The sequence below is a fragment of the Stenotrophomonas rhizophila genome (assembly GCF_001704155.1).
In the GTDB taxonomy this organism is placed as follows: Bacteria; Pseudomonadota; Gammaproteobacteria; order Xanthomonadales; family Xanthomonadaceae; genus Stenotrophomonas; species Stenotrophomonas rhizophila_A.
This window is the reverse complement of the sequence record NZ_CP016294.1, coordinates 2,542,206-2,598,379: the sequence shown is the minus strand read 5'-3', so window position 1 is coordinate 2,598,379 and position 56,174 is coordinate 2,542,206. Positions and strand designations below refer to the sequence as shown.

At 66.7% G+C, this 56,174-nt stretch carries 52 protein-coding genes and 9 tRNA genes (2 of these 61 cut by a window edge); 41 read left to right on the top strand and 20 right to left on the bottom strand.

The window, feature by feature from the left end; all coding sequences use genetic code 11:
• The 3 genes from BAY15_RS19670 to BAY15_RS11625 all read left to right on the top strand — a co-directional run.
• A protein-coding gene (locus BAY15_RS19670; protein WP_335743675.1) for a DUF4189 domain-containing protein crosses the window boundary here: on the top strand, positions 1-393 show its 3' portion. It extends 243 nt beyond the left edge of the window; 393 of the gene's 636 nt are visible here — the last part of the coding sequence; its start codon lies off the left edge, out of view; the stop codon is at positions 391-393.
• A gap of 287 nt (positions 394-680) precedes the next feature.
• Complete coding sequence (locus BAY15_RS19665) at positions 681-1,232, top strand: DUF4189 domain-containing protein (protein ID WP_335743674.1); 552 nt, start codon at positions 681-683, stop codon at positions 1,230-1,232.
• An 801-nt stretch (positions 1,233-2,033) separates the two neighbouring features.
• Positions 2,034-2,906: a hypothetical protein gene (locus BAY15_RS11625; protein ID WP_237334252.1), complete on the top strand. Its 873-nt coding sequence runs from the start codon at positions 2,034-2,036 to the stop codon at positions 2,904-2,906.
• 80 nt (positions 2,907-2,986) lie between these two features.
• Here the strand turns inward: BAY15_RS11625 and BAY15_RS11620 are convergent, their stop codons facing one another.
• The 4 genes from BAY15_RS11620 to BAY15_RS11605 all read right to left on the bottom strand — a co-directional run bounded on the left by BAY15_RS11620 (position 2,987) and on the right by BAY15_RS11605 (position 6,687).
• Positions 2,987-3,223 carry a DUF1653 domain-containing protein gene (locus BAY15_RS11620; RefSeq protein WP_068852713.1) on the bottom strand — a complete coding sequence of 79 codons (237 nt, stop codon included), beginning with the start codon at positions 3,221-3,223 and terminating at the stop codon, positions 2,987-2,989.
• Positions 3,224-3,273: 50 nt separating this feature from the next.
• Positions 3,274-5,064 carry a putative bifunctional diguanylate cyclase/phosphodiesterase gene (locus BAY15_RS11615; protein ID WP_083214168.1) on the bottom strand — a complete coding sequence of 597 codons (1,791 nt, stop codon included), beginning with the start codon at positions 5,062-5,064 and terminating at the stop codon, positions 3,274-3,276.
• Between the two features lie 104 nt (positions 5,065-5,168).
• Positions 5,169-5,537, bottom strand: coding sequence for a response regulator (locus BAY15_RS11610; protein ID WP_068852711.1), 369 nt, complete (start codon positions 5,535-5,537; stop codon positions 5,169-5,171).
• Positions 5,530-6,687 (bottom strand): two-component system sensor histidine kinase NtrB, encoded by a 1,158-nt coding sequence (locus BAY15_RS11605; RefSeq protein ID WP_068852708.1) that lies wholly within the window; start codon positions 6,685-6,687, stop codon positions 5,530-5,532. The genes BAY15_RS11610 and BAY15_RS11605 overlap by 8 nt, the downstream gene beginning before the upstream one ends.
• 157 nt (positions 6,688-6,844) lie before the next feature.
• Between BAY15_RS11605 and BAY15_RS11600 the strand changes: the two genes are divergently transcribed.
• The 9 genes from BAY15_RS11600 to BAY15_RS11560 all read left to right on the top strand — a co-directional run bounded on the left by BAY15_RS11600 (position 6,845) and on the right by BAY15_RS11560 (position 16,300).
• The gene (locus BAY15_RS11600; RefSeq protein WP_068852705.1) at positions 6,845-9,943 is read left to right on the top strand and encodes a response regulator; all 3,099 of its coding nucleotides are present in this window, start codon (positions 6,845-6,847) and stop codon (positions 9,941-9,943) included.
• Entirely contained in the window at positions 9,940-10,764 is an 825-nt protein-coding gene (locus tag BAY15_RS11595; RefSeq protein WP_068854687.1) for a CheR family methyltransferase, read from the top strand. Before BAY15_RS11600 ends, BAY15_RS11595 begins: the two co-directional genes overlap by 4 nt.
• On the top strand, positions 10,764-11,348 hold the full coding sequence (locus BAY15_RS11590) for a chemotaxis protein CheB (RefSeq protein WP_068852702.1): 585 nt from the start codon (positions 10,764-10,766) through the stop codon (positions 11,346-11,348). The genes BAY15_RS11595 and BAY15_RS11590 overlap by 1 nt, the downstream gene beginning before the upstream one ends.
• The gene (locus BAY15_RS11585) at positions 11,345-12,460 is read left to right on the top strand and encodes a hybrid sensor histidine kinase/response regulator (protein WP_068852699.1); all 1,116 of its coding nucleotides are present in this window, start codon (positions 11,345-11,347) and stop codon (positions 12,458-12,460) included. Before BAY15_RS11590 ends, BAY15_RS11585 begins: the two co-directional genes overlap by 4 nt.
• A gap of 54 nt (positions 12,461-12,514) precedes the next feature.
• On the top strand, positions 12,515-12,973 hold the full coding sequence (gene mntR / locus BAY15_RS11580; protein WP_068852696.1) for a manganese-binding transcriptional regulator MntR: 459 nt from the start codon (positions 12,515-12,517) through the stop codon (positions 12,971-12,973).
• Positions 12,974-13,031: 58 nt separating this feature from the next.
• Positions 13,032-13,490, top strand: coding sequence for a tRNA adenosine(34) deaminase TadA (gene tadA, locus BAY15_RS11575; RefSeq protein ID WP_237334358.1), 459 nt, complete (start codon positions 13,032-13,034; stop codon positions 13,488-13,490).
• Positions 13,491-13,556: 66 nt separating this feature from the next.
• On the top strand, positions 13,557-14,126 hold the full coding sequence (orn, locus tag BAY15_RS11570) for an oligoribonuclease (RefSeq protein ID WP_068852690.1): 570 nt from the start codon (positions 13,557-13,559) through the stop codon (positions 14,124-14,126).
• 53 nt (positions 14,127-14,179) lie between these two features.
• A complete protein-coding gene (locus BAY15_RS11565; RefSeq protein ID WP_068852687.1) occupies positions 14,180-15,049 on the top strand; it encodes an EcsC family protein in 870 nt (289 codons plus the stop codon).
• A gap of 138 nt (positions 15,050-15,187) precedes the next feature.
• Complete coding sequence (locus BAY15_RS11560; RefSeq protein WP_068852684.1) at positions 15,188-16,300, top strand: alkene reductase; 1,113 nt, start codon at positions 15,188-15,190, stop codon at positions 16,298-16,300.
• A gap of 68 nt (positions 16,301-16,368) precedes the next feature.
• On the opposite strand, the gene ppsA is transcribed toward BAY15_RS11560, so the two are convergent.
• Positions 16,369-18,747 carry a phosphoenolpyruvate synthase gene (gene ppsA, locus BAY15_RS11555; RefSeq protein WP_068852681.1) on the bottom strand — a complete coding sequence of 793 codons (2,379 nt, stop codon included), beginning with the start codon at positions 18,745-18,747 and terminating at the stop codon, positions 16,369-16,371.
• A gap of 144 nt (positions 18,748-18,891) precedes the next feature.
• Between ppsA and ppsR the strand changes: the two genes are divergently transcribed.
• The 15 genes from ppsR (at position 18,892) to BAY15_RS11480 (ending at position 35,494) form a co-directional block, all read left to right on the top strand.
• Positions 18,892-19,713 (top strand): posphoenolpyruvate synthetase regulatory kinase/phosphorylase PpsR, encoded by an 822-nt coding sequence (gene ppsR, locus BAY15_RS11550; protein WP_068852678.1) that lies wholly within the window; start codon positions 18,892-18,894, stop codon positions 19,711-19,713.
• 86 nt (positions 19,714-19,799) lie between these two features.
• Complete coding sequence (locus BAY15_RS11545; protein ID WP_068852676.1) at positions 19,800-20,312, top strand: DUF1249 domain-containing protein; 513 nt, start codon at positions 19,800-19,802, stop codon at positions 20,310-20,312.
• 61 nt (positions 20,313-20,373) lie between these two features.
• Complete coding sequence (locus BAY15_RS11540) at positions 20,374-20,862, top strand: NUDIX hydrolase (RefSeq protein WP_068852673.1); 489 nt, start codon at positions 20,374-20,376, stop codon at positions 20,860-20,862.
• 221 nt (positions 20,863-21,083) lie between these two features.
• A complete protein-coding gene (locus BAY15_RS11535) occupies positions 21,084-21,698 on the top strand; it encodes a CDP-alcohol phosphatidyltransferase family protein (protein ID WP_068852670.1) in 615 nt (204 codons plus the stop codon).
• Positions 21,695-22,687 (top strand): class III poly(R)-hydroxyalkanoic acid synthase subunit PhaE, encoded by a 993-nt coding sequence (gene phaE, locus BAY15_RS11530; RefSeq protein WP_068852666.1) that lies wholly within the window; start codon positions 21,695-21,697, stop codon positions 22,685-22,687. The genes BAY15_RS11535 and phaE overlap by 4 nt, the downstream gene beginning before the upstream one ends.
• Entirely contained in the window at positions 22,684-23,751 is a 1,068-nt protein-coding gene (gene phaC, locus BAY15_RS11525) for a class III poly(R)-hydroxyalkanoic acid synthase subunit PhaC (protein ID WP_068852663.1), read from the top strand. Before phaE ends, phaC begins: the two co-directional genes overlap by 4 nt.
• Positions 23,751-24,122 carry a DUF5329 domain-containing protein gene (locus BAY15_RS11520; RefSeq protein ID WP_068852660.1) on the top strand — a complete coding sequence of 124 codons (372 nt, stop codon included), beginning with the start codon at positions 23,751-23,753 and terminating at the stop codon, positions 24,120-24,122. The genes phaC and BAY15_RS11520 overlap by 1 nt, the downstream gene beginning before the upstream one ends.
• An 88-nt stretch (positions 24,123-24,210) precedes the next feature.
• Positions 24,211-24,417: a PspC domain-containing protein gene (locus BAY15_RS11515; protein ID WP_068852656.1), complete on the top strand. Its 207-nt coding sequence runs from the start codon at positions 24,211-24,213 to the stop codon at positions 24,415-24,417.
• Positions 24,414-24,866 (top strand): hypothetical protein, encoded by a 453-nt coding sequence (locus tag BAY15_RS11510; RefSeq protein ID WP_083214167.1) that lies wholly within the window; start codon positions 24,414-24,416, stop codon positions 24,864-24,866. Before BAY15_RS11515 ends, BAY15_RS11510 begins: the two co-directional genes overlap by 4 nt.
• A 129-nt stretch (positions 24,867-24,995) precedes the next feature.
• Entirely contained in the window at positions 24,996-25,211 is a 216-nt protein-coding gene (locus BAY15_RS11505) for a hypothetical protein (protein WP_068852651.1), read from the top strand.
• Positions 25,212-25,322: 111 nt separating this feature from the next.
• Positions 25,323-27,698 (top strand): Tex family protein, encoded by a 2,376-nt coding sequence (locus tag BAY15_RS11500; RefSeq protein WP_068852647.1) that lies wholly within the window; start codon positions 25,323-25,325, stop codon positions 27,696-27,698.
• 160 nt (positions 27,699-27,858) lie between these two features.
• Positions 27,859-30,066, top strand: a complete 2,208-nt coding sequence (locus BAY15_RS11495) for a PAS domain-containing protein (protein WP_068852644.1) — start codon at positions 27,859-27,861, stop codon at positions 30,064-30,066.
• A 203-nt stretch (positions 30,067-30,269) separates the two neighbouring features.
• Positions 30,270-32,096, top strand: coding sequence for a methyl-accepting chemotaxis protein (locus tag BAY15_RS11490; RefSeq protein WP_068854686.1), 1,827 nt, complete (start codon positions 30,270-30,272; stop codon positions 32,094-32,096).
• Positions 32,097-32,562: 466 nt separating this feature from the next.
• On the top strand, positions 32,563-33,447 hold the full coding sequence (locus tag BAY15_RS11485; RefSeq protein ID WP_068852641.1) for a helix-turn-helix domain-containing protein: 885 nt from the start codon (positions 32,563-32,565) through the stop codon (positions 33,445-33,447).
• Between the two features lie 184 nt (positions 33,448-33,631).
• Positions 33,632-35,494, top strand: a complete 1,863-nt coding sequence (locus BAY15_RS11480) for a methyl-accepting chemotaxis protein (RefSeq protein ID WP_068852638.1) — start codon at positions 33,632-33,634, stop codon at positions 35,492-35,494.
• 53 nt (positions 35,495-35,547) lie between these two features.
• Here the strand turns inward: BAY15_RS11480 and BAY15_RS11475 are convergent.
• A tRNA-Leu gene (locus BAY15_RS11475) sits at positions 35,548-35,634 on the bottom strand.
• Between the two features lie 124 nt (positions 35,635-35,758).
• On the opposite strand from BAY15_RS11475, the gene BAY15_RS11470 reads away from it, so the two are divergent.
• On the top strand, positions 35,759-36,139 hold the full coding sequence (locus tag BAY15_RS11470) for a response regulator (protein WP_068852635.1): 381 nt from the start codon (positions 35,759-35,761) through the stop codon (positions 36,137-36,139).
• Here BAY15_RS11470 and BAY15_RS11465 read toward each other — a convergent pair.
• The 11 genes from BAY15_RS11465 to BAY15_RS11415 all read right to left on the bottom strand — a co-directional run bounded on the left by BAY15_RS11465 (position 36,121) and on the right by BAY15_RS11415 (position 41,122).
• Positions 36,121-37,077: an SOS response-associated peptidase family protein gene (locus BAY15_RS11465; RefSeq protein ID WP_068852634.1), complete on the bottom strand. Its 957-nt coding sequence runs from the start codon at positions 37,075-37,077 to the stop codon at positions 36,121-36,123. The genes BAY15_RS11470 and BAY15_RS11465 overlap by 19 nt on opposite strands.
• An 86-nt stretch (positions 37,078-37,163) precedes the next feature.
• Positions 37,164-37,239: transfer RNA gene (locus tag BAY15_RS11460), tRNA-Glu, on the bottom strand.
• A gap of 57 nt (positions 37,240-37,296) precedes the next feature.
• Positions 37,297-37,372: transfer RNA gene (locus BAY15_RS11455), tRNA-Ala, on the bottom strand.
• 108 nt (positions 37,373-37,480) lie between these two features.
• Positions 37,481-37,556, bottom strand: a tRNA-Glu gene (locus BAY15_RS11450).
• Positions 37,557-37,606: 50 nt separating this feature from the next.
• Positions 37,607-37,682: transfer RNA gene (locus tag BAY15_RS11445), tRNA-Ala, on the bottom strand.
• 134 nt (positions 37,683-37,816) lie between these two features.
• Positions 37,817-37,892: transfer RNA gene (locus BAY15_RS11440), tRNA-Glu, on the bottom strand.
• A gap of 51 nt (positions 37,893-37,943) precedes the next feature.
• Positions 37,944-38,019, bottom strand: a tRNA-Ala gene (locus tag BAY15_RS11435).
• Positions 38,020-38,119: 100 nt separating this feature from the next.
• Positions 38,120-38,195 (bottom strand) — tRNA-Glu (locus tag BAY15_RS11430).
• 54 nt (positions 38,196-38,249) lie between these two features.
• Positions 38,250-38,325: transfer RNA gene (locus BAY15_RS11425), tRNA-Ala, on the bottom strand.
• 56 nt (positions 38,326-38,381) lie between these two features.
• Positions 38,382-40,643: a heavy metal translocating P-type ATPase gene (locus BAY15_RS11420; RefSeq protein WP_428999300.1), complete on the bottom strand. Its 2,262-nt coding sequence runs from the start codon at positions 40,641-40,643 to the stop codon at positions 38,382-38,384.
• 80 nt (positions 40,644-40,723) lie between these two features.
• On the bottom strand, positions 40,724-41,122 hold the full coding sequence (locus BAY15_RS11415; protein ID WP_068852631.1) for a heavy metal-responsive transcriptional regulator: 399 nt from the start codon (positions 41,120-41,122) through the stop codon (positions 40,724-40,726).
• A 217-nt stretch (positions 41,123-41,339) separates the two neighbouring features.
• Here BAY15_RS11415 and BAY15_RS11410 point away from each other — a divergent pair, with 217 nt between their 5' ends.
• The 8 genes from BAY15_RS11410 (at position 41,340) to map (ending at position 50,701) form a co-directional block, all read left to right on the top strand.
• Positions 41,340-42,410: a GlxA family transcriptional regulator gene (locus tag BAY15_RS11410; protein ID WP_237334251.1), complete on the top strand. Its 1,071-nt coding sequence runs from the start codon at positions 41,340-41,342 to the stop codon at positions 42,408-42,410.
• Positions 42,411-42,494: 84 nt separating this feature from the next.
• Positions 42,495-43,328, top strand: a complete 834-nt coding sequence (dsbG, locus tag BAY15_RS11405) for a thiol:disulfide interchange protein DsbG (RefSeq protein ID WP_068852625.1) — start codon at positions 42,495-42,497, stop codon at positions 43,326-43,328.
• Positions 43,329-43,640: 312 nt separating this feature from the next.
• The gene (locus BAY15_RS11400) at positions 43,641-45,071 is read left to right on the top strand and encodes a DcaP family trimeric outer membrane transporter (RefSeq protein WP_068852623.1); all 1,431 of its coding nucleotides are present in this window, start codon (positions 43,641-43,643) and stop codon (positions 45,069-45,071) included.
• 13 nt (positions 45,072-45,084) lie between these two features.
• Positions 45,085-46,434 carry an arginine/agmatine antiporter gene (gene adiC / locus BAY15_RS11395; protein ID WP_068852620.1) on the top strand — a complete coding sequence of 450 codons (1,350 nt, stop codon included), beginning with the start codon at positions 45,085-45,087 and terminating at the stop codon, positions 46,432-46,434.
• A gap of 21 nt (positions 46,435-46,455) precedes the next feature.
• Positions 46,456-48,744, top strand: coding sequence for an Orn/Lys/Arg decarboxylase N-terminal domain-containing protein (locus tag BAY15_RS11390; RefSeq protein WP_068852618.1), 2,289 nt, complete (start codon positions 46,456-46,458; stop codon positions 48,742-48,744).
• 26 nt (positions 48,745-48,770) lie between these two features.
• A complete protein-coding gene (locus tag BAY15_RS11385) occupies positions 48,771-49,673 on the top strand; it encodes a cation diffusion facilitator family transporter (protein ID WP_068852615.1) in 903 nt (300 codons plus the stop codon).
• Positions 49,674-49,721: 48 nt separating this feature from the next.
• Positions 49,722-49,934: a ParD-like family protein gene (locus tag BAY15_RS11380; RefSeq protein ID WP_068852612.1), complete on the top strand. Its 213-nt coding sequence runs from the start codon at positions 49,722-49,724 to the stop codon at positions 49,932-49,934.
• Positions 49,931-50,701, top strand: a complete 771-nt coding sequence (map, locus tag BAY15_RS11375; RefSeq protein WP_068852609.1) for a type I methionyl aminopeptidase — start codon at positions 49,931-49,933, stop codon at positions 50,699-50,701. Before BAY15_RS11380 ends, map begins: the two co-directional genes overlap by 4 nt.
• Positions 50,702-50,715: 14 nt before the next feature.
• Here the strand turns inward: map and BAY15_RS11370 are convergent, their stop codons facing one another.
• A complete protein-coding gene (locus tag BAY15_RS11370; protein ID WP_068852606.1) occupies positions 50,716-51,495 on the bottom strand; it encodes a LytR/AlgR family response regulator transcription factor in 780 nt (259 codons plus the stop codon).
• The gene (locus tag BAY15_RS11365; RefSeq protein WP_068852602.1) at positions 51,492-52,616 is read right to left on the bottom strand and encodes a sensor histidine kinase; all 1,125 of its coding nucleotides are present in this window, start codon (positions 52,614-52,616) and stop codon (positions 51,492-51,494) included. Before BAY15_RS11365 ends, BAY15_RS11370 begins: the two co-directional genes overlap by 4 nt.
• Before the next feature lie 73 nt (positions 52,617-52,689).
• Here BAY15_RS11365 and BAY15_RS11360 point away from each other — a divergent pair, with 73 nt between their 5' ends.
• The gene (locus BAY15_RS11360; RefSeq protein WP_068852600.1) at positions 52,690-53,124 is read left to right on the top strand and encodes a hypothetical protein; all 435 of its coding nucleotides are present in this window, start codon (positions 52,690-52,692) and stop codon (positions 53,122-53,124) included.
• A 23-nt stretch (positions 53,125-53,147) separates the two neighbouring features.
• On the opposite strand, the gene BAY15_RS11355 is transcribed toward BAY15_RS11360, so the two are convergent.
• Positions 53,148-54,095, bottom strand: coding sequence for a LysR family transcriptional regulator (locus BAY15_RS11355; protein ID WP_208856100.1), 948 nt, complete (start codon positions 54,093-54,095; stop codon positions 53,148-53,150).
• A 114-nt stretch (positions 54,096-54,209) separates the two neighbouring features.
• Between BAY15_RS11355 and BAY15_RS11350 the strand changes: the two genes are divergently transcribed.
• From BAY15_RS11350 to BAY15_RS11335, 4 genes are all read left to right on the top strand, one after another.
• The gene (locus BAY15_RS11350; protein ID WP_068852594.1) at positions 54,210-54,611 is read left to right on the top strand and encodes a RidA family protein; all 402 of its coding nucleotides are present in this window, start codon (positions 54,210-54,212) and stop codon (positions 54,609-54,611) included.
• Between the two features lie 88 nt (positions 54,612-54,699).
• Entirely contained in the window at positions 54,700-55,248 is a 549-nt protein-coding gene (locus tag BAY15_RS11345) for an outer membrane beta-barrel protein (RefSeq protein WP_068852591.1), read from the top strand.
• A 106-nt stretch (positions 55,249-55,354) separates the two neighbouring features.
• Positions 55,355-55,759, top strand: a complete 405-nt coding sequence (locus BAY15_RS11340) for a VOC family protein (RefSeq protein WP_068852588.1) — start codon at positions 55,355-55,357, stop codon at positions 55,757-55,759.
• Between the two features lie 84 nt (positions 55,760-55,843).
• On the top strand, positions 55,844-56,174 hold the beginning of the coding sequence (locus BAY15_RS11335) for a hypothetical protein (protein WP_068852585.1). It continues 1,847 nt past the right edge of the window; only the first 331 of its 2,178 coding nucleotides appear in the window; the start codon lies at positions 55,844-55,846; its stop codon lies beyond the right edge, outside the window.

Sequence of the window (56,174 nt, the reverse complement as noted above, 5' to 3'; positions counted from 1 at the left end):
GGGGGATGTGCGCCCATTCCATCAAGCGGCGGAGGCGACTCGGGATCTCCCGTGCCAACGGGGCGTTGGATCAAGACTTGGGGAGCAATCGCCGTCTCCAGCTCCGGAGACGCTGGTGCTTCCAAGGGAAAGATGTCTAAAGCAGAGGCTTCCAAGGACGCAATTGCGCAGTGCTCTCAGTGGGGCGCCAAGGACTGCAAGATTGAACTTGCATACAAGAATCAGTGCGCTGCTGTAATCCAGGCGGACAAGGGAAAGGGCACCAAGTTGAATACCGGTGCGGAGGAGAAGACCGCCATTGAGCGAGCGACGCTTGATTGTAAGAAGTCTGGAAGTGAAACGTGCAAGGTAATCTATTCCGGTTGCACAGATCCGTACTTCGAGAAGTACTAGTTTGGATTGGAGAGCTAATGCACGTCGGCAACCCTGGGCAGCTTTACGGCATATTCCCAGATAGGTGGTTCGCCGGCAGCACAGCCAGGTCCGCAAGGCCAGCCGCCGGTTTCGTACACGCCGCAGCAGACGACGAATACTTCCAACCAGAATGTCACGCAGGCTGCGCAGCCCCGGTATTCCGTGCGTTCCCTCAACGATGGAGATTCGGGATCTGCGGGGACATCGTCGGGCCTACTCCGTAATACTCCCGCCAATTAAACGCTGATGGCTAACCGGAGTTTGGAATGCAGATCATGCGACTGATCATTGTTTCCGCTGTTCTCATGTTTGCACCTTTGACGGCATCTGCGGAAGGCGCATGCCCGCCCGGACAGTATCCCATCGGCGGTCAAGGCGTCCAGGGATGCGCTCCAATCCCGGGTGCCAACTCGGGAGCGTCTGGCAGTTCTGGCGCACCCGTAGCTACTGGGAAATGGGAAACCCGTTGGGGTGCCATTGCCGAGGACACTGCTATGGCGAACAAGGGGGGGAATCTCGCGACAGGGGCCTCCGTAGCCCAGAAGTCCAAGCAGGCGGCGAGTTCGCTGGCGCTCTCGAGATGCAAGGACGAAGGGGGTAAGAAGTGCGAAATACGTCTAACTTACTACAACCAGTGTGTAGCAATGGCTGACCCTGTGGGAGCGCGCGGCCCAGGTGCAATCACAGTGGCAAGTCGTGCAGAGACAGACACGCTGGCAAAGTCCAATGCTCTGGCTGAGTGCCAAAGCTCCGGTGGGCAACAGTGCGCAATTGTGTACTCGGCGTGCAGTTTGTCTGAATTCAAATCATTTCGTTGATGCAAGCCGGGATCACGGAATCCGTGTTACTGGCGGCGGAGGTGCAGGCGGCGCTGGTCACCGGCTTCGGACAGTGGGGAGGCAAGCGGCCCGCGCCCACCCTGACGTTGGCTGAAGAGGTGGGGTGCGATCACACTCTCCACTGACGGCGCACTGACCTGTGCGCCAAGGCCGGAGGGGTAGGCTGTCGCAAGATGTATTCCGCGTGCGCCGAACCGCAGTTTGAAGCTTTCTGAGAAAGTGTTTCTCGTAGTTTAATTTTTCAGGTTCAAGGACGACATCATGCGAAATTTACTGGTTCATTCTCGGTGTTCGGGTGTTCGACTTCCGGCATGCTTCCTGGTGCTGTTGCCGATTGCGTTTTGCTCTGCTCATGCCCAGACGGCAGCGGTGGTCGACGAGGGGGGCGGTGCTGCTTCCCCGGTAGGTGTACCCGCTGCCGCTGAATCGACCGGTGTGCAGGAGGTGGCGGCTGTCGCTCAGCCTGCCTTGGTCAACCTGCCTGCGACGGTGACTCCGGGCATCGAGCCGAGGCCGGTGGAGCCGGCGCCCTCGCGACCAGCCACTGCGGTTGACGAAGCAGAGGCTGAAGCGTCGACTCTAAGTGACCCGACCGCCGCTGATGCTCCGGCCGCAGCGCCCGCTGCGCCGATCGGTGCTGCGTCCGTTGCAGGAGTACTTCATGCGGCCCAACCCCCGGCGAGCCCTTCTGCACCCGTTAACGCGGACACTGCAACTGTAGCTGCGGACACTCCTGCTGCGGTCAGTCCGCGAGGCGACTCATCACCTTTGGTCGAACCGGTGCCCGTCGCTCCGCGCCCGCTGCCTATCCCCACGCTCGCCAATGACAACAACCAGATCGAGCGTCAGCTCGGTGCGCGTTGTCCGAATGACCTGGCGGCACGTCTGGCCACCCAGGCGGACCTCCTGATCGGTGCCTGCCAAGGCACGCTGCCGCCGCACCTTTCAGCGTTGCTGGTGTCCATTCCGGAACAGCAACTGCTGCTGCCGCGCACTTGGCGCGAGCGCCAGGTCTCTCAGAAGGGCTGGTTCAAGGCCGTCCCGGGCTACGGGCTGCGCCCGGACTTCCTGGCGATGCAGGGCGATGTCTGGGTGCGTTCGTTCGAAAGCGCTGATCCGTCCACCACGGTGTACCTGGTGTCCGGCCCGTTTGCGTGTGCCGACAACCGCGGCCCCGACGCCGAGCAAGTCAAGACGGTGCGTCTGCCGGCCGGCAGCTGCCGCGAGGGGCTGGTGCAGCAGCGCGTCTACCGCGTGAGTGCTGGCGCGGCGCCGGTGGACATCACCCAGCAGGCGCTGCCGGCAGAGCCGCTGCTGTCAGATGCCGACCGGAAGCGTTACGGCGCCGACGGCGCACGCGTGCAGCTGGATGCGGGCAAACTGCAGTTTGGCCCCGCGTTGCGCTGGTATGTGGACGTCGGCACCACCGAGAAGCCCGAGCCGCGCAGCTACGGCGAATGGGGCCGGCTGCACCTGGGCTTCGCGGTCTGGAATGGCGAGCGCTTCGAGCCGCGCGATACCGTGCCGCGCGCGGTGTGGCCGTGCGATCCGGTGGCACCGGGCGACGCCAGCTGCGGTGCCTACGCCGATGCCGGGCGCGACCCGTTCATCGTGGTCGGCGCCTCGGCCCAGGGTGTGACCGCGACACCTTGAGTCCATGGCTTTGACCCCGTAGCAAAAAAGCGCCCCTCGGGGCGCTTTCTTTTTGTGTCCACAGCCACGACTGCGTCAGCTCAGCTTTGGTCCACCAACGCGAACCGTGGCCGCAGCACACCGTCCACCTCGACCTGCGCGGTGAACATCTCATACGGCCTCACCCACAGTCCCAGGTCCTCGTCGAGCGGGCGATACAGCACCATTGGCAGCAAGGTCTCGCTGTGGCGCACCACGTCGATCACCTGATAGTTGCCGCCCTTGAAATGGCGGTAGTGGCCCGGGGCAAGGACGGGCAGGGGGACTAGGTCGGACATGGGAAGCGCCAGATAACGGAATGCCGCCATTATCGCAACCCGACGCCGGCCTAGTCGCTGTCGATATCGCTCGGCGGCCCGGCGCGACAGGCCAGTACCAACTGCGTGACGGCATCGGCACTCATCGGCCGGGCCAGGTAATACCCCTGCGCCTCGTTGCAGTCCCACAGCCGCAGCAGCGACAGTTCGGACTCATGCTCCACACCCTCGGCCACGGTGCGGTAGCCCAGCTGCTGGGCGAGCCGGATGATGGCTTCCACCTTCAGCCGCGCGGTACGCGAGCGCGCCAGGCCGGTGACGAGGCTCTGGTCGACCTTGATGTGGCTGATCGGGACTTCGCTCAGGTACCCGAAGTTGCTGTATCCACTGCCGAAGTCGTCGATGGCGATGCGCACGCCGGCAGCGGCCATCGCGCGCAGCTGGGGCAGGGCGGCGGGGTGGCTGTGCAGCCACTGGCCCTCGGTGATCTCTACTTCAATCTGTGAGGGCACCAGCCCGTTCGCCTGCAGGCGCTCGGCCATGCCGGTCCACAGGTTGGCGTTATCGAAATCGCGGGGGGACAGGTTGATCGACAGCGTGAATCCCGGCAGCAGCTGCTGCCAGCGCGCCGCCTGCGCGAACGCGTGCTCGATCACCCACTGGCTGAGCGCCGGCATCAGCGCCGTGCACTCCAGCACCGGAATGAACTCACCCGGGGTGATGGGTCCCAGCATCGGGTGGGTCCAGCGCAGCAGCGCTTCGGCCGACACCGGCTGGCCATCGCGCAGGTCATAGCGCGGCTGGTAGACCAGGCTGAACTGGTCCTGGGCCAGCCCGCGCGCGGCATCCGAGGCAAGCCGGTAGCGGCGGCGCAGGTGCGCATCGCGGTCGGCCGAGTACCAGCACAGGCACGCGTCGGTCTGCAGTGCGTGGTTCAAGGCCACCATGCATTTGCGCACCAGGTCGCCGGCTTCATCCGGATCGGCACGGAAATCGCACAGTCCGGCGTGGAACTGCGGTGACATTGGAATGCTGCCGACCATCAACGGCCGCCGCATGCGCTCGCGCAGCCGCTGCATCAACGCCTCGACCCGCGCGTGGTCGTGGTTGCGCACGACAAAGGCGAACCGGGTGGAGGCCACGTGGTAGACCTGCACGTCGTCGGTCAGTACTTCCTGCACGCGCAGCGACGCCTGCCGGAGCAGGGATTCCACCGGTTTGAGGCCCAATGCCTGGCCGGCGTCATTGGCGCTTTGCAGGTCGAACACATCCAGCAGCACGCCGGTGAACTGGTTGCCGCCGTCCTGGTGGCCGAGCACGCTCAGGTCGGCCTGGAACTGCTGGCGGTTGGGCAGCCCGCTGATCGGCTCGCGCCGGCCCAGCGACATCTTCAGTTCCATCTGGTTGACCACGATCCGCGCCAGGGTCTGCAGCTGGCGCTGCTCGTCGGCGGTCAGCACGCGCGGGGTGCGGTCCATCAGGCACAGCGTGCCCAGGGCAATGCCGTTTCGGGTCACCAGCGGCGCGCCGGCGTAGAAGCGCATCTGCTCGGGGCCGGCCACCAGCGGGTTGTCGTGGAAACGAGGGTCCTGGCGCAGATCTTCGATCTGCAGGATGCCGCTGGACTGCAGTGCGCACGAACAGATTGAATGGTGGCGGTCGGTACGTTCCAGCGCCAGCCCTACCCGCGAGATGAAGCGCTGCGAGTTGGCGTCGACGATGGAGATCAGCGCAATGGCGGTGCCGAAGGTAAACGCCGCCAGTTCGGTGACCGGGTCCAGCGAGCGCCCCAAGGCGGGATCCATCACGTTGAGCGCTTCGATCAGCGCAATGCGTTCCAGATCCTGGCTGCGGTCGAGCATTCCGTGCGTCCTGTCAAACGGAGTACGCAGGTACTATCCCGCCGCGTTTGCAGTGCCGGTGTGAAGTGCGCCGTTCAGGTATGAAGCATTCACCTCGGCGCGCATCAGGTCGCCGGCGAGGATTCCTTCAACAGCGTCACCAACTGCTTGAGCCGGTAGGGTTTCGGCAGGAATTCCACATTTTCCGGAAGCGGCGGCAGCTGGGAGCGCGCATAGCCGGACGACAGGATCATCCGGGCGTTCGGCAGGGCATTGGCGACATGCGCGCTCAATTCCAGGCCGCTCATGCCTTCGGGCATGTTGATGTCGCTGAACACGACATCGAAGCCGCCGTTCATGTCGATCAATTGAACGGCCGCCGGGCCGTCAGTCGCCGTATGCACATCGATGCCGAAATCACGCAGCGCCTGTCCGATCAGCTCGCGCAGGTCTTCCTGGTCTTCGACCATCAACACACGAAGGGGCTCAGACATGCGCGACTTCCTCTAGGGCAGGTAACAACAAACGGACAGTGGTGCCGCGTCCCGGGGCGGTCTGTACATCGACGAAACCGTCGCACTGGGACACGAAGCCAAATACCTGGCTCAGGCCCAGACCGCTGCCCTTGCCGACTTCCTTGGTGGTGAAGAACGGTTCGCTGGCACGCTCGGCCACATCCGGGGGCATGCCATTGCCGTGGTCCGTCACCGCGATGGCCACATAGCGGCGCTGCGTCGGGTTGGCCAGGTCCGGGGCCAGGCGGTGTTCGGCCGTGGCACTGATGGTGATGGTCCCGCCCTGCGGCATGGCCTCGCAGCTGTTGAGCAGCAGGTTCAATACAGCCGTATGCAACTGTACGCCATCGGTGGTGATTCGAGGTAGGTCGAAAGGCACTTCCAGACGCAGCCGGATGTTGTCCGGGCAGGCCCGCTGCAGCACCGGCAGTTCCTGTTCGAACAGCCGCGCTACCTGCAAGGGCTCGCGGACCAGGGTCTGGTCGGCCGAGAACGCCAGCAGCTGGCGGGTCAGCATCGAGCCCCGGTCGGCGGCGGCCTGGGCCAGTTCGGTCAGCTCGCGGGTGCGCGCATCGGCGCCGGGGCGCAGCGAGATCAGGTCCAGCGCGTTGCCGATGGTGGTCAACAGATTGTTGAATTCGTGCGCCAGCCCACGCGTGAGCCGGCCCACGCCCTCGAACTGCTGCAACTGCTCGCGGGCACGCTGGGCGTCCTGCAGCAGGCGCTGGGCGTGGTAACGCTCGGTGACGTCCTGGGTGACCTTGACGAAGCCGAGCAGGGTGCCGTCCTGGCGCACGGCTTCGATCACCTCGCTGGCGCGGAAGCATTCGCCGCTGCGGCGCACCCGCCAGCCTTCGCCAGCGTAGCGGCCATGCTGCTCGGCTTGGCCGAGGGTGTGTTCGGCGGTGCCGGAGGCGCGCTCGTCGGGGGCGTAGAACAGCCGCACGTGCTGCCCCATGACTTCTTCGGCGGAATAGCCCTTGACCCGCTGGCAGCCCCGGTTCCAGCTGCGGATGCAGCCATGCGCGTCAAGCAGGTAAATCGCGTGATCGGATACGTGATCGATCAACAGCTGCAACTGCAGACGATCATCAGCAAGCGGCGCGATATCGGTGACTGCCTGGACCACGGCGGCGGTTTTACTCCCCTTTAAGAGGCTGAACCGTAGAAGCCGTGATGTGAAGATAATGTCAACATTGGTTCTGAACACGTCGCCATTTGGCGTATAACGCCCGAATTCACAGTTCGGTTAACATCGAACCCCTTTTCACCCTGGAACCGTGTGCATGAATGCAGCGCCAACCGCTCGCGATCGCTGGATCTGGCTGGCATCGGCCGGCCTGATGGCCTTCACCATCGGCCTGGAGCTGGTGGTGCCGCTGGGCTATGCGGTGTGGCTGACGTACTTCATCGCGGTGGGCGTCACCCTGTTCCAGCGCCGGCTGGAGGTGCCGCTGCTGGTCGCGGCCGGCTCGTGCATCCTGCTGGTCGTCGGGTACCACCTGGCCCCGGCGAGCACCAATTCCGCATTTTCCTTCGTCAACCGCACCATTGGCGGGATCTGCTTCCTGTTGATGGCGTTGACGGTGATCAAGGCCATCCAGGCCCGCCGTACGGCCGCCGATGCGCTGTGGCTGCAGGAAGGCGAGAACGCGGTGACGGTGAGCCTGCGCGGGGATCCGGAACCGCGCACGCTGGCCGACGAAGCCATGCGCACCCTGTGCGCGCAGCTGAACGCGGATGTGGGTGCGGTCTATCGCCTGCAGGGCGAACGCCTGGTGCTGGTTGGCGGCGCGGCGCTGCCGCCGCACCTGCCCGATTCCCTCCAGGCGTCTGCCGGGCAGTGGGGCGAAGTCCTGCGACAGGGCCAGCCCCGTCGGCTGGAAGAAAGCGAAAGCCTGCTTGAGATTGAAACCGCGCTGGGCCGCACCCCCGTGCACCAGCGCCTGCTGGGACCGATCACCGCTGATGGCGCGGTGATCGGGTTGATCGAGCTGGGACGCGCTGGGGTGTCCCCGGCACGTTCACTGGAACTGGAACTTCTGTTGCAGTGCGCCGAGCCGATCGGCATGGCGCTGCGCACCGCACTGCTGCGCGCGCAGCTGGTGGAGCTGCTGGAAGAAACCCAGCGCCAGAGCGAAGAGCTGCAGACCCAGCAGGAAGAGCTGCGGGTGGCCAACGAAGAGCTGGAAGAACAGAGCCGCAGCCTGCTGCACTCGCAGGCCAACCTGGAACAGCAGCAGGCCGAGCTGGAACAGACCAACGTGCAGCTGGAAGAGCGCACCCATGAACTGGAATCGCGCCAGCAGGCACTGCTGATCGCGCAGGGCCAGCTGGTGCAGAACAGCCGCGAACTGGAGGCCAGTTCGCGCTACAAGTCCGAGTTCCTGGCCAACATGTCGCACGAGCTGCGCACCCCGCTCAACAGCGCACTGATCCTGGCCAAACTGCTGGCCGACAACAAGGACGGCACGCTGACCGCCGAACAGGTCAAGTACGCGCAGGCCATCCACTCGTCCAACAACGACCTGCTGGCGCTGATCAATGACATCCTGGACCTGTCGCGCATCGAAGCCGGGCATGTCGAACTGGCCGAAGAAAACCTGGCGGTGTCCAGCGTGCTGCAGCGCCTGAAGGAGACCTTCGAGCCGCTGGCCGCGCAGAAGGGCCTGGCGCTGGACATCCGCGCCGATACCGACGCGCCCAGCCAGCTGGTGGCCGATGGCCAGCGCCTGCAGCAGATCCTGAAGAACCTGCTGGCCAACGCGGTCAAGTTCACCGAACACGGCAGTGTCTCGCTGGTGGTGCGCGGCAACGGGGCAGGGCGCATCCAGTTCGCGGTGACCGATACCGGTATCGGCATTCCGCAGGCGCAGACCGACGTGATCTTCGAAGCGTTCCGCCAGGCCGATGGCAGCACCCGGCGCCGTTACGGCGGCACGGGCCTGGGCCTGTCGATCTCGCGCGACCTGGCCGCGCGCATGGGCGGCAGCATTACCGTGTCCAGCGAGCCCGGTCGCGGCAGCTGCTTCACCCTGGACCTGCCGCTGGCGGCGGGCACTGCGACGGCAGCGCCGATGGCGGCGCCTGACGTGCGCCCGGCGCCGGCCGCCAAGCCGGCCGCACCGGCGCCGCTGTTCGGCAGCGCGCATGACGCGTCCGCCGCTGCCCCTTCGCCGCGCGTGGTGGATGACCGTGGCCGCCGCAGCCGCGCCGGGCGGATGATCCTGGTGGTCGAGGACGATGTGACCTTCGCCGAGGCGCTGGTGGGCATGGCCCATGAGCTGGACTTCGACTGCGTGGTCGCGCAGACCGCCGAAGAAGCCCTCGCGCTGGCCGCCGAGCTGCGCCCCAACGGCGTGCTGCTCGATATCGGCCTGCCCGATGTGTCCGGCCTGAGCGTGCTGGAGCGGCTCAAGCGCGACCCGGCCACCCGGCATATCCCGGTGCACGTGGTCTCCGGGCTGGAACGCTCGCAGGTGGCGATGGAGCTGGGCGCGATCGGTTATGTGATCAAGCCGGCCACGCGCGAACGCCTGGTCGAGGCGATCCAGCAGCTGGAAGCTACCAGCGAGCGCGACGTGCGCCGCCTGCTGATCGTCGAGGACGACAGCGCGCTGCGCTCCAACCTGCAGCTGCTGCTGGGCCGCGACCAGCTGGAAATCACCGCGGTGGGCAGCCTCGCTGAAGCAAAGGCCGAACTGGGCACCTCCACCTTCGACTGCATGGTCACCGACCTGGCGCTGCCCGACGGCACCGGCTACGACCTGCTCGAATACATGGCCGGCAACGAGGCGGTCGCCTTCCCGCCGGTCATCGTCTACACCGGGCGCGCACTGACCCGCGACGAAGAGCAGCGCCTGCGCCGCTATTCCAAGAGCATCATCATCAAGGGCGCGCGCTCGCCCGAGCGCCTGCTCGATGAAGTGACCCTGTTCCTGCACAGCGTGGAAGCCTCGCTGCCCAGCGACCAGCAGCGCCTGCTGCGCGAAGCGCGCCGCCGCGATGCGGTGCTGGATGGGCGCACCGTGCTGCTGGCCGAGGACGACGTGCGCAACATCTTCGCCCTGTCCAGCGTGCTGGAGCCGCTGGGGGTGAAGCTGGAAATCGCCCGCAACGGAAGGGAAGCCCTGGACAAACTGGGCCCTGACATCGACCTGGTGCTGATGGACATCATGATGCCGGAGATGGACGGGCTGACCGCAATGCGCGAAATCCGCCGCGACAACCGCTGGCGCGACCTGCCGATCATCGCGCTGACCGCCAAGGCCATGCCCGATGACCGCGAGCATTGCCTGCAGGCCGGTGCCAACGATTACATCGCCAAGCCCATCGACGTGGACAAGCTGGTCTCGCTGTGCCGCGTGTGGTGTTCGCGCCGATGAACGACGCCGAGCTGTTCGACCTGGAGTTGCGGCTGCTGTTGGAGGCCGTATACCAGCGCTACCACTACGACTTCCGCGACTACGCGCTGGCGTCGCTGCGCCGGCGCATGCGCCACGCCATGGCCCGCTTCGAGTGCGACAACATGGGCGCGCTGCAGCACCGGCTGCTGCATGAGCCGGAGACCTTTGCGCTGGCCATGCAGTACTTCACCGTGCAGGTCTCGGAAATGTTCCGTGACCCGGCCTACTTCCGCATGCTGCGCGAGCACGCCATCCCGGTGCTTCGCACCTATCCGTCGATCAAGCTGTGGATCGCCGGCTGCAGCACCGGCGAGGAAGTGTGGTCGCTGGCGATCCTGCTGCAGGAAGAAGGCCTGCTGGACCGCGCCATCATCTACGCCACCGACATCAACCCCGATGCGCTGGAGGCCGCCGAAACCGGCGCGTTCGCGCTGGACCGGATGGCCCAGTTCAGCCGCAACTACCTGGAGGCGGGCGGCACCGGTTCGTTGTCGGATTACTACAGCAGCGGCTACGGCAGCGTGGTGTTCGACCGCCGGCTCAAGCGCAACATCGTGTTCGCCGACCACAGCCTGGCCACCGACACCGTGTTTTCCGAAGTGCACCTGGTGTCGTGCCGCAACGTGCTGATCTACTTCCAGCGCGCCCTGCAGGACCGCGCCATTGGCCTGTTCCATGAGGCGCTGGTGCACCGTGGCTTCCTCGGCCTGGGCAGCAAGGAATCGCTGCAGTTCGGCGAGCATGCCGATGAATTCGAAGCCTGCGCGCGCGAACAGCGCCTGTACCGGAAGCTGGCCTGATGGACGCCACGGTCGAGCAGCCCGAGTTCGAGGTCATCGTGGTCGGCGCCTCCGCCGGCGGCGTGAGCGCGCTGCAGCAGCTGCTGGCCGCGCTGCCGGCGGACCTGCCGATGCCGGTGCTGGTGGTGCTGCACCTGCCGCGTGACCGCCCCAGCCGGATCGCCGACCTGCTCGGCCTGCGTTGCCCGCTGGCGGTACGCGAAGCCGAGGACAAGCAGCCGCTGGCGCCCGGTACGGTGACCTTCGCGCCGCCGGACTACCATCTGCTGGTCGAAAGCCGCAGCGCCCTGGCGTTGTCGGTGGACGCGCCGGTGCTGTTCTCGCGGCCGGCGATCGACCCGCTGTTCGAAAGCGCCGCCGAGGTGTTCGGCAGTGGCGTGCTCGCCATCCTGCTGACCGGGGCCAGCAACGACGGCAGCGCCGGCGTTGCCGCGGTCCGCAGCGCCGGTGGGCAGGCCTGGATCCAAAGCCCCGATGATGCCTATTCCCCGATCATGCCGGCGGCTGCGCTGGCACATGCCGGCGCCGATGCGGTGCTGACGCTCACCTCCCTATGCTCGCGCATGAAAGGCCTTGCCCGATGAACCTTATCGAGTCCACCACGACGCCGGCCACCGAGCGCGTGAACCTGCTCATCGTCGATGACGTCCCGCAGAACCTGGTCGCCATGGAGGCGCTGCTGCGCCGCGACGGCCTGGATATCCTGTGCGCGGCCTCGGGTGCCGAAGCGCTGGAACTGCTGCTGGAACACGAAGTGGCGCTGGCGCTGCTGGACGTGCACATGCCGGAGATCGATGGTTTTTCGCTGGCCGAGCTGATGCGCGGTTCGCAGCGCAGCCGTGATGTGCCGATCATCTTCCTGACCGCCTCTCCGAACGACCCGGTGCGCGCCTTCAAGGGCTACGAAAGCGGCGCGGTGGATTTCCTGCACAAGCCGATCGAGCCGCAGGTGATCATGAGCAAGGTCAATGTGTTCATCGAGCTCTACCAGCAGAAGCAGCTGCTCAAGGCGCGCAACCAGGCCCTGGAGCACGCGCTCAAGCTCAACGAAACCATGATGGCGGTACTCACCCACGACCTGCGTACGCCGTTGTCGGCGATCCTGCTGTGCGCCGACAAACTGTCGCTGGACCTGCCCGACGACCCGTCTGCGCAGCAGACCCTGGTGCACCTGGAAAACAGCGCGGTGCGCATGGCGCGGATGGTCGAGCAGCTGCTGGATTTCTCGCGGATCCGCAGCGGCGGCCTGCGCCTGCAGACCGAGGAATGCGACCTGGCCGAGGTGGCCGCCGTGGTGGTCAACGAGGTCGGCCGCGCCCACCCGAAGGCGAAGATCGAGCTGCAGGTGGAGGGCGACACGCGCCTGCAGGGCGATCCGGACCGGCTGGCGCAGCTGCTCTCCAACCTGATCGGCAACGCGGTGCTGCATGGCGGCGATGCGCCGGTGCAGGTGCTGGTGCGGGGCCTTCCCGGCGATTCGCTGCGGCTGCAGGTGCGCAATGCCGGCCAGATTCCCGAAGCGCTGCTGCCGCGCCTGTTCGAGCCGTTCAAGGCCAGCTTCCACGACAGCCGCGGGCTCGGGCTGGGGCTGTTCATTGCCCACGAGTTCGCCCGGGCGCATGGTGGGTTGCTGTCGGCGCGGAACCTGGAAGGGGCGGTGCTGTTCGAGACCGGGTTGCTGCGTCGGGCGGACTGAGCCTGGCCAGCCTCCCATGGCGGGCAGGGCCCGTCACTACGGTAAACTGGAGGCATGTCGCCTTCCCGTGCCAAGACCGCCACCCCGCTGATCGATGCCCAGGTGCACGTGGAAGGGTTCGTGCAGGTGCGCGAGGCGCGCCGCTCGGAGCTGGTCGAAGACTACGTGGAGCTGATCGCGGACCTGATCGCCGATGGCCGAGAGGCACGCCAGGTGGACATCGCCACCCGTCTGGGCGTCGCCCAGCCCACGGTGGCCAAGGCGCTCAAGCGCCTGGTCAAGGAGGGCTGGGCGATCCAGCGGCCGTACCGGGGCGTGTTCCTGACCCCGGCTGGCGAGCAGCTGGCGGTGGAAATGCGCGCCCGCCACCAGACCGTGGAGCGTTTCCTGCTGGCGCTGGGCGTGGATGCCGATTCGGCCCGCCGCGATGCCGAAGGGATCGAACACCATGTCAGCGAGGCCACCCTGGCGGCCTTCGACGCATTCCTACGCAAGGCCGACGGCCGTGGTTGAGCGCTTGTCTCCGCCTCCGCCGCTGGGCGTGCCGGTGCACGACCAGGACGAATACTGGATGCAGCACGCATTGGGCCTGGCTGCACGCGCCGAGCGCGAGTTCAACGAGATCCCGGTCGGTGCGGTGCTGGTGGGGGCCGACGGCACGCTGCTGGGTGAAGGCTGGAACCTCAACATCGCCGACCACGACCCGAGCGCCCACGCTGAGATCGTGGCGATGCGCCAGGCGGGCAGGGCGCTGGCCAACCACCGCCTGCTGGGCAGCACCCTCTACGTGACGCTGGAGCCGTGCGCGATGTGCGCGATGGCAGTGGTGCATGCGCGGGTGGCGCGGCTGGTGTATGCGGCCACCGATCCCAAGACCGGGGCCTGCGGCAGCGTGTTCGACCTGCTCGGCGACGCGCGCCACAACCACCGCGTGGAACTGCACGGCGGGGTGCTCGCCAAGGAAGCCAGTACGCGGCTGACCAATTATTTCCGGGCCAAACGCGGCAAGCCGCCGCTGCTGCTGGAATGATTTCACGGCCGGGCCACGCCGCGAAGGCGGTATCATGTCGCATTACACTCTGCACAAGGGCATGACATGGCGGACAACGGCGCCGAAGGCGAACGACTGATCTGGATCGACCTGGAAATGACCGGTCTGGATACCGACAACGATTCGATCATCGAGATCGCCACCGTCGTCACCGATGCGCAGTTGAACGTGCTGGCCGAGGGCCCGGAGTTCGCCATCCACCACCCGGTGGAGCGCCTGGAAGCCATGGACGAATGGAACCGCAACCAGCACCGCCGTTCCGGGCTGTGGCAGCGCGTGGTCGACAGCCAGGTGACCCTGGCGCAGGCCGAAGCGCAGACGGTGAATTTCCTGGCGCAGTGGATCAAGGCCGGCGCCTCGCCGATGTGCGGCAACTCGATCTGCCAGGACCGCCGTTTCCTGCACCGTGAAATGCCGCGCCTGGAGAAGTACTTCCACTACCGCAACCTGGACGTGTCCACGGTGAAGGAGCTGGCCCGGCGCTGGGCACCGACGGTGGCCGCCGGCGTGGGCAAGACCTCCAGCCATACCGCGCTGAGCGACGTGCATGATTCGATCGCCGAACTGCGCCATTACCGGCAGTTCATGGGGGCGCTGTCCGGCCTGCCGGCCTGACCTGCGCGCCGCCGGGCACATGACGTTCAACCGGACAGGGTTATGATCCGGGCATGAGCCATATTGTCCGTATCGTGCCGCCGCCGCTGGAAGCGCAGATCCTGCCGACCTCGCAGGACTGGGCCGACCTGCAACGGGCGGTGGGCCTGCTGGAATCGCCCACGCTCACCGCCAAGATGGCCAACCTGATTGGTTCGCCGCTGGAGTTCGCGGTGAAGAAGCTGCCGCAGTCGGTGTCGCGGCGCATCCACGGGGCGGTCGAGGCGGCGCTGTTCAAGTCGGCGCAGGCCGCGTTGTGGAGCATGGACAACACCCCCGGCAAGGCCGCATCCACGCGCTGGCACAAGCTGGCGGCCGCCACCACCGGAGCGCTGGGCGGCGCGTTCGGCTTCACCGCGCTGTTCCTCGAGCTGCCGGTGTCGACCACGATCATGATGCGCTCGGTCGCCGACGTCGCGCGCAGCGAAGGGTTCGACCTGAGCGAGATGGGCACCCGCCACGCCTGCCTGGAAGTGTTCGCGCTGGGCGGCAACTCCGGCCAGGACGACGCCAGCGAGACCGGCTACTACATCACCCGTGGTTTCACCGCCGAAGTGATGCGCCACCTGTCGGCCGAGCTGGCCGGCGCTGCGGTGGGCGGCGGTGGCGTGATGATCGGCCTGACCCCGAAGGAAGCCGGCAAGTGGCTGGCCAAGATCGTCGAAAAGGTCGCCGCCCGCTTCGGCGTGGTGGTTACCGAGAAGTTCGCCGCCCAGGCGGTGCCGATCATCGGCGCGGTTGCCGGCGCCACCCTGAACACCATGTTCACCGACTACTACCAGGACATGGCGCGCGGCCACTTCATCGTGCGCCGGCTGGAAAAGCAGTACGGCTACGAAACCGTGCGCGCCGCCTACAACCAGCTCGCAGGCGAAACCCCGTAGCGACACGCCATGCGTGTCCCAGGCGGTCCTGGTGTCCGATCATTGCACCCACGGCACAACTGTTTTGCCGCCATGGCGCTTTTTGCCGCGTTGGGTCGTCCCCATCCTTGGGCCAGTCGTTTACCAAGGACCTCCCCCATGCTGTTTACCCCTTACCGCCTCGGCCCGCTGACCCTGCCCAACCGCATCGTCATGCCGCCGATGACCCGCTCACGTGCCGCTGCCGGCAACGTTGCCACCCCGCTGATGGCGCAGTACTACGCCCAACGCGCCTCGGCCGGCCTGATCGTCAGCGAGGGCACCCAGATCAGCCCGCAGGGGCAGGGCTACGCCTGGACCCCCGGCATCCACGATGACGCCCAGGTCGCCGGCTGGCGCGGCGTGACCGATGCCGTGCACGCCGCCGGCGGCCGCATCTTCGCCCAGCTCTGGCACGTGGGCCGCGTTTCGCACGTGGACCTGCAGCCGAACGGTGAAGCACCGGTTTCGTCCTCGGCCCTGCAGGCCGAAGGCGTCAAGGTCTTCGTCGACGTGGCCGGCACCGGCCCACAGGGCGGGGTAGGCGAGATGGTCCAGCACTCCATGCCGCGCGCCCTGGACGTCAGCGAAATCCCGCAGATCGTGCGCGACTACGCGCTGGCCGCCCGCCGCGCCATCGACGCCGGCTTCGACGGCGTTGAACTGCATGGCGCCAACGGGTACCTGATCAACCAGTTCATCGATTCGCAGGCCAACCAGCGCACCGACGGCTACGGTGGTTCGCTGCAGAACCGCCTGCGTTTCCTGCGCGAAGTGGCCGAAGCGGTCGCCGCCGAAGTAGGCGCTGACCGGCTCGGCGTGCGCCTGGCCCCGCTGACCACCCTGCAGGGCGCCGTGGACGACACCCCGCAGGCCACCTACCTGGCCGCCGCGCACATCCTGGACAGCATCGGCGTGGCCTACCTGCACATCGCCGAAGCGGACTGGGAGGACGCGCCGGTGATGCCGGTGGCGTTCAAGGAAGCGCTGCGGATGATCTATCGCGGCACCCTGATCTATGCCGGCAAGTACACCGTCGAGCGCGCCGAAGAAGCGCTGGCCAAGGGCTGGGCCGACCTGATCGGCTTCGGCCGTCCGTTCATCGCCAACCCCGACCTGCCGCTGCGCCTGCAGCAGGGCCTGGAGTTGAACACGCCGGACAAGGCGACCTTCTTCGGCGGCGCCGAACCCGGGTTCACCGATTACCCCAGCGCCGAAACAATCGAAGCGTAGTGACACGCCACGCGTGTCAACGCGGAGCCTGAACACAAAAAACCCCGCCGAAGCGGGGTTTTTCGTTATCAGCCCTTGGCCTTGAGCTTGGCCAACCGCAGCCAGGTATCGACCACGGTGTCCGGGTTCAGCGACACCGACTCGATGCCTTCCTGCATCAGCCATTCGGCCAGGTCCGGATGATCGGACGGGCCCTGGCCGCAGATGCCCACATACTTGCCCTTGGCGCGTGCCGACTTGATCGCCATCGACAGCAGCTTCTTCACCGCCGGGTTACGTTCGTCGAACAGGTGCGCCACGATCGACGAATCGCGGTCCAGGCCCAGCGTCAGCTGGGTCAGATCGTTCGAACCGATCGAGAAGCCGTCGAAGATCTCCAGGAACTCATCGGCGAGCAGCGCGTTGGACGGCACCTCGCACATCATGATGATCTTCAGGCCGTTCTCACCCTGCTTCAGGCCGTTCTGTTCCAGCACCTCGATGACCTTACGGCCTTCTTCCAGCGTGCGCACGAACGGAATCATGACCCACAGGTTGTCCAGGCCCATCTCGTTGCGCACGCGCAGCACGGCCTTGCACTCCAGCGCGAAGGCGGCCGAGAAGCTCGGGTCGACATAGCGGCTGGCGCCGCGGAAGCCGATCATCGGGTTCTCTTCGTGCGGCTCGTAGCTGCTGCCGCCGATCAGGTTGGCGTACTCGTTGGACTTGAAGTCCGATAGGCGCACGATCACCGGGTTCGGCGCCACCGACGCGGTCAGCGTGGCAATGCCTTCGGCCAGGCGGTTCACGTAGAAGCTGACCGGATCGGCGTAACCGGCGATCTTCTCGTCGATCTTCTTCTTCGTGGCCGCATCCTGACGGTCGTATTCCAGCAGCGCGTTGGGATGGATGCCGATGTGGCTGGCAATGATCATCTCCAGGCGGGCCAGGCCGATGCCGGCGTTCGGCAGCTGGCCGAAGTCGAAGGCACGTTCCGGGTTGGCCACGTTCATCATGATCTTCAGCGGCGCCGGCGGCATGTTGCCCAGGTCCGTGGTGGTGCGCTCGAAGTCCAGCTTGCCTTCGTAGATGAAGCCGGTGTCGCCCTCGGCGCAGCTGACGGTCACTTCCTGGCCGTCCTGCAGCACCTGGGTGGCGTTGCCCGAGCCGACCACGGCCGGAACGCCCAGCTCACGCGCGATGATCGCCGCGTGGCAGGTACGGCCACCGCGGTTGGTGACGATCGCCGAAGCGCGCTTCATCACCGGCTCCCAATCGGGGTCGGTCATGTCGGCGATCAGCACGTCGCCCGGCTGCACGCGCGCCATGTCTTCCAGCGACTTGACCACGCGGGCCACGCCGGCACCGATCTTGGCGCCCACCGCGCGGCCTTCGGCCAGCACCTTGCCGTCCTTCTGGTTCAGCGCGAAACGCTCGATCTGGGTGGCATGGCCACGCGACTTCACCGTTTCCGGGCGCGCCTGCACGATGAACAGCTTGCCGCTCACGCCGTCCTTGGCCCACTCGATATCCATCGGGCGGCCGTAATGCTTTTCGATGATCAGCGCCTGCTTGGACAGTTCCTGCACGTCCTCGTCGCTGATCGAGAAGGTATTGCGGATCTCCACCGGGGTGTCTTCGATACGCACGCGCTCACCGGGCACGTCCGAATACACCATGCGGATCGCCTTGCTGCCCAGCGAGCGGCGCAGGATGGCCGGCTTGCCCGCATTGAGCGTGGGCTTGTAGACGTAGAACTCGTCGGGGTTGACCGCACCCTGCACGACCATTTCACCCAGGCCGAAGCTGGAGGTCACGAAGACCACGTCGCGGAAGCCCGATTCGGTGTCCAGGGTGAACAGCACGCCCGACGAGCCCACGCCCGAGCGCACCATCAGCTGCACGCCGGAAGAGAGGAACACGTCTTCGTGCTTGAAGCCGTGGTGCACGCGGTAGGCGATGGCACGGTCGTTGTACAGCGAGGCGAACACTTCCTTGACCTTGTGCACGACATCGTCGGCACCGGTGACGTTGAGGAAGGTTTCCTGCTGGCCGGCGAAGGAGGCATCAGGCAAGTCTTCGGCGGTAGCCGAGGAGCGCACCGCCACGGCCACGTCGCCGCCGCCGTTTTCGTCGCACAGCTGCCTGTAGGCGCTGCGGATGTCCTGGTCCAGCTGCGGCTGCAGCGGCGCGTCGATCACCCAGCCGCGGATTTCCTTGCCGGCAGCGGTGAGCGCGGCGACATCTTCCACGTCCAGCGTGGCCAGCTTGTCGAAAATGCGCTTGGACAGATCGTTGTGCGCGATGAAGTCCTTGAAGGCTTCAGCGGTGGTTGCGTAACCGCCGGGGACGGATACCCCCAGACCGGCAAGATTGCCGATCATTTCGCCCAGCGACGAATTCTTGCCGCCTACGCGGGCCAGGTCGGCCAGGCGCAGTTCGTGCAACCACAGGATATTCTCGTTCAAGCGCGATGCTCCGTTTGGCCATCGCCCGAGGCGGGCTTGGATGGCCACGTCCGTAGGAAGAAGCCGATATGATGCCGGGCATACCGCCGTCGGCACAAGCTTGTATCGTCGGCCTTTTTAAGCTTCAGAGGGGGTAAATGGCGCATGTCGACGATCCGTCCGGTGTTTTACGTATCCGATGGAACCGGTATCACCGCTGAAACCATTGGGCATAGCCTCCTGACCCAGTTCTCCGGGTTCAGCTTCATCACCGATCGAATGTCGTTCATCGACGATCCGGAAAAGGCCCGCGAAGCCTGTGAACGGATCCGCGCGGCGGGGGAGCGCTACCAGGTCCGGCCGATCGTGGTCAGTTCCTGCGTGGACAGCGGGCTGAGCATGATCCTGGCCGAAAGCGGGGGGCTGATGCTCGACGTGTTCGCCCCCTTCATCGAGCCGCTGGAGCGCGAACTGGCCGTGAACCGCCATTCCCGGGTGGGCCAGGCGCACGGCATGGTGGACTTCGAGACCTACCACCGCCGCATCAACGCGATGAACTTCGCGCTGACCCACGACGACGGCATCGCCATCAACTACGACGATGCCGACGTGATCCTGGTGGCGGTGTCGCGGGCCGGCAAGACCCCGACCTGCATCTACCTGGCCCTGCATTACGGGGTGCGCGCGGCCAACTACCCGCTGACCGACGAGGACCTGGAGCAGGACCGCCTTCCGGCCCGCCTGCGGCCCTACCGCAAGAAGCTGTTCGGGCTGACCATCGACCCGGACCGGCTGCAGCAGATCCGCCAGGAGCGCCGCCCGAACTCGCGCTACGCCAACCTGGAGACCTGCCGGCGCGAGGTCGCCGCGGCCGAGACCATGTTCCGGATGGAGCGCATTCCCACCCTGAGCACGACCCATACCTCGATCGAGGAGATCTCGAGCAAGGTGCTGACCACGCTGGGGCTGCAGCGCGAGTTGTATTAACGGAAGGCGTCACGACCAACGGTCGTGACCTACCGGCGCAGCGGGCGCGTCCCCACGTTTGATTCTTCAACGTGTAGGATCGAGACATGGCCCAGGCATCACCCCGCATCGAACGCATTCCCCGGCTCAGCCGCCTGAGCTGGCTGATGGGCCTGTATGCCGAGAATTACCGCCACCTGGTGCGGCTGTTCGAACCGGCCGGGCTGGAACCGGGCAGCTACGTGTCCTCGGTGGGGGATGGCCTGGATGTGCGGCTTGATGTCATCGAATGCCATCCCTACACGGTCGAACTGCGCCTGACCTATGACTTCGCCGACCCGGTGACCGGCCAGCCCGACCCGTCGGCCTATGTGCGCCTGTACCGCGATGCGCGCCAGGCCGAGACCACCCATTGCTACGTGGGCCGGCGCTGGCAGGACGTGGTCGGCATGTACCCGCCGCCTGCCGAGCTGATCAGCCACCGCATGCGCATGAACACCTTCCTGGGCAAGTGGCTGGAATACCTGGCCGAGCGCGGCCATGGCGTGGCCACCCTGCGCCGCGACCACGACGCGCTGCCGGCCCCGGCCGACACCCGCCGCGCCCAGGTGGCCGGCTGAGCGACCGGCCCGGCGCGGATCGCGCATAATCGGCGACTGTGTCCTGCGAGCCGTTGCCTCCATGCCCTATACCCCGATCGTGGCCACGCTGGGCTACGTGCTGTCGCCCGATGGCCGCCAGGCCCTGATGATCCACCGCAACGCACGGCCGGGTGACCAGCACCTGGGCAAGTACAACGGACTGGGCGGCAAGGTCGAGCGCGACGAAGACGTGGCCGCCGGCATGCGCCGGGAGATCCTCGAGGAGGCCGGGATCGAGTGCGGCACCATGCGGATGCGCGGCACCATCAGCTGGCCCGGGTTCGGCAAACACGGCGAAGACTGGTTCGGCTTCGTGTTCGTCATCGACGACTTCACCGGCACGCCCCTGACCTCGAATCCGGAAGGCACCCTGGAGTGGGTGGACGTGGACAAGCTGGAGACCCTGCCGTTGTGGGAAGGCGACCGCCAGTTCCTGCCGCTGGTGTTCGACGAGGACCCGCGCCCGTTCCTTGGGGTGATGCCGTACCGCGACGGCACGATGCAGTCCTGGTCGTACACCCGGCTGTGACGATAGGCGCGGCTTATCCACAGGGGGTGTGGATGACCGGTGCGTAAGTTTGTGGATAACGCGCGGCGGCGACCACCCCCCATGGCTGTCAAGATGGGTGGCTAAAAATTCGCCGCTGGTCAGCATCGCGTGAGCACGGTGCGAAGGTCGGCGTCCGTGAAGGCTGTCGCGGTTCGGCCCGGTCGCGGTACTCTTTCGGCATTGCCGCCCACCGAGCTTCCATGAAACGTCACTTCACGATGCTGCGCGAGTTCCACCTGGCCGACTGGTTCACCCTGGCCAACGCGTTCTGCGGTACCGGTGCGGTGTTTGCGGCCATGCGCTATCTGCAGGACGGCGAGCGCAGCTACCTGCTGTTCGGCATGGCGCTGATCCCGCTGGCCTTCATCTTCGATGCGCTGGACGGGCGGATCGCGCGCTGGCGCAAGTCCAGCTCGACCCTGGGCCGCGAGCTGGACTCGCTCTCGGACGTGATCTCCTTCGGCGTGGCCCCGGCCGCGCTGGCATATGCCTGTGGCATGCAGGGCGGCTGGGACTGGCTGGTCCTGAGCTACTTCGTCTGCTGCGGGGTGAGCCGCCTGGCCCGCTACAACGTGACCGCCGAAGCGCTGGCCGGCGATGGCGACAAGGTGCCGTACTTCGAGGGCACGCCCATTCCGACCAGCCTGGCGCTGGTGGTGGTGCTGGCCGTTGCCGCCAGCATGGGCGCGATCGGCCATGACCTGTGGCTCGGGCGCTGGCAGCTGGGGCCGTGGCAGCTGCACCCGCTGGTGCTGCTGTTCGCGCTGTCAGGGTCGCTGATGATCAGCAAGACCCTGCGCATTCCCAAGCCATGAATACCGCCGGCGGCGGCCACGACGCAGGCGACTTCGAGGCGCTGGCCCGGCAGTACTTCAGCGCCTGGGGCGATGCGCTGCGGCACGCCGCGGCCCCGCCCGGGGGCGACCCCACCGGCGCCGCGCCGGGCACCTGGCAGCAGACCATCGAGGGCTGGGCGCAGCTGATGTCCAACCCGGGCAACCGCCAATCCGAGGACGCCGTGCACCGGTTCCGCGAGCAGGCCGGCGGCTGGTACGGCACCATGCAGCAGGTGGCCGCGCGTTTCGCCGGCCAGGACAGCAGCAGTGCCGATATCGCCCAGGCGTGGCGCGAGGCGGTGGAGGGGCAGGGCGACGGCCTGCTCAAGTGGATGCTGCAGGGCGCACGCGGGCATACCCAGGCCGGTGGGCCGGATCTGCTGGCGCTGCTGGAACGGCTGCAGCAGGACCTCGGGCCGTGGCTGCAGAGCCCCGCGTTCGGCCCCGGTCGCGAACACCAGGCGCGCTGGCAGGCGCTGCTGCGCGCCCAGCAAGAGTACCAAGGCCACGCCCGTGACTACGTGGACCAGATCAAGCAGGCGCTGGACGATGCGTTCACCCTGTTCGAGCAGCGCCTTGCCGAGCATGAGCAGCCGGGCAACCAGCTGACCAGTGCGCGCGCGATGTTCGACCTGTGGATCGAGGCGGCCGAAGAAGCCTACGGCAAAGTCGCGATGTCCGAACCGTTCCAGCAGGTCTACGCCGCGCTGGGCAACGCGCAGATGCGCCTGCGCGGCGCAGCGCAGCAGGAAGTGGAGCGGATCAGCGAGGCGTTCGGTCTGCCGACCCGCACCGAGATGGATGCCGCGCACCGGCGCATCACCGAACTGGAACGGCTGGTACGGCGCATGGCGGCGGCAACCAGGCAGTCGCCGTCGCCCGCTGCCGGCACGCCGGAAAAGAAGCCTGCGAAAAAGCCCGCGAAGAAGGCCGCGCCCAAGCCGCGTGCGCGCAAGGCGGCCCCATGAAGGGACCGCTGGGTTTCAATGCCGAAGACCTGCTGCAGGAAACGCTGTCCATGCAGCGCAAGCTGATGGATGGCCTGAAGCTGCTGCCGTCGGTGGAGGACGTGGATTACGGCGCCACCGCGCGCGAGGAAGTCTGGCGCGACGGCAAGGTCACGCTGTACCGCTTCGTCGGTGAGCAGGCGCCGGTGCAGCGCACCCCGCTGCTGATCGTGTACGCGCTGGTCAACCGCCCCTACATGGTGGACCTGCAGGCCGACCGGTCGCTGGTCCAGCGCCTGCTGGCGCTGGGGCACGACGTGTACGTGCTGGACTGGGGCTACCCGGACCGCTCCGAGCGCTACCAGACCCTGGAAGACTATCTGCTGCGCTATGTGGAGGGCGCCGTCGACCACCTGGTCGCCGCCAACGACGGCGCACCGGTCAACATGCTGGGCGTCTGCCAGGGCGGCGTGTTCGCGCTGTGCTACGCCGCGCTGCGCCAGCCGAAACTGGCCAACCTGATCACCATGGTGACCCCGGTGGATTTCCAGACCCCGGACAACATGCTTTCGCACTGGGCGCGGCAGGTGGACGTGGACCTGCTGGTGGACACGCTGGGCAACATCCCGGCCGACCTGATGAACGCCAGTTACCTGATGCTCAAGCCGTTCCGGCTCAACATCCAGAAGTACGTGGGGTTGCTGGACATCCTCGATGACAAGGCCGCACTGCAGGACTTCCTGCGCATGGAGAAGTGGATCTTCGATTCGCCCGATCTGGCCGGTGAGGCCTTCCGTGACTTCATCAAGCAGTTCTACCAGGGCAACGGCCTGATGCGTGACGGGGTGACGATCGGCGAGGAGCATGTCGACCTGCGCCAGGTCACCCTGCCGGTGCTGAACATCTACGCCGAGCAGGATCACCTGGTGCCGCCGGATGCCTCGCGCGCGATGGGCGCGCGGATCGGCAGCACCGACTACACCGAAAGCAGCTTCCGCGGCGGCCATATCGGCATCTACGTCTCCGGCCGCGCCCAGCGCGAAGTGCCGGGCACCATTTCGGCCTGGCTGGCGGAGCGCAGCTGATGGATATCCGAAAGAGCGCGTTGCTGGCCATCCTGCTGGCCGCCACCGCCGGCAGCGCGTCGGCAGCGCCCAGCGAGGCGGCCCGGCGCGAGATTGGCGCCCTGATCGGTGCGCTGGACGGGTCGTCCTGCCGCTTCCAGCGCAACGGCAGCTGGCACGATGCCGCCGAGGCGCGCGCGCACCTGCAGCGCAAGTACGATTACCTGCTGAAAAAAGACAAAGTGGATACCGCCGAGCAGTTCATCGAGCGGGCCGCCAGCCAGAGCAGCATCAGCGGCAAGGCGTATCGGATTGCGTGCCCGGGCCAGCCCGAGCAGACCGCGGCGGCGTGGTTCGGCGCGCGCCTGCAGGCGCTGCGCCAGCCGCGCTGAACCGGGCCGGCCCGCCGCTCCATTCAAAACGCATCGGCTACACACCCGCTGCGCTACCGTTCCCCCATTACCGTTGGAGGACCTCGCCATGAACACCACCGCCCCCCGCACGCTGTCGCGTTCGCTCAACGACCGCATGATTGCCGGGGTGATGGGCGGCATCGCCCACCGTTTCGGCTGGAGCCCGACCCTGCTGCGCGTCCTGTTCGTGCTGGTGTCGCTGGCGTCGGCGGCGTTCCCGGGCATCCTGGTGTACCTGGTGCTGTGGCTGCTGATCCCCAACGAGGCCGATTGAGCCTGCCGCCACCGGCGCTGCGCGCGCTGCAGGGGCTGGGTGCGGTCTGGACCGCGCCCAACACCCTGATCGGCGTGCTGGGCGGGCTGGCCGGCATGCTGGCCGGCGCGCGCCCGTACTGGAGCCGGCGCGACTGTGCGCTGGTGTTCCGAGAGTACCCTTGGGGGCCGGGCGGGGCGATCACCCTGGGCAACGTGATCCTGCACACCGGTGCCAGCCTGGAGATCCCCTGCCGCACCTATGCGCACCAGGCCGGACACTGCACCGAGCCCGTGATCGGCCTGCACGACCACGAACGCGCGCATGTCTACCAGTACCTGGTGCTGGGGCCGTTCTACCTGCCGGTTTACCTGCTGTGCGGTGGGGTGAGCGCGCGCAACCCGTTCGAGCGCGCGGCGGATCTGTACGCGCTGCACGGTCACGGCTGGTGGCCGTTAAAAAAACGGTAAGCAATGCGCCGGTAACGCGACGTCATCTGCATGCAAACAAACGTCATTAGCCTCTGACACACCAGTCAGGTTGGGCGCGCTAAGCTGTGCTGGCAGTACCTGCATGACGTTTCTGGAGGAACACATCACATGGCAATCGTTCTTTATGTCGGTGGTAGCAAGGATGGCGACAAGGGCCTGGTGCCCCACGGCTTCACCAAATCACGTGCCGATACCGACATCGGCACTGAGATCTACACCGAGCGCTTCATGGAACTGCAGGGCCTGGGCAGGGTCCGGGTGATGGCCCTGGAGTCGTTGCAGGATGAGGCGGTCAGGGTCCGCGCAGCCCAGCATTACCGGTAGATGCCGACCGCTGGTCGGCATGGGCATTTTTCGGGAATGTCAACGGGTTTCCCCCGCCGCCCGGCGTTGCCACAATCGGTGTTTTCCGCATAGTGGCTTCGGCCGGACGCAATGCCAGACCTCAAGCTCGCCCAGCAGATCGCCCAGACCATCGCCGATGAAATCGGTGCCCAGCCTGCCCAGGCGCACGCCGCCATCGCCCTGCTCGACGAAGGTGCCAGCGTTCCGTTCATCGCCCGCTACCGCAAGGAAGTCACCGGCGGCCTGGACGACACCCAGCTGCGCAACCTGGAAAGCCGGCTGACCTACCTGCGCGAGCTGGAAGAGCGCCGCGCGGCGGTGCTGGCCAGCATCGACGAACAGGGCAAGCTCAGCGACGAACTGCGCAACGACATCCTCGGCGCGGACACCAAGTCGCGCCTGGAGGATCTGTACCTGCCGTACAAGCCCAAGCGCCGCACCCGCGCGCAGATCGCCCGCGAAGCCGGGCTGGAACCGCTCGCCGACGGCCTGCTGGCCGACCCGGGCCTGGATCCGCAGGTGTTCGCGGCCGGCTTCGTCGACGCCGACAAGGGCGTGGCCGACACCAAGGCCGCGCTGGAAGGCGCGCGCGCGATCCTGATGGAGCGCTGGGGCGAAGACGCCGCGCTGGTCGGTGAGCTGCGCGCCTGGCTGGGCGAGCACGGCGTGATCCGTGCGCGCGTGGCCGAAGGCAAGGAAGAGCAGGGCGCCAAGTATCGCGACTACTTCGAGCACGCCGAGGGGCTGGCGAAGATTCCCTCGCACCGCCTGCTGGCGCTGTTCCGCGCGCGCCGCGAGGACATCCTGTTCCTGGAACTGGACCCGGGCAGCGACGCCGAGGCCGGGCACGTGTATGCCGAAGGCCGCGTGGCGTTCAAGGCCGGCATCCGCGACGCCGGCCGCCCGGGCGACCGCTGGCTGCTCGACGCCTGCCGCCTGACCTGGCGCGCCAAGCTGCACATGCACCTGCTGCTGGACCTGTTCAACCAGGCCCGTGAAAAGGCCGAGGCCGAGGCCATCGCCGTGTTCGGTGACAACCTCAAGGACCTGCTGCTGGCGGCGCCGGCCGGTCCCAAGACCGTGCTCGGGTTGGACCCGGGCATCCGCACCGGCTGCAAGATCGCCGTGGTCGATGCCACCGGCAAGCTGGTGGCCACCGACACCATCTACCCGCATGAACCCCGCCGCCAGTGGGACCAGTCGCTGCAGACCATCAAACAGCTGTGCATGAAGCACAACGTGGAACTGATCGCGATCGGCAACGGCACCGCCAGCCGCGAAACCGACAAGCTCGCCGGTGAAGTGATCCAGGCGCTGGGCGAAGCCAAGCTGCAGAAGATCGTGGTCAGCGAAGCCGGCGCCTCGGTGTATTCGGCGTCGGAGTTCGCGGCGAAGGAATTCCCGGACCTGGACGTGTCGATCCGTGGCGCGGTCTCCATCGCCCGCCGCCTGCAGGATCCACTGGCCGAGCTGGTCAAGATCGAACCCAAGGCGATTGGCGTGGGCCAGTACCAGCACGACGTGGACCAGTACCGGCTGGCGCGCGCGCTGGATGCGCGCGTGGAAGACTGCGTCAACGCGGTCGGCGTGCACGTCAACACCGCTTCTGCCGCGCTGCTGTCGCGGGTGTCGGGGTTGTCCTCGACCGTGGCCGAGAACATCGTGCGCCACCGCGACGAAAACGGTCCGTTCAAGCGCCGCAAGGACCTGCTCAAGGTGCCGCGCCTGGGCGACAAGACCTTTGAACAGTGTGCCGGCTTCCTGCGCATTGCCGACGGCGACCAGCCGCTGGATGCGTCCTCGGTGCACCCGGAAGCGTACCCGGTGGTGGAGCGGATCGTGGCCGCCACCGCGCGCCCGATCAAGGCGCTGATCGGCGATGGCAGCTTCCTGCGCGGACTGAAGGCCGAACAGTTCACCGACGACACCTTCGGCGTGCCGACCGTGCGCGACATCCTCAAGGAACTGGAGAAGCCCGGCCGCGACCCGCGCCCGGAGTTCAAGGCCGCGCGCTTTGCCGAGGGGGTGGAAGAGATCAAGGACCTCAAGCCGGGCATGGTGCTGGAAGGCGTGGTCAGCAACGTCGCCGCGTTCGGCGCGTTCGTGGACATCGGCGTACACCAGGACGGCCTGATCCACATTTCGGCCCTGTCCGACACCTATGTCAAAGACCCGCGCGACGTGGTCAAGGCCGGCGACATCGTCAAGGTGAAGGTGCTGGAGGTCGATGTGGCCCGCAAGCGCATCGCGCTGACCCGGCGCCTGGACGATACCCCGGCCCCGGCCAAGGCCCCCGGCGAACGCGATGCGCGCCCGGCCGGCGGCGGTCGGCGTGACGGCGGTGGTGGTGGCGGCGCCCGCCAGGGAGGCCGTGGCCCGGCTCCCGGCCCGCGCCCGGGCAGCGGTGCGCCGCCGGCCAACAACGCCCTGGCCGACGCCTTCGCGCGGGCCAAGCGCGGCGGCTGAGCCCCGCCCCGCGTGGGCGTGACGAGGGCTTGATCCCGTTTCCCGTTGAATGCCGGTACGCTAGGCGGGGAGCGGGAGGCCAGATGAAAGATCAGCACGCGGGATACTGCGGTCCAGGCCGGTGCGATGGCGCCACCCCTGGCGCCGTCGGCGTGCGCGCATGAAACCCATGCCGCCGCCGGCCGACGCACTGCAGGAGGCAATCGAACAGCGCCGCCGGCTGGAAATGATCATCGACGGCACCGCGATGGGTACCTGGGAGTGGAACTGCCAGACCGGTGCCATGCGGGTCAACGAACGCTGGGCGCAGATCGTCGGCTACACCCGCGAGGAGCTGTCGCCGATCACATCGCAGACCTTCTCCCGGCTGGTCCATCCCGATGACCTGGCGCAATCCAATGCGCTGCTGCGTGAGCACCTGGACGGACGGTCGCCGCACTACGACAGCCTGTGCCGCATGCGCCACAAGCAGGGACACTGGATCTGGGTACAGGACCGCGGGCGTGTCTACGAACGGGACGCCGAAGGCCGGCCACTGCGCATGGCCGGCGCGCATGCCGATGTCAGCGACCTGCAGAACGCACGCGAAGACGCGGCGGACACCCGCCAGCGCCTGCAGGCGGTGGTCGATGCGTCCGACGAGGTAGCGGTGATCGCCACCGACATCCATGGCGTGGTCAACCTGTTCAATACCGGTGCGCAGAAGCTGCTGGGCTACACGCCGGAAGAAGTGATCGGCCAGGTCAATCCGGGCCTGTTCCATGAGCTCCATGAAATGCAGGATTACCTGCGGCCCCTGGCCGATGCCGAGGGGCGCCTGCCGACGGTGTTCGAAGCGCTTACCGCACACGCCGCGCAGGGCACCTGGTCGCACCAGTGGACCTTCGTGCGCAAGGACGGCGAGCACCGGCAGGTGCGGCTGTCGATCAGTCCGCTGGATTCGGGCAGCGGCCAGCGCATGGGCTACGTCGGCATGGCGGTGGACATCACCCCGCTGCTGGAAATGCGCGAGCAGGCCTACCTGGCGGCGGAGAAATTCGCGGGTGCCTTCTCGTCGGCCGCGCTCGGCATGGCACTGGTGTCGCTGGAAGGGCGCTGGCTGGACGTCAACGACGCGCTGTGCGGCATTCTCGGCTACACGCGCGCCGAGCTGCTGGAGATTGATTTCCAGACCCTGACCCATCCCGACGACCTGCATGCCGACCTGGCCCTGGTGGGTGACCTGCTGGCCGGTCGCCGCGACCACTACCACATGGAGAAGCGGTACCTGGGCAAGGGCGGCAACGTGGTCTGGGGCCGGCTGTCGGTATCGCTGGTGCGTGCGCCGCACGGCGAGCCACTGCATTTCGTCTCGCAGATCCAGGACGTCACCGTGCAGCGCTCCAGCGGCCAGCAGCTGCGCGAATCGGAGCACCGCACCCGGGTGACCCTCGATGCGGTCGCGGACATGGTGCTCACCCTGGATATGGCGGGGCACATCCAGTACGCCAATGCGGCCGCCACCCGCGCGCTCGCCGGCGAGGGCGCCGCGCCGGTCACCGGCAGCCAGGTCCAGGACGTGATGGAGCTGACCACCGAATACGCCCCGCGCTCGCCGCTGGACCTGGCCGTGCTGCTGGACGCGGAGAGCAATGCGGTGGACCTGCATTCGGACCTGCTGCTGTCGGTGGGGGCGCAGTTGGTGCCAGTGGACCTGACCCGGGCCTGGCTGCAGGGCGAGGACGGGCAGGTGAGTGGCACAGTGTGGGTGATCCGTGATGTGACCCAGCAGCGCGCCCGCCAGCGCGAGGCCCGCCACCTGGCCGAAGTCGACCCGTTGACCGAGCTGAGCAACCGGCGCGGCTTCGAAGCGCACCTGCAGGAGGCCATCACCCGGGTGGCCCGCACCGGGCAGTCGGCCTCGCTGATGTTCATCGACCTGGACAACTTCAAGCCGATCAATGACAGCCACGGCCACCTGGCGGGAGACGCCATGCTGTGGGCGGTCGCCACCGTGCTCCGGCATGGCGTGCGCGATTCGGACATCGTGGCACGGCTGGGCGGCGATGAATTCGCGGTGATCCTGGCTGGCTGCTCGCTCCGGCGCGCGCGGCGCATCGCCAGTGACCTGCTGGAATCGGTGCGCACGCTCAGCGTGCCATGGGGCGCGGGACGCCTGGTGGTCGGCACCAGCATCGGCATCGCCGCGATCGGTGGCCACATGAGCGTGGATGCGGCGGTCGCCGCAGCGGACGCCCAGTGCTACCGGGCCAAGGCGCTGGGCAAGAACAACGTGCAGGTCGAAGCGCCCGTGCACGGTGGCCCCGACCCCCTGGACGTGGGTGACGCAGAACTCGATGGCGAGAGCAGCGAAGGCGGCCCAGGCTGAACCTGCTCAGGGTTGACGTCCCAGTACCGTGCCCGATACCTCAAGCTTGATGGCCGAGGGTCGATACCTTCCTCGCAATCGGCCCCACCCCGCAGACGTCTTCGCAGGTCCCGAAGCCAACGTGATTCCGCGCCGCACAGCACCCGCGTCGCCTCCCCATCAGCTGATCGGACATCGAGGATATGGAAATGTTCAGCTCAAGCATGCAGTTGCCCCTGTCGGCAGCGGACACGGCTTCCGCCCCCGTATCGCGCTGGCGCCCGTTCGCCGCGCTGTTCAGCGCGCGCCGCGCGCTGCGCGACGACGCCCGGCAGGCCGCACTGCACCAGGCCGAGCTGGAAGCGCAGGTCGCCGCGCTGCACCGGGTCCAGGCGGTGATCGAGTTCGCGCTCGACGGCACCATCCTGACCGCCAATGCCAACTTCCTGCAGGCGCTCGGCTACTCGCTGGACGAGGTGCGCGGGAAGCACCATGCCATGTTCGTCGACCCGGCCCAGGTCGCCACCCCGGCGTATCGCGAGTTCTGGGCGCGGCTCGGCCGCGGCGAGTACGACGCCGGCCAGTACCGCCGTTTCGGCAAGGGCGGGCGCGAGATCTGGATCCAGGCCTCGTACAACCCGGTGCTGGACCCGAACGGGCGCCCGTACAAGGTCGTCAAGTTCGCCACCGACATCACTGCCCAGATGATGCAGGCGGCCGATTTCGCCGGCCAGCTCGCGGCCATCAACAAGTCGCAGGCGGTGATCGAGTTCAGCCTCGATGGCCGCATCCTCGGCGCCAACGAGAATTTCCTGGCCACTACCGGCTATACGCTGGAGGAAGTGCGCGGCCAACACCATGCCATGTTCGTCGCCGCCGACTACCGCGGCAGCGACGAGTACCGCGCGTTCTGGGAGAAGATGGGGCGGGGCGAGTACGACGCCGGCCAGTACCGGCGCGTCGGCAAGGGCGGACGTGACATCTGGATCCAGGCGTCCTACAACCCCGTCCTGGACGTGGACGGCCGCCCGCTCAAGGTGGTCAAGTACGCCACCGACATCACCGCCCAGGTCCGCGACAGCCAGGCCCTGCAGCAGGCGGTGGCGCAGACCCGCGAGGTGGTGGCCGCCGCGCAGGGGGGCGACCTTACCGGGCACATCGCCGTCGATGACAAGACCGGCCCCATCGCCGAACTGTGCTGCGGCATCAACGCGCTGGTCGAAGCGATGGCCGGCATCATCGGGCAGATCAAGTTTGCCGCCGACACCATTGCCCTCGGCGCCAGCGAAATCGCGGTCGGCAACGCCGACCTGTCCCAGCGCACCGAGCAGCAGGCCGCGTCGCTGGAAGAAACCGCGGTATCCATGAAGGACCTGGCCGATACCGTGCGGCGCACCGCCGACAATGCCCGCCAGGCCAGCGAACTGGCCAGTGGCGCGGTGGGCGTGGCGGCGCAGGGCGGGCAGGTGGTGCACGAGGTGGTGTCGACCATGGCGCTGATCAACGAGTCCTCGCGCCGCATCGTCGACATCATCGGCGTGATCGATGGCATTGCCTTCCAGACCAACATCCTGGCGTTGAACGCGGCGGTGGAAGCGGCCCGCGCGGGCGAACACGGGCGGGGATTCGCGGTCGTCGCGGCGGAAATCCGCTCGCTGTCGCAGCGTTCGGCCGGCGCGGCCAAGGAGATCAAGCAGCTGATAACCGACTCGGTGGACAAGGTCGGTACCGGCACCAGCCAGGTAGAGAGCGCCGGGCGCACCATGGACGAGATCGTGGTCAACGTGCGGCGGGTCAGCCACCTGATGACCGAGATCAGCACGGCCACCCGCCAGCAGAGCGAGGGGATCACCCAGATGAACCGGGCGGTCGACCAGATCGACGAGGGCACCCAGCAGAACGCCGCGCTGGTCGAGGAGGCCTCCGCCGCGGCGCGCAGCATGGAAGAGCAGGCCAGCCAGCTGCTGCAGACCGTGGCGGCGTTCCGGGTGGATGCGGCGGTGGCCACGGCGCTGCGCCAGGGCGCACAGCCGGTACTGCGGCGGGTCTGAAACGCGGCGCCCTGCCAACGGCCGGATCCTTGGAACCGCGCCAGGGCACCCCGGATGGCGGGTGCCGGGATTATGTCGGGAAGAAACTACGCAGTTTACGGGCGGGACCGTTTTCCAGGCCCGGCAACGGGGTGCTGGACAGTCCCCACCGTCCAGGCACCCCATCGCGAGGCGGGCCCATTCTTACTGGCGCAGTTTCAGGATCGCTACGTAAAGTTCGCCAAATCAGATGAAATAAACCCTGACCAATAGCCGTGCACGTGCCTGTTCACGTGCCGTAGAGTAGGCGCGGTTCCGCAGTGCGGCGCGCGCGAAGATCGATTGATCGATCTACTTCCTGTTATCTAAATCGATCCAGAAAATAATGCCCTCCCTGATTTTCCCGGACTTCGAGGCATATTCAAATTCAGTCAAGGGAATTGACAGCCATATACGGGTTACCGGGCGGGGTGATGGCGCGTGGGTGTTGAATCTGCTCGATCTCGGCGAGGTCATACTGCTGCACGGCATGGACGGCGCCCCCGTGGTGTACCGCGGCGCACCGCTCGCTTCGCGTTTTGCGGCCTACCTGGCGCTGCCGGGAAGCCAGACCGAGGTGGACGGCCAGCACGTGGGCGAGGCCGAGGTCTCCTGGCTGGCGCCACGGATCGAAGTGCATGGCTTCACCCGGGTGCCTGCGCGCTTCCTGTGCATCGACGTGGCCGAACAGCTGCTGCTGGACCAGGCCGCGCACATCGATGGACTGGAGGTGAGCCGGCTGTACCGCACGGGCAACATCACCTCGAGCCCCACCATGGTCGCCGATATCGGCGGGATGGTGCGGCGCGCGCTGGACATCCACGACCGCGACCCGGAGGCATTCGCGCAGGCGGCCGCGCGACGCGCCTTCGCTGCCCAGCTCAGTGCGCTGCTGCTGCAGTGCCACCTGCAGGCCGCCGGCGAACCTGCCGTCGCCCGGCGCGGTCGCCCACCGCTGCCGCGCCGGGAGATCGTCCGCCGCGGCATCGAGCACATCCAGCGCAGCCTGCGCGGCGAAGCGGCGTTTTCGGACATCCCGTTCGCGGTAGGGGCCTCGCAACGTTCGCTCAACCGGGCGTTCGACGACCTGTTCGGGATGGCACCGCACCAGTTCTATCTCGTCGAGCGCCTGCATGCGATCCGCAGCGCGCTGCGTTCGGCCGCGCCAGGCGACACGGTCACGGGCATCTGCTCGCGGTTCGGGGTCTGGGATCTGGGCCGGATGGCGGCGCTGTATTCCCGCATGTTCGGGCTGCAGCCGGCCCAGGAGCTGTCCCGCGCGCTCGCCGGCAAACCGTCGGCGACCGGGGCCACATCCACGCGCAGGCGCTGAGCCGATATCGCCCTAAAGTTTTCCCGGCGGTTGCCGCTGACGGAAATGCAGTCGATCTGTTTTGCCCACGGAAGGGACGCCAGCACCACGGCGGTCTTCGTGAGTCCCCAAGCGTTCTTGCGTACTACCCCGGGCATGTCGCCCGGCGTAGCCCATTGAGCTTGTTGGAACCGAGGAAACATCGATGTCCATCGCAGCCCTGCAGTCGCCGGCGTCCCCCCGCACCGGTGCCTCCACAGCCACGTCTTTCCTGCGCTCGCTCGGCGCGCTCGCCTTCTCGCCGCGGGCCACGCGGCAGGCCAGCACCGCCCTGGCCCAGCGCCATGCCGAACTTGAAGCGCAGGTCGCTGCGCTGCACCGGGTACAAGCGGTGATCGAGTTCGACCTGGAGGGCACCATCCTCCAGGCCAATGACAACTTCCTGCAGACCCTCGGCTACACGCTGGAGGAGATCCGCGGGCGCCACCATTCCATGTTCGTCGACCCGGAGCACGTGCGCAGCAGCGCCTACCGCGAGTTCTGGGCGCGGCTCGGTCGCGGCGAGTTCGATGCCGGCCAGTACCGGCGGGTGGGCAAGGGCGGCCGCGAGATATGGATCCAGGCGTCCTACAACCCGGTGTTCGACAGCAGCGGCCGGCCGGTCAAAGTGGTCAAGTTCGCCACCGACATCACGGCCCAGCAGATGCAGGCGGCCGACTTCGCCGGCCAGCTGGCCGCGATCAATACCTCGCAGGCGGTGATCGAGTTCAGCCTGGACGGCTGCATCCTGTCGGCCAACGACAACTTCCTGGCCACCACGGGCTACGCGCTGGAGGAAGTGCGCGGCCAGCACCATTCGATGTTCGCCGAACCCGAGTACGCCCGGAGCGCCGAATACCGGCAGTTCTGGCAGAAGCTTGGCCGGGGCGAGTATGACGCCGGCCAGTACCGCCGGCTGGGCAAGGGCGGGCGCGAGATCTGGATCCAGGCGTCCTACAACCCGATCTTCGACATGAACGGGCGTCCGTTCAAGGTGGTGAAGTACGCCACCGACATCAGCGCGCAGGTGCGTGATGCGCAGGCGCTGGCGGCTGCTGTCGCGCAGACCCGCGAAGTGGTTGCCGCCGCCCAGGCCGGCGACCTGGGCAGGCGCATCGATGCCGGCGACAAGACCGGCGCCATCGCCGAGCTGTGCGAGGGCATCAATGCCATGGTCGAAACCATGGGCAGCGTCATCGGCCAGATCCGCGTTGCCGCCGACGCGGTGGCGCTGGGCGCCAGCGAGATCGCCACCGGCAAGGCCGACCTGTCCCAGCGCACCGAACAGCAGGCCGCGTCGCTGGAGGAAACCGCAGTATCGCTTCAGGGCCTGACAGGCACCGTACGGCAGAGCGCCGAGGATGCCCGACAGGCCAGCCAGCTGGCCGGCGGCGCGGTGGACGTGGCCGCACAAGGGGGCAGGGTGGTCAGCGAGGTGGTCACCACCATGAGCCTGATCAACGCCTCGTCGCGCCGCATCGTCGACATCATCAGCGTGATCGACGGCATCGCGTTCCAGACCAACATCCTGGCGCTCAACGCGGCCGTGGAAGCGGCGCGTGCCGGCGAACACGGGCGCGGCTTTGCCGTCGTGGCCGGCGAGATACGCTCGCTGTCGCAGCGGTCGGCCAGCGCGGCCAAGGAGATCAAACAGTTGATCGACGACTCGGTGGACCGGGTCGGGACGGGCACCGCCCAGGTCGAGAGCGCCGGCCGCACCATGCAGCAGATCGTGGACAGCGTGACGCGGGTCGATGCCCTGATCGCACGCATCAGCACCGGAGCGCAGCAGCAGAGCGAAAGCATCGGCCAGATCAACCAGGCGGTGGAGCACATCGACCAGAGCACGCAGCAGAACGCGGCGCTGGTGGAAGAGGCATCGGCGGCCGCGCGCAGCATGGAAGAGCAGGCCACCCAGCTGCTGCAGACAGTGTCCGCATTCCGTGTCGACGGCGCGGTGGCCCAGGTGCTGCGCCAGGCGGCGCAGGGGAATACCCCGGGTGGACCGGCCGCGCTGCGGCTGGTCTGAGTACGCACCAAAAGCAGAAGGCCAGATCTTTCGATCTGGCCTTCTGGATTCCATGGTGCCGAAGGTGGGACTCGAACCCACACGCTTTTAAGGGCGGCGGATTTTGAGTCCGCTGCGTCTACCGATTCCGCCACTTCGGCTGGCTGGCCGCGTAGTGTATACAAACCCGGCCGGATTGGGGAGGTCTGAATCGTTCAGTCGACCCCGGACCTTCATTTTTCCGCGACGTTATACTCATTGCGCTGAACGATACAGGGAACGGCGATGAGCGCGTTGCAGGGTCTGCGGGTACTGGTGGTGGAAAACGACGCGATGAGCGCGTCGTTGCTCGAGATGCAGCTGATGCACGCGGGTGCGGTGATGGTCGGGCCGGCGTCGTCGGTGGCCGAGGCACTGCGCCTGATCGAAGAGGCTGCGCCGCAGATCGTTCTGCTGGATTACCGCCTGGCCAATCACGAGACCAGCGACCCGGTCGCCGATGCACTGACCGCGCTTGGCATTCCCTTCGTGGTGGCCACCGGCATGGCGCATTTCCAGCTGCCCGAGGCGTTCCGCGCGGGCAGGGTGCTGACCAAGCCCTATCTGGCCGTTGAGTTGAACCAGGCGCTGACCGCTGCGCTGCAGGATCACGCCGCCTCGGCGTAATCCAGCTCGACCGGCTCGCGGTCGTCCAGGATGCGGTACAACGCGGCCAGGTCCTGCGGATCTGGATTCAGCCACGCATCCAGGTTTTCGCGTCGGATCGGTACGATGCAGCGGTCATGCCCGGCTGCGGCCACGTCGCGCGGGGGGTCGTCGGTGATGGCGGCGAACGAGAGCAGGCGGCCCTCAGGGCCTTCCCATTCCGACCACAGGCAGGCGATCAACAGATCGCGCGGTGGCTGCGGGCGGAATTCGAGCACCACGTTCCGTGGATTCTCGCCCGGTGCCAGGCTGCGCTGTTCCAGCGCATGGCGGGGCACGTGTTCGTAGAACGATTGCACGACGACAACGCCGTGGTGGTGGCCGAACGCGTTCTTCCAGTAAGCCTCGAGGCTGTCGCGGCGGGCGTTGTAGGTGCCCGAATAGAGCGCGTCGTTGCGCGCGGGCTTGTCGGGCAGGCGGCACTGGTAGCGCATCGGCTTGATCACGCGCTGGCCATGTTCGGACACGATCACCGGGGCGTATACGCCGGGGAAGATGCGGCTGTCGCGCGGCAGCAGGCCGGTGCGGTGCAGGTCGGCCAGGCGTGCCTGGGCCCGGTCAACGCGGTTGCCGGCAATGCGGATGTCATTGCGGGCCTTCTGGGTGGGGCGGTGCGCCAGGCTTTCTTCGGCCTGCTTCCGGCGTGCGGACTGGAGGCGGATTTCCTCGTCCAGCGCCTGCATTTCTTCGGCATGCCATTGCTGGATCTTCGCCACGATATCCTGGCCCTGCGCGGTGCGCGCACCGGCAAAGCCGTCGTCCATGGCCTTTGGGGTCTTGGGGCGTTGCTTGCCGGCGTCATGGGCGTAGAGCTGGGCGAACTCGTCCAGCGAAATGGCGGCGCCGAACTCACGAACCAGCTTGGTGTAGTCGGCGCGGATCTGGGCGGAATAGCACATGGGCCTGGACCGGAGGGGTATCAACTGTGGGTTGATACGCTACCAAACAAAAAGCCCCGGCATTGCCGGGGCTTTCTGCGTTGTATTGGCGTCCCCACGGGGATTCGAACCCCGGTCGCCACCGTGAAAGGGTGATGTCCTAGGCCTCTAGACGATGGGGACGCACGAAAACCTGAATTTTAATGCTGCATCCATCCGATCGGCCTAATGACCGGATGTTGGTGGAGCCAGGCGGGATCGAACCGCCGACCTCCTGCATGCCATGCAGGCGCTCTCCCAGCTGAGCTATGGCCCCACGTTGATGCTGCGAGCCGCCTATAATATCGGTGTTTTCCGAAAAGGGAAACACTTTTTTCGACGGATACAAAAAACCCCGGCATTGCCGGGGTCTTCTGCGTTTGATTGGCGTCCCCACGGGGATTCGAACCCCGGTCGCCACCGTGAAAGGGTGATGTCCTAGGCCTCTAGACGATGGGGACGCACGAAACTTTGAATTTTGCTTCTGTCGGACGGCCTATGTCCGGAGAAGTGGTGGAGCCAGGCGGGATCGAACCGCCGACCTCCTGCATGCCATGCAGGCGCTCTCCCAGCTGAGCTATGGCCCCACGTTGTTGCTACCAGCCCGACATTCTAGCGTTGATTTGCCTGAATGGCCAGCCTTTGTTAAACGCCGCCATCCGACCAACGGTCGGATGCTACCGGCAGGTAACGACCGTTGGTCGGTACACCGGTTGATGAGTGGCGTCCCCACGGGGATTCGAACCCCGGTCGCCACCGTGAAAGGGTGATGTCCTAGGCCTCTAGACGATGGGGACGCATGAACTCATCAATGTTTCCAACACCTCCGAACGGCCTAAGGTCCGGAGTGGTGGAGCCAGGCGGGATCGAACCGCCGACCTCCTGCATGCCATGCAGGCGCTCTCCCAGCTGAGCTATGGCCCCACGATGCTGGAGGCGGAATTCTACGCGTGTGAAGACGATTCGCCAAGTGTTTTTGCAAATAAAAAACCCCGACCGAAGTCAGGGCTTTTTGTTTTGTAACTGGCGTCCCCACGGGGATTCGAACCCCGGTCGCCACCGTGAAAGGGTGATGTCCTAGGCCTCTAGACGATGGGGACGCACGAAAAACTCGAATTGTGTTCACTACCTTCCGAACGGCCTAAGGTCCGGAGTGGTGGAGCCAGGCGGGATCGAACCGCCGACCTCCTGCATGCCATGCAGGCGCTCTCCCAGCTGAGCTATGGCCCCACGTCGTGAGGAGCGAGATCATAGCGATGCTGTTTTCGATTGGCAAGAAAAAACTGTCATGACGTTGGCAATCGTTGATGGCGAAGACGCAACGCATTGCTGATCACCGACACCGAACTGAGGCTCATCGCCACCGCCGCCAGCATCGGCGACATCGTGATGCCCAGTGGATACAGCACACCTGCCGCCACCGGAATGCCCAGGCCGTTGTAGAGGAACGCGAAGCCCAGGTTCTGCCGCATGTTGCGCACACTTGCGGACGACAGCTGGCGTGCCCGCAGGATCCCGCGCAGGTCGCCCTTGACCAGCGTGACCTGTGCGCTGGACATCGCCACGTCCGTGCCGTTGCCCATCGCGATGCCGACATTGGCGCTTGCCAATGCAGGCGCATCGTTGATGCCATCGCCGGCCATGGCCACCGTGCGGCCCTGTGCCTGCAGCGCGCGGATCAGTTCGGCCTTGTCCGCCGGGCGCATTTCACCGTGCACCTCGTCCAGGCCCAGCTCGCGCGCTACGGCTTCAGCCGTGGCGGTGCCGTCGCCGGTCGCCATCACGATGCGCAGGCCATCGCGGTGCAGCTGTGCGATGGCTTCGGCGGTGGACGCCTTGATGGGGTCGGCTACTGCAATCAGCCCGGCCAGGGTGCCGTCGACGGCCAGGAACATCACGCTGGCCGCCGCCTCGCGCAATTGCTTGGCATCGGCGTGCAGGAGCTGCAGGGAGATGTGGTGGTCGGCCATCAGCGCGGCGTTGCCGAGCAGCAGTGTCCTGCCTTCAACCGTGCCACGCACGCCAAGGCCGGTGAGCGAGTCGAAGTCCTCCACCGATGCGAGTGGGCGGCCTCGACGGCGCGCTTCGGCGACGATCGCTGCGGCCAGCGGGTGTTCGCTGCCCTGGTCCAGGCTGGCCGCCCAGTGCAGCACGTCGTCGGCCGCGAATCCGGGCACCGGCTTTACGTCGCGGAAGGCGGGCCGGCCTTCGGTGAGCGTGCCGGTCTTGTCCACCACCAGCGTATCCACGCTGCGCAGCGCTTCGATGGCCTCGGCGTCGCGGAACAGCACACCCTGCTGCGCGGCGCGTCCGGTGGCGACCATGATGGTCATCGGCGTGGCCAGGCCAAGGGCGCAGGGGCAGGCAATGATCAGCACCGCCACTGCGCTGAGCACCGCATGCGTCCACGACGGGTCCGGTCCGAACAGGCCCCAGCCGAAGAAGGTCAGCATCGCCACGCCCAGTACCGCCAGCACGAACCAGTAGGCGACCTTGTCGGCCATCCGCTGCATCGGTGCGCGCGAACGCTGCGCCTGCGCCACCAGCTGCACGATCTGCGCCAGCATGCTGTCGTCGCCCAGCCGCTCGGCACGGATCACCAGGCTGCCGGTCCCGTTGAGGGTGGCGCCGATGACGGTATCGCCCACGGTCTTGGCCACCGGCACCGGTTCGCCGGTCAGCATCGATTCGTCCACCGTGGAACGACCCTCCAGCACGCTGCCATCCACCGGTACTTTCTCGCCCGGCCGCACCCGCAGGCGGTCGCCGGGTTGGAGTGCAGTGATGTCCACGTCTTCCTCGTGGCCGTCCTCGCGCAGCACCCGCGCGGTTTTCGGTGCCAGCCCCAGCAATGCCTTGATCGCCGCCGAGGTCTGGGCGCGGGCGCGCAGCTCCATCAGCTGGCCGAGCAGGGTGAGCGAAATGATGACCGCCGCCGCTTCGAAGTACACGCCCACGTGGCCGTGCTGCTGGAACGACGGCGGGAACAGTCCGGGCGCAATCGTTGCCACCACGCTGTAGGCATACGCGGCCAGCACACCGGTGCCGATCAGGGTCCACATGTTCGGGCTGCGGTTGCGGATCGACTGCGCCCAGCGCTGCACGAACGGCCAGCCTGCCCACAGCACCACCGGCGTGGCCAGCACCAGCTCGATCCACACCCGCACGCCTGGCGGCACGCCGTGCAGCAGCGGGGTCATGGCCAGCATTGCCAGCGCCATGGTGGCGATGCTCAGCGGCAGGCTCCACCAGAAGCGCCGGCGGAAGTCGGTGAGCTCCGGATTTTCGCCCTCGTCCAGGCTGGGCATCATCGGTTCCAGCGCCATGCCGCAGATGGGGCAGGTGCCGGGCCCTTCCTGCACGATCTCTGGATCCATCGGGCACGTGTAGAGCGTGCCGGCCGGTACCGGTTCGGCGATGTGCGAGGCAGGGTCGAGATAGCGCTGCGGCGCGGCGATGAATTTGCGCCGGCAGCCATCGCTGCAGAAGTGGTAGTCGCTGCCGGCATGCCGGGCGTGGTGCGCGGTGGTGTCCGGGTTCACGTCCATGCCGCAGACCAGGTCCTTGACCGTGTTGCCTGCCGGGGCGCCACCGCCGTGCGCGGCGCAGCAGCTGCCTTTGGGCGCGGTCATCGGTGAGGCTCCGTCAGTGCACCCAGGATCGGGCACTGTTCCAGGCCGCCATGGCCGGGGCAGGCATCGACCAGTTGCTTCAGCGCGGCATGCATGCGCTGCAGTTCGGCAACGCGCTGTTCGATGTCCTGCAGCTTCAGCACTGCCGCCTCGCGCACCTGGGCCATGTCCTGGCCGCGCTGGTCGCTCAGGGCGAGCAGTTCGCCGATTTCCTCCAGGGTAAAGCCCAGTGCCTTGGCGCGACGGATGAAGCGAAGGCGGGTCAGGTCGGTGTCGTTGAAGACCCGGTAGCCACCGGCACTGCGCTGGGCCGTGGGCAGCAGATGCTGGCGCTCGTAATAGCGCACGGTATCGATGGGCACGCCGGCCTGGCGTGCGAGTTGTCCAATGTTCACGGCGACCTCTCTGGGGAGCAGGCGCACAGTGTGGACCCTGGAGTCTGGTCAAGAGTCAAGGGTTTGCTGCGGCGGCCTCCAATGTCGTTACCGGTCCGGATTTACAACTAGTTTCATAGCTGCCGTGGGGGGCGCTCCGTACGCTCCATTGGAATCGCCGTCAGGCCTTGATCCAGCAGGGTTTGGCGGTCTCAGCAGCCGTTCCAGGAGCGCCGCCATGGAAGCACTTCCCCCCTCTTCATCGCCCACCCACAAGCCCACGTCCCCGACCCTGATGGAAGTCGCGGTGCTCGAGTACCCGGGCAGCCTGCGTGCTGCCGCACCGGTGCTGTCCGAACTTGCCCAGCGCTGCAACCGCACCGCTGCGGCGGGTAAACGCACGGGCGCGCGCATGCTGGTGACCCGCTGGACGCTGTCCACGCGTGGGCATGGCATGCAGCGGGTGGCCGGCGCCGAACTGTTCGGCGATACCCCGCCGGCCGTGATCGTGGTGCCGGGCAACGAGCCCAGCTGGCCGCTGATGCAGGCCGACGAACGCATGCTGACCTGGCTGCGCGACTGCCATGATGCGGGCAGCCTGCTGGCGGGCTGCGAAGAGGGTGGGCTGCTGCTGGCCTCGGCCGGGGTCATGACCGGGCGCTCGGTCAGCGTCCCCGACCTGTCGCGTTGCCCGTCGCTGGCGGCGGTGGTGCCGGGCTGGCATCCGAGCGAGCGCGCGCTGGTGGACGACGGCGACCTGCTGACTGCGTCCGGCCCGGATGCATGGAAATATCTCAGTCTGCGGCTGCTGGCCCGGATCTATGGGCAGAGCGTCATGAGCGCGGCCATCCAGCAGCTGCAGCTGGTCATTCCGCGGGGCGTGCAGGAAGACCTGGAGCGCTTCAGTCCGAACTTCGCCCATGGCGATCGCGGCATCCTGAAGGCGCAGCGCTGGCTGCACGGCATCGCGGCGCGTGGCGTCACCCTGCAGGACATCTGCGACGCGGCAGGGCTGGAGCCGCGCACGCTGCAGCGGCGCTTCCTGAAGGCCACCGGTCTGCGTCCGATTGCCTACTGCCAGCGGCTGCGCATCGCCAAGGCGCAGCTGCTGCTGCAGGCCGGTGGTGCGGTCGATGAGGTGTCGTGGGCGGTGGGGTACTCCGATCAGAGCGCCTTCCGCCGGCTGTTCCTGCGCATCGTCGGAGTGACCCCGGCGCGTTACCGGCGGCAGATTTTCGCGCAACGGCGCGAGCGTCCCCGCAGCCCGCTTGCGCAGCTGCAGGGCGAACCGTTGCGCCCGGCAGCCTGAGCCGCTGCGCCAGTGGCTGCAGGGTCAGGCAGATGCGTCTACCCTGTGGGCCATTCGCCGTTCGCGTGCATTCCAGGAGTTGCCATGTTGTTGAAGACCTCGCCCGTGCTGGGCTCCGTGCTGAGCGCTGCATTGCTGCTGGCAGTCGCCGGCTGCAGCCAGGCCCAGCAAAGCCCCGCCACCGCGAAGGCGACGGCCCAAGCGGCATCCGCGAAGAGCGCCAACCGGCCGGCCGTGCTGCAGGGCATCGAGAAGCAGGGCTTCGAGGTCATCGGTGAATTCGACGCACCCGGCGGCCTGCGGGGCTTCGCTGGCGTGGTCGGCGGACAGCAGCCCGCTGCGGCTTACGTAACGGCCGACGGCAAGAATGTGATGGTCGGCACGCTCTTCAATGAGAAGGGTGAGGATGTCGGCGCGGCGCCGCTGGAAAAGCTGGTGGCCAAGCCGATGTCGGACCGGATCTGGAAGCGGCTGGATGGCAGTGCGTGGGTGCGCGATGGGCGCGCCGATGCCCCGCGCGTGGTGTACACCTTCAGCGACGCCAACTGCCCCTACTGCCATCGCTTCTGGGAAGCAGCGCGGCCGTGGGTGGACAGCGGCAAGGTGCAGCTGCGCCACGTCATGGTGGGCGTGATCCGCGAGGACAGCCCGGCAAAGGCGGCCGCGATCCTGGGCGCGCCCAATCCAAGCGCGGTGTTCCTGCAGAACGAACATGACTTCAGCAAGGGTGGCATCAAGCCGGCCGCGACGATCACGCCGGCGCTTGCCAACAAGCTCGACGCCAACCAGGTGCTGATGGTGGAACTGGGCTTCCAGGGCACGCCCGGCATCCTGTTCCGTGATGCGCAGGGCATGGTGCAACGCGTGTCCGGCATGCCGCAGGGCGAGGACATGGAAAAGGTGATGGGCCCGCGTTGATCTGAATCAAGGTCGACCCGCATGCGCGCAGCCACACTGCGCGCATGGCGTTTGACAACGTAAAACTTCACGAAAAACTCACTCCTGACTTGTTACTCAGGGCGCTGGCGTGCGCAGCTTCTGCGCGACACCCGGGATGAGGAGGGAATCCCACGCGGGTGCACTGCCGATGGCAGTACGGCGATTGGAACATGTCGCCGGAATTACTGCGGTCGTCGTTCTCCTGCGGAGCAGTACCGGGTTGCCGTTGTCGGCCGTGCGCGTGAGCGCAGCCGACACCGGCAGTATCGTCTGCAGTTCAGGGAGGACGTGATGCGTTGCGCTGCCGTGCTGCTGTTCTCTGCCTTGGCGCTTTCCGCGATGCCGGTGCGTGCGCAGGATTCCGCCGACGCCCTGCGCCAGGACATCCGCACCCTGCGACAAAGGCTGGAGGCGATGGAAAAGCGCCTCGATGCGCTGGAAACCGCCGAAGGCCACACGCCTGCGCAGCGTCCCGAGGTGACTGCGGTTGCGCCCACGGCGATCACGCCGTCCGCCACGCTTCCCCATGCAGCCACCACCCAGGTGCCCGGCACCGGCCAGGCCATCCTGCCGCCGCGTGATTCAGTGGCCGATCCGTCATCGGCCGCCTCGCGGCCGGACAGTGCGGCCGGGCCGACCGATCCGGAACTGAAAGGGTTCCTGGCCATCCCCAATACCGACACGCTGATCCGCATCGGTGGCTATGCCAAGCTCGATGCGATCGTGGATACCCGTGCGGCCGGGGACGAGGATCAGTTCGTGACCGCCACCATTCCGGTGGGCAGCGCGCACCGCGATGTCTCCAACTTCAACCTGCATGCCAAGCAGACCCGTTTCAGCTTCGAAGCACGCCGCCCGACCAGCCGCGGCAACCTGCGCTTCTACCTGGAGAACGACTTCTTCGGCAGCAGCGACGGCTACCAGTTCCGGCTGCGGCATGCCTACGGCCAGCTCGGCAACACCTACGCCGGCTATGGCTACGCCACCTTCATGGATGCCGACAGCCTGCCCGACACGCTGGACTTCGCCGGTCCCGGCGGCGCCGGCTACCTGCTGGTGGCCGGCATTCACCACAGCTTCGCGATGGGCAAGGGCAACACGTTGACGGTGGCGGCCGAAGATCCCGATGCACAGCTGGCGGGGACCACCGATGCAATGGTAGCCGCCAACCGGGTGCCGGATGTGACCGTTACCGCGCGCCTGGAGCGTGACTGGGGCCACCTGCAGTTGGGTGGCGTGGCGCGCAGCCTGGGCTACGACGGCGACCAGCGCGACGACCGAAGGTTCGGTGGCGGCGTCCAGCTCAGCGGTTCGGCGTCGGTCGGCGAACAGGACCTGCTGCTGTTCGGCGCGCTCGGCGGCAAAGGCCTGAGCCGCTATACCGCCGACCTCACCGGCTCGGACCTGGATGCGGTGATCGGCCAGGACGGGCGCCTGCATGCGCTGTCATTGCAGGGGGGCTTCGTGGGTTACACGCACTACTGGTCGCCGCTGTGGCGCTCGAACCTGATCTACGGCCAGCTCACGATGGCGCGCAACGCCGCGCTCGCGGCCGATGCGTTCCGCCAGAGCCGGTACGGGGTGTTCAACCTGATCTGGAGCCCGGCGCCGTCGTGGACGATGGGCATGGAAGTGCTGTACGGGCAACTGGAACAGCAGGACGGACAACGCGCCGACACGGTGCGGGTGCAGGGCAGCCTGCAATACAACTTCATCAAGTAGCGGAGAGACCGTCATGGCGCAAGCGAAGAAAATCGGAGTTGTCGGCGCCACCTTCCTGGTGGCCGGCAACATGATGGGCTCCGGCGTGTTCCTGCTGCCGTCCAGCCTGGCCAAGATCGGCACCGCCTCGATCTGGGGCTGGCTGGTCACCACCGCCGGCGCACTGCTGCTGGCCTTCGTGTTCGCCAAACTGGGCAAGCTGGCGCCCATGGCGGGCGGCCCGTATGCCTACGCACGCGACTGGTTCGGGCCGTACATGGGGTTCCAGACCAACACCATCTACTGGTTCGCCAATTGGATCGGCAACGTCGCCATCCCGATCGCGGCAGTGGGCTACTTCAGCTACTTCTTCCCGATCCTGTCCCAGCCGATACCGCGCTGCATCGCCGTGCTCGCGCTGGTGTGGGCGCTGAGTTTCGCCAATGTGATCGGCCCGGCCTTCGTCAGCCGCCTGCAGACGGTGACCACCAGCTTCGCGCTGGTACCGATCCTGGGCATTGCCATCTTCGGCTGGTTCTTCTTCGACCCGGCCATCTTCAAGGGCGCCTACAACGTCTCGGGCGAATCCAACTTCGGCGCGATCTCCAGCGCGGCGGCGCTGACGCTGCGGGCCTTCATCGGGGTCGAGTCGGCCTCGGTCACCGCCGGCGTGGTCGAAAACCCGGAGAAGAACGTGGCGCGGGCCACCCTGGCCGGGGTGTTCCTGGCCGCGGTGGCGTACATCGCCAGCTCGTCGGTGATCATGGGCATGGTGCCCAATGGCGAGCTGCAGGTCTCCGATGCACCGTTCGCGCTGGCGGCGGCCAATGCGGTGGGCGGCTGGGGCGGCGCGCTGGTGAGCCTGTGCGCCTTTGTCGGCGCCGCCGGCTCGCTCGGCGGCTGGATCCTGCTGACCGCGCAGAGCGCCAAGGCGGCCTCGGACGACGGCCTGTTCCCCAGCATCTTCAGCAAGACCAACAAGGATGACGTGCCGGTCAAGGGCGTAGTGATCGTGGCGGTGCTGATGACCCTGGCCGTACTGCTCACGTCCACGTCGGAAACCGCCTCGGCGCAATTCGACGTGATTACGTCGGCGGCGGTGGTATTGACCCTGCTGCCCTACATCTATTCCTGCGTGGCCTGCTACTTCGTGGTCGAACGCTCGCACACCCTGGTACACACCGGCGCGTTCTGGTTCCTGACCAGCATCACCGTGGTGTACTGCCTGTGGGCGATCTTCGGCTCCTCCGGCAGCATCGTGCAGTACGCCTTCCTGTTCGTGCTGTTCATCACGGTGTTCTACCCCTTCTTCAGCGAGGAGCGCCGCCGCCAGCGCGGCCAGCTGCCGCCGCTGGACAGCCCCGCCAGCACGAAGATTCCGTGACCTTCCCCCAGGAGAAATGCTGTGTATTTCAAGTCTCTGGATTACCCGATCATCGTCATCGACGACGACTACGAGTCCCCGCGCATCGGCGGCATCCTGATCCGCGCGCTGGTCGAGGAACTGCGTGGCAACGACCAGCGCGTGCTGTGCGGGCTGACCCTGGCCGATGCCCAGGCCGGTGCGCGGACCTATGTGGCGGCCTCGGCGGTACTGATCTCGATTGACGGCACCGAAGACAAGCCCGGTGAGTTCCAGCGCCTGCTGGGGTTCCTGCGCGAGCAGAGCGCGCGCCGCGGCGGGTTGCCCGTGTTCCTGTACGGCGAGCGCCGCACCATCGAAAAGGTGCCGAGCAAGCTGCTCAAGTACGTGCACGGCTACATCTTCCTGTTCGAGGACACCAAGAGCTTCATCTCGCGCCAGGTGATGCGCGCGGCCGAAGACTATATGGCGCAGTTGCTGCCACCGTTCTTCAAGGCGCTGATCCACCACACCGCCGAATCCAACTACTCCTGGCACACCCCCGGCCACGCCGGCGGTGTGGCCTTCACCAAGTCACCGGTGGGGCGTGCGTTCCATCAGTTCTACGGTGAGAACACGCTGCGCAGCGATCTGTCGATTTCGGTACCGGAGCTGGGTTCGCTGCTCGACCACAGCGGGCCGATCAAGGAAGCGGAAAACGAAGCTGCGCGCAACTTCGGCGCCGACCACACCTTCTTCGTCACCAATGGCACCTCCACCGCCAACAAGATCGTCTGGCATGGCACGGTGGGGCGGGGCGATGTGGTGTTCGTCGACCGCAACTGCCACAAGTCGCTGCTGCATTCGCTGATCATGACCGGCGGCGTGCCGGTGTACTTCACCCCCAGCCGCAATGCGCACGGCATCATCGGGCCGATCAGCCTGGATCAGTTCACCCCCGAGGCGCTGCAGCAGGCCATCGCTGCCAACCCGCTGGCCAGCAAGGCGTTCCGCGCCGGCTCCAGGCCACGGATCGCGGTGGTCACCAATTCCACCTATGACGGGCTGTGCTACAACGCCGAGAAGATCGCCGACGAGATCGGCAGCGCGGTGGACTTCCTGCATTTCGACGAGGCCTGGTACGCCTATGCGGCCTTCCATCCGTTCTATGAAAACCACTACGGCATGGCCAAAGGCAAGCCGCGCGGCCAGGACGCGATCATCTTCACCACCCATTCCACCCACAAGCTGCTGGCCGCGTTCTCGCAGGCCTCGATGATCCACGTGCGCAACGCGGCGACCCGCGAACTGGATGCCGAACGCTTCAACGAAGCGTTCATGATGCATACCACCACCAGCCCGCATTACGGGGTGATTGCCGCCTGCGACGTGGCGTCCAAGATGATGGAGGGCGCGGCCGGTGAATCGCTGGTGCAGGAAATGCACGACGAGGCGATTGCCTTCCGTCGGGCCATGCTGCACGTGCGCGAGGACCTGGGTCGCGATGACTGGTGGTTCAGCGTGTGGCAGCCGGACAAGCTGGAGCGCTCGCTGGGCAAGGGCGATGCACCAACGCCGATGGTGGCCAAGCGCGAGGAATGGTACCTGCAGCCCGATGCGCATTGGCACGGGTTCGATGGCCTGGTCGAAGACTACGTGCTGATCGACCCGATCAAGGTCACCCTGCTGACCCCGGGCCTGTCCATCGACGGTGACCTGGGCGAGCTGGGCATTCCCGCCGCCGTGCTGAGCAGGTTCCTGTGGACACGCGGCATCACGGTGGAGAAGACCAACCTGTACTCGGTGCTGTTCCTGTTCTCGATGGGCATCACCAAGGGCAAGTGGAGCACCCTGGTGACCGAGCTGATGGCCTTCAAGGAACTGTTCGACAACAACGCTCCGCTGACCCGCGCGCTGCCCGACCTGGCGGCAGACTATCCGCAGACTTACGGTGGCTGGGGGTTGCGCGACCTGTGCGAGGCCCTGCATGCCTTCAACCGAGAGTTCGCGGTGGCGCAGGTGATGCGTGCGATGTACGTGGACCTGCCCGAGCCGGTGATGACGCCGGCCGAGGCCTACGACCACCTGGTGCGTGGCCAGATCGAGCGCGTTGATATCGAAGCGATCAGTGGTCGTATCGCCGGGACCATGCTGGTGCCTTACCCGCCGGGCATTCCGACCATCATGCCGGGCGAGCGCTTCGGCGCGCAGGATGAGCCGATCATCCAGTCGTTGCGCATTGCCCGCGAGCAGAATGTGCGCTTCCCGGGCTTCGAGTCGGACGTGCACGGGCTTATCATCGACCGTGACGGCGACGTGCCGAGCTACAAGGTGGAGGTGCTGAAGACCTGAGCGGCGGCCAGGATCTTCGGCAGGCGATGGATACAGCACGCGAGCAGCGGATCCTGAAATTCTCGATTGGCGTGACGGTGGCGGTCAGCGCCACCGGCTTCATCGGCGGCCTGCTGGTGGGATCGCAGGCGATCCTGTTCGACGGGGTATACAGCCTGGTCGATGTAGCCCTCACGCTGGTGGCGCTGGCCGTGCTGCGCCTGCTGGGGCGCGAGGGCAGCCCACGGTTCCAGTACGGCTATTGGCACCTGGAGCCGATGGTGGAAGCGCTGGGCGGGGCGATCCTGGCGTTGGCCTGCATCTATGCGTTGGCCAATTCGATCATCGGGCTCACCACCGGCGGGCACGTCATCCGCGCCGGGCCGGCGTTGATGTGGGCGACCCTGTTGTGCGTGAGCAACCTGGGCATGGCCGCGTTCGTGCGCGTGCATGCGGCGCGATTGCATTCGCCGCTGCTGTGGCTGGACGTACGCGCCTGGCTGCTCAGCGGCATGATGAGCCTGGCGGTGGTGCTGGCCTTTGCGCTGGCGCTGCTGCTGGAAGACGGCGACCACGCGCATTGGATTCCATTCCTGGATCCGCTGGTGCTGGCGATCATCAGCCTGGCGGTTCTGCCGGTGCCGCTGCGCGGTGCATGGAAAGCGATGCGCGAGGTGCTGCAGGTGGCGCCCGATACGCTGGACGCGCGCGTGCAGGCGGTGATGACGCAGTTCGTGGCCGAGCACGGCTATCTCGGTTTCACCAGCCACGTGGCCAAGATGGGGCGGATGCGCTTCGTGGAGATCCACATCCTCACCCACCCGGACACGGTGATCGGCACCATCGGCAGCGTCGATGCGCTGCGCGATGACATCGCCGAACGGCTGGATGCCCGCGGCAGCGAGTTCTGGCTGACCATCGATTTCACCGCCGATCCTGCCTGGACCTGACATATACGTATCGTATATGATGCGTATATTCCGTACCCGAGACATCCCATGGGCATCGTCAACATCGACGACGAACTTCACGACAACCTGCGCCGCGCCAGTGGCGTGTCCGGCCGCTCGATCAACGCCCAGGCCGGCTTCTGGATCAAGGTCGGCATGCTCTGCGAAATGAACCCGGGCATGAGCTACCAGGAGATCGTCAACCGTGAACTGCGCGCGGCCGGGGTCGATCCCGGTGCCCTGCGGGTGGCGGTCGCGTGATCAAGACGGTTGAAGAACAGGCGCTGATGCGGGCGTCGGGGCGGTTGTTGGCCTCGGTGTTCGAGGCACTGGACCGCTTGCCGCTGGAAGGCATGAGCACGCTGCAGGTGAACGACTGGGTGGAGCGCTTCATCGTCGATGAACTGCATGCGCGGCCGGCCAGCAAGGGCCAGTACGGCTTTGCCTATGTGCTCAACAGTTCGGTGGACAATGTGGTCTGCCATGGCGTGCCCTCGGCAGACGAGATCCTGCGCGGCGGCAGCATCGTCAACCTGGACATCACGCTGGAGAAGGATGGTTTCATCGCCGATTCCAGCAAGACCTACCTGATCGGCGAGGTCGATTTCCAGGCGAAGCGGCTGGTGCGGGTGACCCGCGAGGCCATGTGGAAAGGCATCTCGGTGGTGCGCCCGGGGGCGACGCTGGGCGATATCGGCTTCGCCATCCAGCAGCACGCCAAGGCGCACGGCTACAGCGTGGTGCGCGAGTTCTGCGGGCACGGCATCGGGCGCGAGATGCACGAAGACCCGCAGGTGCTGCATTACGGCAAGCGCGGTACCGGCGTGGAGCTGGAGCCGGGCATGACGTTCACCATCGAGCCGATGATCAACCAGGGCCGTGCGGCGATCGACATGAGCGAGGACGGCTGGACCGTGACCACCCGTGACGGGAAGTTGTCCGCGCAGGCCGAGCATACGGTGCTGGTGACGGAAACCGGGGTGGACGTGCTGACCCTGCGCGAAGGCGAGCGCATCCCGACGGCGTAGCGCCACGCCCGGCCCTACGGTGTGTCCCGGGTGGAGACGAGTTTGAGGAACGCCTCGTTCTGGTAGCGGCTCATGCGCAGCTGCTGGCCGGTGTCCAGGGTGACCACGTGGTGGCCGTTGAACCACGGGTGGATCGCCTTGACCCGCCGGATGTTGACGATGGCCGAGCGGTGCACGCGGGCGAAGTGGCGCGGGTCCAGCCGGGCGGCGAGGGCGGCCATGGTGCCGCGGTGTTCATGCATGCGGCCGGCCAGGTGGATCTCGGCGATGTTGCGTGCAGCCTTGATCCAGACGATCTCGTCCACGTCGACCAGCACCACGTGTTCGTCGACCCGTACCGGTATGCGCTGCAGGTAGGCCTCGCGCTGGCGCAGTGCGTCCAGTGCCTGCAGGATCTGCGTGGCCGTCTGCGCGCTGGTGCCGGCGGCAGTTGAAAGGCGTTGCCGGGCGCGCTGCAGGGTAGCGGCAAAGCGTTCGCGGCTGAACGGCTTGACCAGGTAATCCACCGCATTGGCCTCGAAGGCCTTCACCGCGTACTGCTCGTAGGCGGTGACGAACACGGTGGCCGGCATGCGCTCGGCGCCGATGGTGGCCACCACGTCCAGGCCGGTGATCGCCGGCATCTGGATGTCCAGGAACACCAGGTCGGGCGAGTGCTCGCGGATGGCTCTCACTGCGGAGACGCCGTCGCCGCATTCGCCCAGCAGTTCGATCTCCGGGTCATCAGCCAGCAGGCGCACGATCGCGCGGCGCGCCAGCGGCTCGTCGTCCACCACGAGCACCGACAGGGTCATGCCGGCGCCACTCCCGCCGTGAACTCCGGCGCTTCGTCTTCCACCTCCAGGGTACGGAAGGGCAGGCGTACACGGCAGGCCACGCCCTCGGGCCAGATGATGTCCAGCCGCACGTCGGCGGCATCGCCGTACAGCTCCTTCAGGCGCAGCCGGGTGTTGGACATGCCGATGCCATGGCCTGCGGGCGCGCCGGGCGTGGCGTCAAGCGTGCTGTTGCGGTTGCGCACTTCAATGCACAGCACCTCGCCGTCGCGGCGCGTTTCGATCTCGATCACGTCACTGCCCACGCGCTGCCCTATGCCGTGGCGCACCGCATTCTCCACCAACGGCTGCAGCAACAGGCTGGGCACGGCGCAGTCGAGGGTATCCGGGGCGATATAGGTGCGGGTGGTCAGCCGGTCCTTGAAGCGCACGCGCTGGATGCCCAGGTACAGCTCGATCAGGTCCAGTTCCTGGCGCAGGGGAATCTCCTGGCCGTCGTAGTCTTCCAGGAAGGCGCGCAGCAGTTCGCTCAGGCGCAGCAGCATGTCTTCGGCCGAGACCGTGTCTTCGTCCAGCAGGGTGATGATGGCGTGCAGCGTGTTGAACAGGAAATGTGGCTGCAGCTGGGATTTGAGCGCCAGCAGCCTGGATTGCGCCAGTTCGGTGGCCAGCCGGCTGGCTTCCATTTCGCGGCGCGCCTTCTCGGCCTGGAAGTGCAATGCCTGCTGCAGCGCGAACAGTGCCCAGTAGGTGAGCAGCCCGATGGCGAAATGCTGCGCCAGGAAGTACCCGAGCTGTTCGAAGAAGCCGCTGGGTTCGAACAGCGCGGAGGCCGCTGCGCCGATGAGCATCGCGCCGAAGGTCACCGCCAGGCTGGCCACGACCTGCCTGCCCAGGCCAAGCAGGCGGCGCTGGGGATCCAGCGGATAGCGCTCGGCCAGGCGGAACACCAGCGGTGCCAGTGCCGCCCAGGTGTACCACTGGATCATGGCCCAGCGAAGGTGCACGAGGAACGGCCAGCTGTTGCCGTGCAGTCCATCGCTGAGCGAATGCTGCACGGCAAACACCAGCACCACGACCGTCCAGAGGAGCAGGTAGCGGGCAAGGCTGATCGACGTACTGCCAAGGCGAACCATCATGGCCGGTATCCAGGACGCCCGGCGCGGCGGGGCAGGGCCATCTTAGGCGTGCGGGCGGGCCCGGAGAAGCGCCATGAGGGCCCATTACGATTGGTCCTGCCAGGACGACGATTGGTCCCGGATCGGTGGCGTGCGCGGGGCGGCCAGCGGCCTGATGGCGGCGAACCCAACCGCCGGAGATGCCGCGATGTTCCCGATCCGTCTTGCCGTCCTGACCAGCCTGCTTTTCGCCACGGCCACGCATGCCGCCGCCCCGCGTTACCTGACACTGCTCAACCGCGCCCACGACAGCATCACCACGCTGGAGGTGGCCACCGCCGGCAGCGATGCGTTCGAGCAACGGCCGATCGACACCATCGACGGTGGCGGGGGCAGCACCACGGTGCGCCTGGGCGATGCCGGCTGCCGCTTCGACCTGCGCCTGCAGTTCCGTAACGGGCGCACGGCAATCTACCGCGACGTCAACGTATGCAAGGGCGATACGCTGGTGATCGCGCCGCTGCGGTGATGCATGCGTCCCGTTGGCCGATCCTACTTGTCCCGCTGCGGTGGCATCACCGGCACGTGTTCGGCCATCAGCGCCGCTACCCAGTCGACGAACACGCGCAGCTTGGCGCTGACGTGGCGGTTGGGACGGAAGGCGATGTGCAGAGGCATCGGGTCGACCTGCCAGTCGGTGAGCACGCGTAGCAGTTCCCCGCGCTCGGCGTGTGCGGCGGCAACGTAATCGGGCAGCCAGAGCACGCCGAGCCCGGCTACTCCGGCCGCCAGATAGGCGTTGCCGTCGTCGACCGCCAGCTGATGCCGGCCATGCACGGTCATTGTTTCTTCCCCACGCCGCAGCGCGTAGGGCATGGCCCCTGCACGCCGCGAGCCCCGGTAACCGATGATGCGATGCGGTTCGGCTTCCAGTGCCTTGGGGTGGTCGGGCATGCCAACCGTGGCCAGGTACTGCGGCGCGGCGTACAACCCGGCCTGCAGGTCGCCGATGTGCCGCGCGACCAGCGAGGGATCGGAGAGCACGCCGCCGCGGATCACGCAGTCCACGTTCTCATCGATCAGGTCGACATTGCGGTCGCTGACGCCCAGGTCGAGCTGGATGTCCGGGTACCGCGCGTGGAAACCGGGAAGCGCAGGGACCAGCAGGAACCGCGCCAGCGGCGCGGGCACATCCACCCGCAGCCGGCCGCGCGGGCTGGCGGCGAAGCTGGAGAGGCTGGTTTCCGCGTCGTCCAGGTTGGCGAGCAGCCGCGAGACGTGCTCGTAGTACGCCGCGCCATCGTCGGTGACATTGACCTGGCGGGTGGTGCGGTTGAGCAGGCGCACGCGCAGCCGGGCTTCCAGCTGCTGCACCAGCTGGGTCACCGTGGTGCGGCTCATGTGCAGGGTCTGTGCGGCCCGGGTGAAGCTGCCTGTCTCCACGACCCGGGCAAAGGCCTGCATGGCATCGAAACGGTCCATCGGCACTCCTGCGGTCAATTGTTTGGATTCTACAAACAGTGATGGACAAGGTTGGTCGTTTATCGACCGGGTCGGGGCGCCTACCGTGGAGATATCCCATCACCCGGGGCAAACACCCCTCTGGAGTCTGCAATGGCAAGTCGTGACGTCGTGTTCCCCTCTGGCCGGCAGGATCTGTATGCCCGCTACCGCTATTCGCCGGCGGTGCGGTCCAACGGCTTCCTGTTCGTGTCCGGCCAGGTCGGCAGCCGCGAGGACGGTTCGCCCGAACCGGGCCTGGAAGCGCAGGTGCACAAGCTCTTCGAGAACCTCAACGCGGTGCTGGCGGCCGCCGGCTGCACGTTCGACGATGTGGTCGACGTGACCGTTTTCATGATCGACCCGGACCGGATCCTGGAGCGGGTCTGGGCGATCGTGCCCGAGTACTGGGGCCAGGCGCCGCACCCGACGCTGACCGCAGTCGGGGTCACCTGGCTCAGCGGGTTCGACGTGGAGTTCAAGGTGGTGGCCAAGTTGCCCGAGGCCCGCGCCTGAGGGTTCGTTTAACGGAATTGACACAAACATGAACAGGAGGCAGAGTGGCGCCGCCCAGATGGGCAAACCACCTTTTGGAAGGACCTGAATGAAGAAGTTCGTCACCCTGGCCGCCGCCATCGCGCTGGCCACCCTGTCGACCGATGCCATGGCCGGCCACGCATTCGTGCGCGCCGAGCTGGGCAGCAGCGATACCGAAGTGCGTTACGACGGTTTCCGTGGCAGCGAGTCGGACACCTCCGCCTCGATCGGCGGCGGCTACTGGTTCACCCCGAACATCGGCGTCGAAGGCCATGTCGGTTCGCTGTACAACAAGGACCTGGGCTACGACCAGGAGCTGGACCTGGTCTCGATCGGTGCTGGCCTGGTGGTCAAGAAGAACTTCGGCGCCGACGATACCGGCTTCTTCATCGGCGCACGCGCCGGCATCGCGCGGCTGACCGCGCAGGTGCGCGAAGACACCTTCGACGTGGTGGATGACGAAAGCTCGACCAAGCCGTACTACGGCGTCAATGTCGGTTACGACTTCAACCGCCGCTGGGGCCTGAGCCTGAACTACGACCGCCGCCAAGGGGATTTCAGCGGCGTGGACGTGGACGTGGATACGATCAGCCTGGGTGGCGAGTTCCGCTTCTGATCCCACCGCCAGCGGTGACAGGACAACGGCAGGCCGGTGCAACGGCCTGCCGTTTTCTTTTGCGCGGGCAAGGGCATAGGATCAGCACGGACCCAGGGAGACTGCGATGGCAAAGGTGACCGGAATCGGTGGGGTGTTCTTCAAGAGCCGTGGCGACCGCGCGGCGCTGGCCGAGTGGTACCGGCAGCACCTGGGCATGACGCTGGAGGAGTTTGGTGGCGCGGTGCTGCGCTGGCCCGACGACAAGGCCAACGACGGCGGGTTGACCGTGTGGGCGCTGGCCGAGCCTGACAGCCAGTGGTTCAGTCCCAGCGATGCGCCTTTCATGATCAATTACCGGGTTGATGACCTGGAGGGGCTGCTGGCGAACCTGCGCGAGGCTGGCGTGACCATCGTCAGCGGGCCGGAGACGCATGAGAACGGTTCGTTCGCCTGGATACTGGATCCGGAGGGGAACAAGCTGGAGTTGTGGCAGCCGATGGCGTGGGACCCGGAGCGGCGGGCCGGTTGAGCGGCATTGGCGGCGCTTCTTCACACGACTCCGTCGCCCGGTTGTCGATAGTGGCCGCGTCACTCCGCTTCGTCGCAGAACTCCATGCCCCTGATTCCCGAGCGCGTCCGGCGCTGGCCCCGGCCATGGCGCGTGGCGTTGCTTACCTTGCTGGCGCTGTATGCGCTGTACCTTGTTGCCGGCAACGTGTTCCTCAACACGCCGCTGTTCGATGCGGTCACCAACCGCAAACCTGAAAAATTCAGGCTGCAGACCGGGCCGGCGCTGACGCTGCTGCCCGGGCACGCGGTTGTCTGGAACGTGCGCATCCGCGGCCAGGCCAACCATACCGTCTACATCTTCCGTGCCGACCGTGCGAGCGCGTGGATCTCGCTGGTGCACCTGTTCAAGCGCGAGGTCCGCATTCCAGGCATCA

Excerpts from the sequence above, each read along its gene's own strand:
- BAY15_RS11385 (WP_068852615.1), top strand. The coding sequence starts at position 48,771 with ATGGATACAGCACGCGAGCAGCGGATCCTGAAATTCTCGATTGGCGTG.
- BAY15_RS11345 (WP_068852591.1), top strand. The coding sequence starts at position 54,700 with ATGAAGAAGTTCGTCACCCTGGCCGCCGCCATCGCGCTGGCCACCCTG.
- BAY15_RS11610 (WP_068852711.1), bottom strand. The coding sequence starts at position 5,537 with ATGTCTGAGCCCCTTCGTGTGTTGATGGTCGAAGACCAGGAAGACCTG.
- adiC (WP_068852620.1), top strand. The coding sequence starts at position 45,085 with ATGGCGCAAGCGAAGAAAATCGGAGTTGTCGGCGCCACCTTCCTGGTG.
- BAY15_RS11595 (WP_068854687.1), top strand. The coding sequence starts at position 9,940 with ATGAACGACGCCGAGCTGTTCGACCTGGAGTTGCGGCTGCTGTTGGAG.
- BAY15_RS11505 (WP_068852651.1), top strand. The coding sequence starts at position 24,996 with ATGGCAATCGTTCTTTATGTCGGTGGTAGCAAGGATGGCGACAAGGGC.
- BAY15_RS11365 (WP_068852602.1), bottom strand. The coding sequence starts at position 52,616 with ATGATGGTTCGCCTTGGCAGTACGTCGATCAGCCTTGCCCGCTACCTG.
- BAY15_RS11380 (WP_068852612.1), top strand. The coding sequence starts at position 49,722 with ATGGGCATCGTCAACATCGACGACGAACTTCACGACAACCTGCGCCGC.
- BAY15_RS11585 (WP_068852699.1), top strand. The coding sequence starts at position 11,345 with ATGAACCTTATCGAGTCCACCACGACGCCGGCCACCGAGCGCGTGAAC.
- BAY15_RS11480 (WP_068852638.1), top strand. The coding sequence starts at position 33,632 with ATGTCCATCGCAGCCCTGCAGTCGCCGGCGTCCCCCCGCACCGGTGCC.
- mntR (WP_068852696.1), top strand. The coding sequence starts at position 12,515 with ATGTCGCCTTCCCGTGCCAAGACCGCCACCCCGCTGATCGATGCCCAG.
- BAY15_RS19665 (WP_335743674.1), top strand. The coding sequence starts at position 681 with ATGCAGATCATGCGACTGATCATTGTTTCCGCTGTTCTCATGTTTGCA.
- tadA (WP_237334358.1), top strand. The coding sequence starts at position 13,032 with ATGCAGCACGCATTGGGCCTGGCTGCACGCGCCGAGCGCGAGTTCAAC.
- BAY15_RS11470 (WP_068852635.1), top strand. The coding sequence starts at position 35,759 with ATGAGCGCGTTGCAGGGTCTGCGGGTACTGGTGGTGGAAAACGACGCG.
- phaE (WP_068852666.1), top strand. The coding sequence starts at position 21,695 with ATGAATACCGCCGGCGGCGGCCACGACGCAGGCGACTTCGAGGCGCTG.
- BAY15_RS11615 (WP_083214168.1), bottom strand. The coding sequence starts at position 5,064 with ATGCTCGACCGCAGCCAGGATCTGGAACGCATTGCGCTGATCGAAGCG.
- BAY15_RS11545 (WP_068852676.1), top strand. The coding sequence starts at position 19,800 with ATGGCCCAGGCATCACCCCGCATCGAACGCATTCCCCGGCTCAGCCGC.
- ppsR (WP_068852678.1), top strand. The coding sequence starts at position 18,892 with ATGTCGACGATCCGTCCGGTGTTTTACGTATCCGATGGAACCGGTATC.
- BAY15_RS11540 (WP_068852673.1), top strand. The coding sequence starts at position 20,374 with ATGCCCTATACCCCGATCGTGGCCACGCTGGGCTACGTGCTGTCGCCC.
- BAY15_RS11600 (WP_068852705.1), top strand. The coding sequence starts at position 6,845 with ATGAATGCAGCGCCAACCGCTCGCGATCGCTGGATCTGGCTGGCATCG.
- BAY15_RS11490 (WP_068854686.1), top strand. The coding sequence starts at position 30,270 with ATGCAGTTGCCCCTGTCGGCAGCGGACACGGCTTCCGCCCCCGTATCG.
- BAY15_RS11410 (WP_237334251.1), top strand. The coding sequence starts at position 41,340 with ATGGAAGCACTTCCCCCCTCTTCATCGCCCACCCACAAGCCCACGTCC.
- BAY15_RS11590 (WP_068852702.1), top strand. The coding sequence starts at position 10,764 with ATGGACGCCACGGTCGAGCAGCCCGAGTTCGAGGTCATCGTGGTCGGC.
- BAY15_RS11620 (WP_068852713.1), bottom strand. The coding sequence starts at position 3,223 with ATGTCCGACCTAGTCCCCCTGCCCGTCCTTGCCCCGGGCCACTACCGC.
- BAY15_RS11420 (WP_428999300.1), bottom strand. The coding sequence starts at position 40,643 with ATGGACGTGAACCCGGACACCACCGCGCACCACGCCCGGCATGCCGGC.
- BAY15_RS11515 (WP_068852656.1), top strand. The coding sequence starts at position 24,211 with ATGAACACCACCGCCCCCCGCACGCTGTCGCGTTCGCTCAACGACCGC.
- orn (WP_068852690.1), top strand. The coding sequence starts at position 13,557 with ATGGCGGACAACGGCGCCGAAGGCGAACGACTGATCTGGATCGACCTG.
- BAY15_RS11400 (WP_068852623.1), top strand. The coding sequence starts at position 43,641 with ATGCGTTGCGCTGCCGTGCTGCTGTTCTCTGCCTTGGCGCTTTCCGCG.
- BAY15_RS11465 (WP_068852634.1), bottom strand. The coding sequence starts at position 37,077 with ATGTGCTATTCCGCCCAGATCCGCGCCGACTACACCAAGCTGGTTCGT.
- BAY15_RS11535 (WP_068852670.1), top strand. The coding sequence starts at position 21,084 with ATGAAACGTCACTTCACGATGCTGCGCGAGTTCCACCTGGCCGACTGG.
- BAY15_RS11360 (WP_068852600.1), top strand. The coding sequence starts at position 52,690 with ATGAGGGCCCATTACGATTGGTCCTGCCAGGACGACGATTGGTCCCGG.
- BAY15_RS11340 (WP_068852588.1), top strand. The coding sequence starts at position 55,355 with ATGGCAAAGGTGACCGGAATCGGTGGGGTGTTCTTCAAGAGCCGTGGC.
- BAY15_RS11370 (WP_068852606.1), bottom strand. The coding sequence starts at position 51,495 with ATGACCCTGTCGGTGCTCGTGGTGGACGACGAGCCGCTGGCGCGCCGC.
- dsbG (WP_068852625.1), top strand. The coding sequence starts at position 42,495 with ATGTTGTTGAAGACCTCGCCCGTGCTGGGCTCCGTGCTGAGCGCTGCA.
- BAY15_RS11350 (WP_068852594.1), top strand. The coding sequence starts at position 54,210 with ATGGCAAGTCGTGACGTCGTGTTCCCCTCTGGCCGGCAGGATCTGTAT.
- BAY15_RS11495 (WP_068852644.1), top strand. The coding sequence starts at position 27,859 with ATGAAACCCATGCCGCCGCCGGCCGACGCACTGCAGGAGGCAATCGAA.
- BAY15_RS11520 (WP_068852660.1), top strand. The coding sequence starts at position 23,751 with ATGGATATCCGAAAGAGCGCGTTGCTGGCCATCCTGCTGGCCGCCACC.
- phaC (WP_068852663.1), top strand. The coding sequence starts at position 22,684 with ATGAAGGGACCGCTGGGTTTCAATGCCGAAGACCTGCTGCAGGAAACG.
- BAY15_RS11560 (WP_068852684.1), top strand. The coding sequence starts at position 15,188 with ATGCTGTTTACCCCTTACCGCCTCGGCCCGCTGACCCTGCCCAACCGC.
- BAY15_RS11500 (WP_068852647.1), top strand. The coding sequence starts at position 25,323 with ATGCCAGACCTCAAGCTCGCCCAGCAGATCGCCCAGACCATCGCCGAT.
- BAY15_RS11565 (WP_068852687.1), top strand. The coding sequence starts at position 14,180 with ATGAGCCATATTGTCCGTATCGTGCCGCCGCCGCTGGAAGCGCAGATC.